This is a genomic window from Paenibacillus sp. 01T424, from assembly GCF_056398745.1.
Genome location: NZ_JBFTPZ010000021.1, coordinates 57,672 through 112,716, shown reverse-complemented (window position 1 = coordinate 112,716; position 55,045 = coordinate 57,672). Strand labels below are relative to the sequence as shown.

49 protein-coding genes (1 of these 49 running past the window's edge) are annotated in these 55,045 nt (G+C 43.9%); 43 read left to right on the top strand and 6 right to left on the bottom strand.

Going from position 1 to position 55,045, the window contains the following annotated elements; genetic code table 11:
• Positions 1–78: 78 nt before the first annotated feature.
• Together ald and AC1DPK_RS17330 are read right to left on the bottom strand one after the other, a co-directional pair.
• The gene (gene ald, locus AC1DPK_RS17335) at positions 79–1,218 is read right to left on the bottom strand and encodes an alanine dehydrogenase (protein WP_477511117.1); all 1,140 of its coding nucleotides are present in this window, start codon (positions 1,216–1,218) and stop codon (positions 79–81) included.
• A gap of 120 nt (positions 1,219–1,338) precedes the next feature.
• Positions 1,339–1,956, bottom strand: a complete 618-nt coding sequence (locus AC1DPK_RS17330; RefSeq protein ID WP_339203842.1) for a TetR/AcrR family transcriptional regulator — start codon at positions 1,954–1,956, stop codon at positions 1,339–1,341.
• A gap of 349 nt (positions 1,957–2,305) precedes the next feature.
• Between AC1DPK_RS17330 and AC1DPK_RS17325 the strand changes: the two genes are divergently transcribed.
• The 13 genes from AC1DPK_RS17325 to AC1DPK_RS17265 all read left to right on the top strand — a co-directional run bounded on the left by AC1DPK_RS17325 (position 2,306) and on the right by AC1DPK_RS17265 (position 14,956).
• Complete coding sequence (locus AC1DPK_RS17325) at positions 2,306–3,328, top strand: amidohydrolase family protein (protein WP_477511116.1); 1,023 nt, start codon at positions 2,306–2,308, stop codon at positions 3,326–3,328.
• Positions 3,303–4,031, top strand: a complete 729-nt coding sequence (locus AC1DPK_RS17320; protein ID WP_441961881.1) for an amino acid ABC transporter ATP-binding protein — start codon at positions 3,303–3,305, stop codon at positions 4,029–4,031. The genes AC1DPK_RS17325 and AC1DPK_RS17320 overlap by 26 nt, the downstream gene beginning before the upstream one ends.
• 26 nt (positions 4,032–4,057) lie before the next feature.
• Positions 4,058–4,846, top strand: coding sequence for a transporter substrate-binding domain-containing protein (locus tag AC1DPK_RS17315; protein WP_477511115.1), 789 nt, complete (start codon positions 4,058–4,060; stop codon positions 4,844–4,846).
• A gap of 75 nt (positions 4,847–4,921) precedes the next feature.
• Positions 4,922–5,575 carry an amino acid ABC transporter permease gene (locus AC1DPK_RS17310; protein WP_441880947.1) on the top strand — a complete coding sequence of 218 codons (654 nt, stop codon included), beginning with the start codon at positions 4,922–4,924 and terminating at the stop codon, positions 5,573–5,575.
• A 14-nt stretch (positions 5,576–5,589) separates the two neighbouring features.
• Positions 5,590–6,243: an amino acid ABC transporter permease gene (locus tag AC1DPK_RS17305; protein ID WP_477511114.1), complete on the top strand. Its 654-nt coding sequence runs from the start codon at positions 5,590–5,592 to the stop codon at positions 6,241–6,243.
• Positions 6,244–6,569: 326 nt separating this feature from the next.
• Positions 6,570–8,684: a stalk domain-containing protein gene (locus AC1DPK_RS17300; RefSeq protein ID WP_477511113.1), complete on the top strand. Its 2,115-nt coding sequence runs from the start codon at positions 6,570–6,572 to the stop codon at positions 8,682–8,684.
• Positions 8,685–8,873: 189 nt separating this feature from the next.
• A complete protein-coding gene (locus AC1DPK_RS17295; RefSeq protein WP_339203835.1) occupies positions 8,874–9,419 on the top strand; it encodes a 3-hydroxyanthranilate 3,4-dioxygenase in 546 nt (181 codons plus the stop codon).
• 13 nt (positions 9,420–9,432) lie between these two features.
• The gene (locus AC1DPK_RS17290) at positions 9,433–9,897 is read left to right on the top strand and encodes a RidA family protein (RefSeq protein ID WP_477511112.1); all 465 of its coding nucleotides are present in this window, start codon (positions 9,433–9,435) and stop codon (positions 9,895–9,897) included.
• A gap of 11 nt (positions 9,898–9,908) precedes the next feature.
• Positions 9,909–11,375 (top strand): aldehyde dehydrogenase, encoded by a 1,467-nt coding sequence (locus tag AC1DPK_RS17285; protein WP_477511111.1) that lies wholly within the window; start codon positions 9,909–9,911, stop codon positions 11,373–11,375.
• A 64-nt stretch (positions 11,376–11,439) separates the two neighbouring features.
• Positions 11,440–12,219, top strand: a complete 780-nt coding sequence (locus AC1DPK_RS17280; protein ID WP_441880951.1) for a 2-keto-4-pentenoate hydratase — start codon at positions 11,440–11,442, stop codon at positions 12,217–12,219.
• Positions 12,220–12,232: 13 nt separating this feature from the next.
• Positions 12,233–13,129: an acetaldehyde dehydrogenase (acetylating) gene (locus AC1DPK_RS17275; protein WP_441909431.1), complete on the top strand. Its 897-nt coding sequence runs from the start codon at positions 12,233–12,235 to the stop codon at positions 13,127–13,129.
• A 3-nt stretch (positions 13,130–13,132) separates the two neighbouring features.
• Positions 13,133–14,164 (top strand): 4-hydroxy-2-oxovalerate aldolase, encoded by a 1,032-nt coding sequence (gene dmpG, locus AC1DPK_RS17270; RefSeq protein WP_477511110.1) that lies wholly within the window; start codon positions 13,133–13,135, stop codon positions 14,162–14,164.
• A gap of 3 nt (positions 14,165–14,167) precedes the next feature.
• Positions 14,168–14,956 (top strand): 2-keto-4-pentenoate hydratase, encoded by a 789-nt coding sequence (locus tag AC1DPK_RS17265; RefSeq protein WP_477511109.1) that lies wholly within the window; start codon positions 14,168–14,170, stop codon positions 14,954–14,956.
• A gap of 1,443 nt (positions 14,957–16,399) precedes the next feature.
• Here AC1DPK_RS17265 and kynU read toward each other — a convergent pair.
• On the bottom strand, positions 16,400–17,686 hold the full coding sequence (kynU, locus tag AC1DPK_RS17260; protein ID WP_477511108.1) for a kynureninase: 1,287 nt from the start codon (positions 17,684–17,686) through the stop codon (positions 16,400–16,402).
• 286 nt (positions 17,687–17,972) lie between these two features.
• Here kynU and gap point away from each other — a divergent pair, with 286 nt between their 5' ends.
• The 4 genes from gap to AC1DPK_RS17240 are packed head-to-tail and all read left to right on the top strand — an operon-like array spanning position 17,973 to position 22,621.
• Positions 17,973–19,022, top strand: coding sequence for a type I glyceraldehyde-3-phosphate dehydrogenase (gap, locus tag AC1DPK_RS17255; RefSeq protein ID WP_477511107.1), 1,050 nt, complete (start codon positions 17,973–17,975; stop codon positions 19,020–19,022).
• The gene (locus tag AC1DPK_RS17250; RefSeq protein WP_477511106.1) at positions 18,998–19,177 is read left to right on the top strand and encodes a GapA-binding peptide SR1P; all 180 of its coding nucleotides are present in this window, start codon (positions 18,998–19,000) and stop codon (positions 19,175–19,177) included. The genes gap and AC1DPK_RS17250 overlap by 25 nt, the downstream gene beginning before the upstream one ends.
• Positions 19,164–21,821: a pyruvate, phosphate dikinase gene (ppdK, locus tag AC1DPK_RS17245; protein ID WP_477511105.1), complete on the top strand. Its 2,658-nt coding sequence runs from the start codon at positions 19,164–19,166 to the stop codon at positions 21,819–21,821. Before AC1DPK_RS17250 ends, ppdK begins: the two co-directional genes overlap by 14 nt.
• Entirely contained in the window at positions 21,821–22,621 is an 801-nt protein-coding gene (locus AC1DPK_RS17240; protein ID WP_339209700.1) for a pyruvate, water dikinase regulatory protein, read from the top strand. The genes ppdK and AC1DPK_RS17240 overlap by 1 nt, the downstream gene beginning before the upstream one ends.
• 63 nt (positions 22,622–22,684) lie before the next feature.
• On the opposite strand, the gene AC1DPK_RS17235 is transcribed toward AC1DPK_RS17240, so the two are convergent.
• Positions 22,685–23,506 (bottom strand): MerR family transcriptional regulator, encoded by an 822-nt coding sequence (locus AC1DPK_RS17235; RefSeq protein ID WP_477511104.1) that lies wholly within the window; start codon positions 23,504–23,506, stop codon positions 22,685–22,687.
• A 122-nt stretch (positions 23,507–23,628) separates the two neighbouring features.
• Between AC1DPK_RS17235 and AC1DPK_RS17230 the strand changes: the two genes are divergently transcribed.
• The 6 genes from AC1DPK_RS17230 (at position 23,629) to AC1DPK_RS17205 (ending at position 29,011) form a co-directional block, all read left to right on the top strand.
• Complete coding sequence (locus AC1DPK_RS17230; RefSeq protein ID WP_477511103.1) at positions 23,629–24,900, top strand: alcohol acetyltransferase; 1,272 nt, start codon at positions 23,629–23,631, stop codon at positions 24,898–24,900.
• A complete protein-coding gene (locus AC1DPK_RS17225; protein WP_477511102.1) occupies positions 24,897–25,571 on the top strand; it encodes a DUF6320 domain-containing protein in 675 nt (224 codons plus the stop codon). Before AC1DPK_RS17230 ends, AC1DPK_RS17225 begins: the two co-directional genes overlap by 4 nt.
• Before the next feature lie 139 nt (positions 25,572–25,710).
• Positions 25,711–26,082, top strand: coding sequence for a GntR family transcriptional regulator (locus tag AC1DPK_RS17220; RefSeq protein ID WP_477511101.1), 372 nt, complete (start codon positions 25,711–25,713; stop codon positions 26,080–26,082).
• Between the two features lie 50 nt (positions 26,083–26,132).
• Positions 26,133–26,906: a hypothetical protein gene (locus AC1DPK_RS17215; RefSeq protein ID WP_477511100.1), complete on the top strand. Its 774-nt coding sequence runs from the start codon at positions 26,133–26,135 to the stop codon at positions 26,904–26,906.
• Positions 26,907–26,924: 18 nt separating this feature from the next.
• Complete coding sequence (locus tag AC1DPK_RS17210; RefSeq protein WP_477511099.1) at positions 26,925–28,250, top strand: hypothetical protein; 1,326 nt, start codon at positions 26,925–26,927, stop codon at positions 28,248–28,250.
• A 26-nt stretch (positions 28,251–28,276) separates the two neighbouring features.
• The gene (locus AC1DPK_RS17205) at positions 28,277–29,011 is read left to right on the top strand and encodes an ABC transporter ATP-binding protein (RefSeq protein WP_339203816.1); all 735 of its coding nucleotides are present in this window, start codon (positions 28,277–28,279) and stop codon (positions 29,009–29,011) included.
• A gap of 46 nt (positions 29,012–29,057) precedes the next feature.
• Here the strand turns inward: AC1DPK_RS17205 and AC1DPK_RS17200 are convergent, their stop codons facing one another.
• On the bottom strand, positions 29,058–30,026 hold the full coding sequence (locus AC1DPK_RS17200; protein WP_477511098.1) for an alpha/beta fold hydrolase: 969 nt from the start codon (positions 30,024–30,026) through the stop codon (positions 29,058–29,060).
• A 185-nt stretch (positions 30,027–30,211) separates the two neighbouring features.
• On the opposite strand from AC1DPK_RS17200, the gene AC1DPK_RS17195 reads away from it, so the two are divergent.
• From AC1DPK_RS17195 to AC1DPK_RS17175, 5 genes are all read left to right on the top strand, one after another.
• Positions 30,212–30,376 (top strand): MerR family DNA-binding transcriptional regulator, encoded by a 165-nt coding sequence (locus tag AC1DPK_RS17195; protein WP_477511097.1) that lies wholly within the window; start codon positions 30,212–30,214, stop codon positions 30,374–30,376.
• A complete protein-coding gene (locus AC1DPK_RS17190) occupies positions 30,315–30,614 on the top strand; it encodes a MerR family DNA-binding protein (RefSeq protein ID WP_477511119.1) in 300 nt (99 codons plus the stop codon). Before AC1DPK_RS17195 ends, AC1DPK_RS17190 begins: the two co-directional genes overlap by 62 nt.
• Before the next feature lie 64 nt (positions 30,615–30,678).
• Positions 30,679–31,587 (top strand): alpha/beta hydrolase, encoded by a 909-nt coding sequence (locus AC1DPK_RS17185; RefSeq protein WP_441885320.1) that lies wholly within the window; start codon positions 30,679–30,681, stop codon positions 31,585–31,587.
• Positions 31,588–31,628: 41 nt separating this feature from the next.
• Complete coding sequence (locus AC1DPK_RS17180; protein WP_477511096.1) at positions 31,629–32,264, top strand: Crp/Fnr family transcriptional regulator; 636 nt, start codon at positions 31,629–31,631, stop codon at positions 32,262–32,264.
• A gap of 106 nt (positions 32,265–32,370) precedes the next feature.
• Complete coding sequence (locus AC1DPK_RS17175) at positions 32,371–33,213, top strand: DNA alkylation repair protein (protein WP_477511095.1); 843 nt, start codon at positions 32,371–32,373, stop codon at positions 33,211–33,213.
• A gap of 88 nt (positions 33,214–33,301) precedes the next feature.
• Here AC1DPK_RS17175 and AC1DPK_RS17170 read toward each other — a convergent pair whose 3' ends face one another.
• A complete protein-coding gene (locus tag AC1DPK_RS17170) occupies positions 33,302–34,300 on the bottom strand; it encodes a LacI family DNA-binding transcriptional regulator (protein WP_477511094.1) in 999 nt (332 codons plus the stop codon).
• Positions 34,301–34,469: 169 nt separating this feature from the next.
• On the opposite strand from AC1DPK_RS17170, the gene AC1DPK_RS17165 reads away from it, so the two are divergent.
• From AC1DPK_RS17165 to AC1DPK_RS17095, 15 genes are all read left to right on the top strand, one after another.
• On the top strand, positions 34,470–35,231 hold the full coding sequence (locus AC1DPK_RS17165; protein WP_477511093.1) for an SDR family oxidoreductase: 762 nt from the start codon (positions 34,470–34,472) through the stop codon (positions 35,229–35,231).
• A 113-nt stretch (positions 35,232–35,344) separates the two neighbouring features.
• Complete coding sequence (locus AC1DPK_RS17160) at positions 35,345–36,604, top strand: glucuronate isomerase (RefSeq protein WP_477511092.1); 1,260 nt, start codon at positions 35,345–35,347, stop codon at positions 36,602–36,604.
• Between the two features lie 221 nt (positions 36,605–36,825).
• Positions 36,826–37,845, top strand: coding sequence for a LacI family DNA-binding transcriptional regulator (locus tag AC1DPK_RS17155; protein ID WP_477511091.1), 1,020 nt, complete (start codon positions 36,826–36,828; stop codon positions 37,843–37,845).
• A 202-nt stretch (positions 37,846–38,047) separates the two neighbouring features.
• Complete coding sequence (locus tag AC1DPK_RS17150; protein WP_477511090.1) at positions 38,048–39,463, top strand: ABC transporter substrate-binding protein; 1,416 nt, start codon at positions 38,048–38,050, stop codon at positions 39,461–39,463.
• Positions 39,464–39,545: 82 nt separating this feature from the next.
• Entirely contained in the window at positions 39,546–42,518 is a 2,973-nt protein-coding gene (locus AC1DPK_RS17145) for an extracellular solute-binding protein (protein ID WP_477511089.1), read from the top strand.
• Entirely contained in the window at positions 42,515–43,402 is an 888-nt protein-coding gene (locus AC1DPK_RS17140) for a carbohydrate ABC transporter permease (RefSeq protein WP_441909462.1), read from the top strand. The genes AC1DPK_RS17145 and AC1DPK_RS17140 overlap by 4 nt, the downstream gene beginning before the upstream one ends.
• 12 nt (positions 43,403–43,414) lie before the next feature.
• Complete coding sequence (locus tag AC1DPK_RS17135; protein ID WP_083682583.1) at positions 43,415–44,287, top strand: carbohydrate ABC transporter permease; 873 nt, start codon at positions 43,415–43,417, stop codon at positions 44,285–44,287.
• An 11-nt stretch (positions 44,288–44,298) separates the two neighbouring features.
• Positions 44,299–46,338, top strand: a complete 2,040-nt coding sequence (locus AC1DPK_RS17130; RefSeq protein ID WP_477511088.1) for a YIP1 family protein — start codon at positions 44,299–44,301, stop codon at positions 46,336–46,338.
• Entirely contained in the window at positions 46,325–48,580 is a 2,256-nt protein-coding gene (locus AC1DPK_RS17125) for a DUF5696 domain-containing protein (RefSeq protein ID WP_477511087.1), read from the top strand. Before AC1DPK_RS17130 ends, AC1DPK_RS17125 begins: the two co-directional genes overlap by 14 nt.
• Positions 48,580–49,440 (top strand): carbohydrate ABC transporter permease, encoded by an 861-nt coding sequence (locus AC1DPK_RS17120; protein WP_083682581.1) that lies wholly within the window; start codon positions 48,580–48,582, stop codon positions 49,438–49,440. Before AC1DPK_RS17125 ends, AC1DPK_RS17120 begins: the two co-directional genes overlap by 1 nt.
• 13 nt (positions 49,441–49,453) lie before the next feature.
• Complete coding sequence (locus AC1DPK_RS17115; protein WP_441885345.1) at positions 49,454–50,389, top strand: carbohydrate ABC transporter permease; 936 nt, start codon at positions 49,454–49,456, stop codon at positions 50,387–50,389.
• Between the two features lie 80 nt (positions 50,390–50,469).
• The gene (locus AC1DPK_RS17110) at positions 50,470–51,276 is read left to right on the top strand and encodes a glycoside hydrolase family 16 protein (RefSeq protein WP_477511086.1); all 807 of its coding nucleotides are present in this window, start codon (positions 50,470–50,472) and stop codon (positions 51,274–51,276) included.
• Positions 51,277–51,307: 31 nt separating this feature from the next.
• A complete protein-coding gene (locus AC1DPK_RS17105; RefSeq protein WP_477511085.1) occupies positions 51,308–53,335 on the top strand; it encodes a glycoside hydrolase family 2 protein in 2,028 nt (675 codons plus the stop codon).
• Between the two features lie 209 nt (positions 53,336–53,544).
• Positions 53,545–54,345, top strand: coding sequence for a GNAT family N-acetyltransferase (locus AC1DPK_RS17100; RefSeq protein ID WP_477511084.1), 801 nt, complete (start codon positions 53,545–53,547; stop codon positions 54,343–54,345).
• Position 54,346: 1 nt separating this feature from the next.
• Positions 54,347–55,045 carry the 5' portion of a DUF1835 domain-containing protein gene (locus tag AC1DPK_RS17095; RefSeq protein ID WP_477511118.1) on the top strand. Its footprint extends 336 nt past the window's final position, so 699 of the gene's 1,035 nt are visible here — the first part of the coding sequence; it begins with the start codon at positions 54,347–54,349; its stop codon lies off the right edge, out of view.

Here is a 55,045-nt window from a genome sequence, read left to right as displayed (position 1 = left end):
ATAAGAGACTTTATTTGTTCGGTTGATCTTCCTTCCATCATCTGAATCGTTACGATTGGCATATCTCATGATTCTCCCTTACACGGCAACTTGCTTAGAAGGGGTATTCAAATAGTCGGAAATGTCAATGTAATCGTATCCGTGTGCATCGGCAACCGCTTTATAGGTTACATTGCCCTCAGCAATATTAATACCTCTAGCAATGGCTTTGTTGTCTAGAGCAGCCTGCTTATAGCCTTTGTTGGCAATTTGTACGCCATAAGGAATCGTTACATTAGTTAAAGCAATCGTAGAAGTTCGAGCGACGGCACCAGGCATGTTCGCAACGGAATAGTGGATGACACCATGTTTTTCATAGGTAGGATTGCTGTGGGTAGTAATACGGTCCACCGTTTCAATAGAGCCGCCTTGATCGATGGCAACGTCGACGATGACAGACCCCGGCTGCATCGTTTTAACCATTTCCTCCGTAACCAAGCGAGGAGCTCTCGCTCCTGGAATAAGAACAGCACCGATTAAAAGATCAGCCTTTTTTACCGCTTCTGCGATGTTATAGCTATTGGACATTAGCGTTCGAATACGCCCGCCAAACATATCGTCAAGCTGCCGAAGGCGATCTGGACTTACATCGAGTACGGTAACAGAAGCGCCGAATCCGACAGCGATCTTAATCGCATTTGTACCAACGATTCCGCCGCCGATAATGACCACCTCACCAGGCGCTACCCCAGGCACGCCGCCTAATAAAACACCTTTTCCGCCATGCGGCTTCTCAAGGAATTGGGCACCGATCTGGATCGACATTCGTCCGGCAACTTCACTCATCGGCATGAGCAGCGGCAAAGCTCCATTATCGAATTGAATCGTTTCATAGGCGATGGCAACGACCTTGCGATCGACCAAAGCTTTTGTTAACTCTGCTTCTGGAGCAAGGTGAAGATAGGTATWTAATAATAAGCCTTCACGAAAATAAACATATTCTTCTGCAAGCGGCTCTTTCACTTTAATAACCATTTCTGCAGACCAGACTTCCTGAGCAGTGGATACAATTTTAGCTCCTGCGGCTAAGTAGTCAGCGTCCGAGAATCCGCTGCCTGCTCCTGCTTGCGCTTCTATCCAAACCTCATGACCATTGTTCAAGAAGGCCGTTACTCCGGCTGGTGCAATTCCGACACGGTTTTCGTTGTTTTTAATTTCTTTTGGAACCCCGATAATCATCTGCTTTTCCATCCCTTCAACCAATTTTGTGCAAACAAGTTGACGCAGCATCAATATAAAATAAATATGACAAAGTGTCAATATTATTGTGCAAGAATGCCAAAAAGGCATACCGAGCCCTTATAAGTAAAGAGCGTCGGTATACATAGTTGTGATGGTATTCGCAATTTCTTCGAGAGAATATTGGTGTCTGTTATGAACAATATCCCATTGATACATTTCATTCGAATAGAACCATTGGCATGCAACGAGCTCTGCTTTTAAGTCTGTTCGAGCTAAACCATGCTGCTGAGAGTAGGTGATGTCAGTCGTTATACTTTGAATAAGCTTGTGTCGTATTTCTTCCCATTTTGTATTTACCGCGGATGAGAGTCCCATAGCTTCAGCAAACACTTTCATCATGTCTCGTTCTGATTCGGCTATTTGGAAGAAGGTGAGTACTTGACTCTTAATGACCTTTTTAGCCTCTTCTTTGGATGTCGGTTGGAAGGAGATATTCGCGATATCAAAAAACTGCTGCATGACGTCTTCCATCAATACGATTAGAAAATCATCTTTTCCGGTAAAATGGGTATAGGCTGTACCATAACCGGTTTTTGCCAATTTAATAATTTGATTAATTGTACTGTTCTGGAAGCCTTCTTTTAAATAAACGGTTCTGGCTGCTTTTAAAAGCTTTTGCCTCGTTTGCTGCGATCTAAGGTGTCGACCATCGATATCTTTTATTTCGTTTTCCATATAGGATCTCAACCTTTCAAGAGAATATTGCCTGTAGAGTACTATACATTCTAGTCGAATGACATCCCTATTGTAAATATAAAAAAGAATGGCGGTTCATCGACTAACATCCAAAATCAAATTTGCATAATTCTTATTGACATGATGTCATAATCATCATAATATGATAGATATCCAAGCTGAAAGTTTACAAAGGATGCACAATTTGTAAGCGGTTTATTTAAATAGTATACCTCATTTGGGATTCGATGGTGTTTTTTTTCAAAAAAACTGACATCTCGTCATCTTTATTCCCAGCACATGCTTTTCTACTTAGAATGATATCCCTTTTATAAGGAGGTTTCAAATCATGCGAATCGATACGCATACGCATATTATACCTGAGCAGCTACCCGATTTTTATCAGAAATACGGGGGAGATCGATGGCCGATATTAAATCGAACATGTACTTGCGGTGCTACGATTATGGTAGCCGGCAAATCATTTCGTGAGGTAACGGATCAAGTATGGAGCCCCAAAAAAAGAATAGAGGATATGGATAGGGAAAACGTTGATATGCAGGTTTTGTCTCCAATTCCGGTTACCTTTTCTTATTGGGCACCATTAGATGAAGCAATAGAGATGTCACGCATTCAGAATGACTTTATAGCTGAAACGGTCGCGCAGCATAGAAACCGTTTTGCCGGGCTCGGTACCGTCCCGATGCAGGACGCTGATGCCGCTATTCGTGAAATGGATCGCTGCATGCATGAGCTTCATTTAAATGGAATTGAAATCGGCTCCAACATAAATGGTAAAAATTTAGACGATCCTTCCTTTATTGCATTTTTCCAAATGGCTGAAGAATGGAAGGTCCCCTTGTTCATTCATCCATGGGAGACACTCGGAAAAGATAGAACGCCAAGGCATAATTTCATGTATACGATAGGCATGCCAAGCGAAACGGCTCTAGCAGCAGCTACTTTTGTTTGGAGCGGCCTAATGGAGAGATTCCCAGATTTGCAGGTTTGTTTTGCTCATGGCGGTGGATCGTTTCCCTATATTCTGCCGAGGCTTGATCAAGGGTGGAACGTATGGCCTCAGCTTCGTTTAACGACACATCCGCCCAGCTATTATGCCAAAAAAATGTTTTATGATTCTTTAGTATTCGATCCTCTTAACCTCAAATTCATGATAGATAGATTTGGTCATAAACAAATTATGATGGGCTCTGATTACCCCTTTTTGCTTAGGGAAGTTCCTCCAGGCCAGGTCATCGAACAAAGCCTCAACTTAACCGAAGAAGAAAAGGCCGCTTTATTTGGCGGAAATGCTGCAAAATTCTTTCGTATCGGAGGTTCACCGCGTGATTCAATTTCGCAAAATAAATAAACATTATGGCTCGAACCACGTCCTGAAAGATATTGATCTAAACATCAAAGAAGGAGAAGTGGTTGTCATCATTGGTCCATCAGGATCTGGCAAAAGCACGCTTCTGCGCTGCATTAACCGATTGGAGAATGTTACTTCTGGAGAACTTGTTGTGAACGGCCATAAAGTGAATGACAAGCACACGAATATTAATGTCATGCGGCAAGAGATTGGAATGGTGTTTCAGCATTTTAATCTATATCCACATAAATCAGTGATCGAGAATATCACGCTTGCTCCTATCAAAGTCCGAGGCATGCCAAAGAACGAGGCTGAGAAGCTGGCTATGTATTACCTTGATAAAGTTGGGATAACGGAGAAAGCAAATGTTTTCCCCTCCAAACTATCAGGTGGTCAGCAGCAAAGGGTAGCTATTGCTAGGGGACTCGCAATGAAGCCCAAAGTCATGCTTTTTGACGAACCGACCTCTGCATTAGATCCTGAAATGGTTGGTGAAGTTTTAGACGTCATGAAAGCGCTAACACGCGAAGGCATGACTATGGTTGTGGTTACGCATGAAATGGGCTTCGCACGTGAAGTAGCCGATCGCGTTATATTCATGGATCAAGGTCAGATCGTTGAAGAAGGAAAACCTGAACATTTCTTTTCCAGTCCAAGTGAAGACAGAACGAGATTGTTTCTTAGTCGAATTCTGGTTCATTAATAAAAGGGAATAAGGGGGATTTACGTATGAAGAAATGGCAGAAGAATCTAAGTATAACGGTTGCATCGGTGTTGCTTACTGTTAGTCTGGCTGGGTGTGGAGGTAAAGCAGAACCGGTATCAGGCAAGGATCAGAAAAAAATTTCCGTCGGAATTGGCGCAGATGCTTTTCCATTTGGTTATGTTGACACGGGAGATAACAAAACCAAAGGTTTTGACCTCGATATTGCAGCAACTATCGTAAAAGACATCACGGGCTCGGAAGACAATATTGAATATGTTGAAGTGAATGGTAAAACAAGAATTCCGATGCTGAAAAATGGCGACATCGATCTGATTGTTCGCACGATGACAATTACAGAAGAGAGAAAGCAGGAAGTGGATTTCTCTGATCCGTATTTCAGTGCCGGGCAATCACTGCTCGTGCCTGAGAATTCAGCGATTACAAGCATTGCAGATTTAAAGGGCAAGAAGGTTATCGCTGTTAAAGGAACGAGAGACGGCAAAGTAATTGAAGAGAAATCACCGGAAGCAGTCGTATCTGAATATGAGAACCTTGGCGAAGCGTTTACGGCGCTTAGCACGGGCAAAGGTGATGTGCTAACGACTGACAATGCTATTTTAATGGGACTTGCCTTGGAAAACCCGGGATATAAACTAGTTGGCGGTGTTATTGAAGATCAGCCATGGGGAATCGCAGTTAGAAAAGGCGATAAAGAAATGCTGGATAAGGTTAATGCTTCGCTAAAAAAATTAAAAGAAACTGGTGAGTACGACAAAATATATGAAAAATGGTTAAAACAAAAACCAGAATAATGGCAGGAGGGGACGAATGCGTTCATTCGTCCCTTTATTTCCTTAGACATCTAGAAGCGGAGAGGACTGAGTTAGATGTTGGATTTTTCAATTTTACTTGAATACAGGGAACAATTTTGGGCTGGTTTTCTAACAACGCTCCAGGTCAGTCTGCTCGCGCTGCTATTAAGTTTAGTGATTGGAACGATCGTTGCCGTCATGAAGATTTCTCCCGTGAAGCCCGTTAAGGGCTTGGCGACGATGTATATTGAATTTATTCAAAATACGCCCTTGCTCATACAAATCTTTTTCTTCTATTTTGGTTTACCGGCGGTAGGGATCCAATTAAATGCCTTTGTAAGCGGAACGCTTGGATTAGCTGTATATTCGGGTGCCTATATTGCAGAAGCGATTAGGGCAGGAATTCAAGCAGTACCTCATGGGCAGGTTGAGGCGGGGCGGGCATCAGGACTTACTTACATTCAAACGATGCGACATATTATTTTGCCGCAGGCGATTAAAGTTGTTATCCCGCCTCTTGGCAATCAATTTCTAAATTTGGTGATGGGATCTGCTATTCTTGGGTCGATATCCGGCAAGGATCTTATGTACTACGGGGACATTATTTCATCGGATACGTTTATTGTATTTGATGTATACATTTTTGTAGCTATTTTCTACTTAATATTGACGCTTCCGCTCAGTCTCTTTATCGGCTATCTAGAACGGAAATTATCGGCGAGCGATTAGAAAGGAGAGCTGTCATGGATTTCATAGGTGCTTACTCAGCGAATAATCTTCTTTACTTACTTAAAGGATTTTTAGTAACGATTGAAGTATCAGCTCTCTCTATTGTATTAGCCTTCGTATTTGGTACGATCATGGGCATTATTAGATATGCCAAAATTCCTATTATTGCGAGAATCATTGCTCTCTATGTAGGTTTAATTCGCAACATTCCGCTTCTGCTCGTCTTTTTCTTTATCTTTTTTGCACTGCCGGAAATTGGCTTAAAGCTGGACGTGTTTACCGCATCAGTAGCGGGCTTAACGGTTTATGCGTCAGCTATGTTATGTGAAATTGTCCGCAGCGGTTTAAATTCCATTTCTAAGGGGCAGGTGGAGGCTGCAAGGGCTTCCGGCTTAACCTATGTCCAAACGATATGGCATATTATTCTCCCGCAAGCGCTAAAACGGATGATTCCGCCAATCGTCAGCGAGTGTACTTCTATTCTCAAAGGCTCTTCGCTTGCTATCGTAATTACACTCCCAGAAATGATGCGAAGTGCACAAATTATTTATAACTATAATGTTAAGTTTGTTATTCCAATTTTATTGTTAGTCGCTATTCTTTACTTCATCGTAAATTATACGCTTTCTTTACTTGCACGAAGATTGGAAAGACGTTTAACGATTTAATTTTGTGTGATCGATAGGGAATGATGACTGAAAATGAGTCTTGGCGAATGGTAATTTCGACAGACTCTTATTTGTCGTTGCAGCTTTTTTTCAGAATAAAAGAATGACAAAAAAATGAAATTAATCATATTGACACTGTGTCATATTCAATATATTGTTAGGTTGATTCTGGAATTACATCTGATGTTTTTGAAGGAGGCTGTTAAAGGGGCTGAATACGTTCGAGCTAAGAACAGCATGAATGTTTTGTCAGGGTTGCTCGATCAGATCAATTGCAAGCGTTTCCAAAAGGTAATGAATATTTTATTCCTGGAGGTTTTGAACTGATGAAAAAAGCGGTCAGGCAGCGAATTTTTAGTAGTGTTCTCCTCGTAACTGTTGTTAGTACGCTCATCTTTCCGTCTTTACCTATCTTTGCATCCTCAGATACAGCAGCCGTGAAGGCAGAATCCAATTCAGGCGCCTATGTTGCGAAGCGCACAGGCGTCAACGTGAATGCACCTGATGCTGGACAACCGTATCCAGTAGACGAAACGCATAAACGATTGCCGGGTGAGCCCGCCGAACCAGCAGAAGGCAGCTGGGGTTACAATGTAGAGACTGGCGTGTTTACTCATCCGACGGTTATGCCGGAAAATGAAGGACCACAGCCGTTCAACGGCAGCTTGCCTTATCTAGACTTGAATCAATATATTAAAAACATGAAGGTTGAAGCCTTTTATCCATTCGTAGCGGGGTACGGACACAGCTGGCAAACATCCTTTGATTTGGATGGACGTCGCTATTTGTATGACTATGAGACCAATCAATACAATTTGTTTGATATAACGGACCCGCTAAAGGCCGAGCTTATTACGACAAAATGGATCGACAAACAAGCGGGTGAACATCAATTTGGCCCATTTAACGTGAAGTACAACGAGGAATTAGATAAAAATTTAGCTGTTCAGTGCTATGAGGTTCCGCGCTACGGCAAAATAACGAATAAGTACACGAATCCAGACGAAGTAAAGGCAATTCGCGACTTTGAAATGCTGCGCGGCTTCCGAATTTATGAGGTGAACGGCCCGAACTGGACGGATTGGAAAATTCTTTCCGAGACGCCGCTTGATTCAAGTACTTACTCCAAAGATAAGCCGCAGCAAGGATCTGGCTGCCAAGACATCCCGGTCTATTCCGGTGATAAATATTTATTTGTTGCAGGTGCTCCAGACGACAGCTACGCGAACACAGAATATAAAACCTATCTTTATTCAGGTGCACAGCTTGTCTATGACATCTCAGATCCAACAAAACCAAAGCAGCTATCGATTTGGTCAGTACCTGGACAACGCATTGGCGAAGAAGCACAATATAATCTAAATCCGCGAGCAGGTAATAAAACAAGCTGGATGGGATCGCGAATGCCGTTGTTTATTCCCAAAACAGTAGAAGAAGGCGGAAAATACGGTTATGCAGCGATGGGTGGATTAGGCTTCTACATTGTAGATATTTCTGATCCGAACAATATGAAGACGGTATCGCATCTTGAAATGCCGATGAGCTTTGCAGGAACTGAAGGCGATAATATCGACGTCAGTAAAGTTGAGACGACAGGCATGGTTTATTACAGCGGTTATCCGCTCAGCGAGGATTGCCATGAGCCGTATAAAGAAATTTACGCGATTGATGTTAAAGATCCGCTTAATCCGAAAATAGCAACGATTATGCCTCGTCCAACACCGCCGGCAGATGCGCCGTTTACGGACTATTGCCAGCGTCGAGGCAGCTTCGGACCGAAGCGTACCGGCTATGCTGAAATTCAGCCAGGTACACCAAGCCAACAATATATGCCCTATGCATTCTACAATGCAGGCATTCAAATGTTTGATCTTAAAGATCCGTTAAAACCAACGATTGCTGCTTATTTTGTACCGAAAATGTCAGGCGAATTGACTGACGATGAAGGTAAAAAGTATATGAGCGATCAATCTGATCCTGTGCATGGCACCTTTGTAGAATGGGATCGCCATTTAATTTGGGTGTTCTCTGGCCATGGGATGTACGTCCTTTCTTCGCCGCTTCTTGGTGATCCTGTAAGCGGACTGCCTAAGGCGAGTCTGCAGCTTAACGGTGAGGCGGCACTTCCTTTGGCAGCACAGCCGTTTAGCAAAGATGGTGCAACGCTCGTTCCCTTACGTACTATTTTTGAGAAATTAGGTTATGAAGTGAAATGGAATGGTGCTTCCAAGACGGTAACGGGGACAAAAGACGGCGTTACCATTCAGCTGCAGATTGGGCAGAAGGAAGCAACGGTGAATGGAGTGAAGAAACCGATGGCTGCTTCTTCAGTCATGGTGGGCGGTACAACGTATATTCCGATTTCCTTTATTGAACTAGCAACCGGAAGTAAAGCCGTGTGGAATCAGGATGATAAGGCGATTGTTGTGACTAGTATTTAAGATGATTTGGCAGGGAGAAGACCGCAGTAGTGCCGATTGGCGACGCGGTCTTTTCCCTTTTTTAATGCGCTTTCAAATAAAATTGACATATCGTCAATATTAATATTGACATGATGTCGACATTATCTTATAGTGAAAACAAGATCAGCTTTTATCCAAAAAATATCGATTTGAAGGTGAGGGTTTATTATGGCAACTGCTAAATCATTAACCGCTTTTAATCTTTTGAAATGGATTGAAGATAACAAGGAGCAGCTCAAACCACCCGTTAATAACAAGGTAATATGGGAAGATTCTGAGTTTATTGCAATGGTGCTTGGCGGGCCGAACAGACGCAGAGACTTTCACATTGATCCGTCCGATGAGTTCTTCTATCAAGTGAAGGGCTCTTGTTATGTGGAATGTATTACCGAGGCTGGCGAGCGCAAGGTTGTTGCTGTTAATGAAGGCGAAGTATTCATGCTGCCGGCAATGGTACCGCATTCACCGCATCGTGTGGCAGACACGTTTGGCATCGTTATTGAGCGCAAACGCGACAAAGGGGAGCTAGAGGATTTTGTATGGTTTTGCGAGAGCTGCAACCACGAGATGCACCGCGTAACCGTACAGTTAACCGATATTGAAACACAGGTAAAAGGAGCGATCCACAGCTTCAATTCAAATATAGAAGTGCGTACTTGCAAATCATGCGGACATGTAATGTCTGAAGAAGTTAAGGAATGGAAACCAGAATAAGAAGGTGACTTAGGTGGAAAATCAAGCGCTGGCAACACCGGAAGAAAACTTGCAAAAGCTTGGCATCACGCTTGGCTCCTCACGTCCGCTGGTAGGCAATTATGTAACCTGCGTTAGGGCGGGGAACCTGCTCTTCACAGCAGGTCAGGGAGTAGATGAGTATCATGGAAAACTGGGCAGGGATTTAACCGTCGAGGAAGGTTATCTGGCTGCGCGGCAATCGATGATTAATTTATTAAAAGTCATGAAGCAGGAGCTCGGCGAGCTTAGCAAAGTGAAACGTGTGGTCAAAATCTTAGGTTTCGTAAATAGCACAGAAGATTTCACACAGCAGCCGAAAGTAATGAATGGCGCATCTGACTTGCTGGTTGATGTATTCGGAGATAAGGGCAAGCATGGAAGATCCGCAGTTGGAATGGCGCAGCTGCCAAACAACACAGCCATTGAAATTGAAATGACTCTCGAAATTGAAGAGTAGGAGGGCTGTAGATGAATCATGACATTATAGCAAATCCTGCTGTAAAAGATGCGAAGCTATTTATCGGAGGCGCATTCGTAGATTCCATTTCGAGCGCCACATTCGATACGATTAATCCGGCAACGAATATGAAGCTGGCCTCAGTGGCAATGGCGAATGAAGCAGATACGATTAGGGCGATCGAGGTAGCGCAGAGAACGTTTGAAAGCGGCGTTTGGAGCCATATGACAGTAGAGAAAAGAGCCGAAATTTTATGCCGCATGTCCGATTTGATTATGCAAAGGCATCAAGAAATTGCGGTACTAGAAACACTTGATGTAGGCAAGCCGATTAAAGAAAGCCGTGGCTTTGATATACCGAGAGCGGCATCGAATATGCGATTTTTTGCCGAAATGGCACTCTATCATCATGCTGAAAATTTTGAAAAGCAAGGCATGATGTCCTATACCAAATATGCACCAGCGGGCGTAACCAGCATCATTATTCCTTGGAACTTGCCCTTCATGCAAATGACCTGGAAGGTATCGGCAGCACTTGCAGCTGGCAATACGGTTGTTGTTAAACCAGCTTCGAACACACCGCTCAGTGCTTTTGTTCTTGGGGAAATTGCAAATGAAGCTGGGCTTCCTCCGGGCGTATTGAACATTATTGCCGGATCAGGCAGCACGGTTGGCACAATTATGGCTTCCCATCCTTATGTTCGCCGAATTTCATTCGTCGGAGAGTCGGGTACAGGTAAGACGGTCATGCGAAATGCAGCAGAATCATTGATTCCAGTTTCTCTCGAGCTGGGCGGCAAATCAGCTAATATCGTTTTTGAAGATGCAGATTTGGATGAAGTTGTGAAAGGCTCAATCGATGCCATCTACCGTAACCAAGGACAAATCTGTCTTGCTGGCTCACGTATGCTGCTTCATGAAAGCGTATACGATACGTTTTTGGAAAAATTTATTGCAGCTGTTAATCAAATAAAAGTAGGTATGCCGCTTGACGAAGAGACGGATATGGGGGCACTCGTATCCAAATCACATCTCGAAGAGGTCCACAGCTATGTGGAGATAGGACTCGCTGAGGGTGCGAAGCTCGGCTGCGGAGGCACACGCGTCGAAGGGCTTGGAAATGGCAACTTCTATAAGCCAACTGTGCTTTATGATGTAGACAACAAGATGCGAGTTGCGCAGGAGGAGATTTTTGGACCGGTTCTCGTGGTCATTCCATTCAAAACAGAAGAAGATGCGATTCGAATAGCAAACGACTCGATTTATGGACTTGCAGGCGTCGTTTGGACGAATGACCTGCGCCGCGCACATCGTGTGGCCGCTTCTGTAAACTCCGGATTGTTTTGGATTAATTGCTGGTATTTCCGCGATCTGCGTACCCCATTTGGAGGCTCGAAAGCAAGTGGAATCGGCCGTGAAGGCGGTCGTCATAGCTTTGATTTCTATACAGAAGCCAAATCGATCACGATGAAGCTATAAGGAAGATGGTGACGATATCGTCACCATCCGCTTTATTTTTAGGAGGAAAGAGAGGACATTTACTATGAACCCAATCATCAATACGCTGGCAAGTGAACTATTGGAAGCGGAAGAGACACAAGTGGCTATCGCACCTTTTACTGAACGTTACTCGGAAATAACTGTAACCGATGCCTATCACGTACAATTGCAGGTCGTCAAGCAAAAGCTGGAGGCAGGTCGTCACATTATAGGCAAGAAAGTTGGACTAACAAGCAAAGCGATGCAAACGATGCTGAATGTCAATGAGCCGGATTATGGACATTTGCTTGATGATATGGAAGTGCAAGATCAAAGCATCGTAAAAGCAAATGAAATGATCGCGCCGCGCATTGAGGCGGAAATTGGCTTCATCCTTGATCGGGATCTGAAGGGGCCGGATGTAACGTTCCTCGATGTGCTGTTAGCTACAAAATATATTGTGCCTACATTAGAAATTATTGATAGCCGAATTGCAGATTGGAAAATCAAGTTGATCGATACGGTAGCTGACAATGGTTCATCGGCAAAAGTTGTGATCGGGAAGAAAAAAACGTCTATCGACAATATAGATTTACGCGATCTTGGAATGATTTTATTTAAAAATGGCGAGCAAGTCGCAACGGGAGCGGGAGCAGCTGCACTCGGACATCCAGCCCATGCGATTGCATGGCTTGCGAACAAGCTTAGTGAATTTGATATTTCATTAAAGGCTGGAGAAATTATTTTGCCGGGTGCTTTGTCAGGAGCGGTTCAGGTTAAAGCCGGAGACCACATCGAAGCACGATTTGGTTCTATCGGGTCGGTATCCGTAGCATTCGAGTAGGAGGACAAACCATATGGGGAAATTGAAAGCAGCTATTATCGGATCTGGCAACATCGGTACGGATTTAATGTACAAGCTGGAAAGAAGCCATTGGCTTACGCTTACAGCGGTAATCGGCATCGATCCGAATTCGGAAGGACTTGAGCGGGCCAAAGGACGCGGATATGCGACTTTTTCGAATGGCATTCAGGGGCTTATCGACAATCCTGAGCTTGCGGACATTATTTTTGATGCTACTTCCGCCAAAGCTCATGTTAAACATAATGAAGTGCTGCAAAAGATGGGGAAAATGGTTATTGATTTAACACCGGCAGCAGTTGGGCCATTCCTATCCCCTGTCGTAAACATGGGCAATCATCTGCAAGCGACGAACGTCAATATGATCACATGCGGGGGACAAGCAACGATCCCAATCATTCATGCTATAAATGAAGCAGCAGACGTCGTGTATGCTGAGATTGTAGCGACAATTGCTAGCAAAAGCGCGGGGCCAGGCACGCGGGCTAATATCGATGAGTTTACGATTACAACACGCCGCGGGATAGAAGAGGTGGGCGGTGCAGATCGTGGAAAAGCGCTAATCGTCTTAAATCCAGCAGATCCGCCGTTTATGATGCGAGACACCGTCTATTGCGAAGTGAAAAATATGGATGAGGCTGTTATAAGCAAAGCGATTTATGACATGGTTGAACGCGTAAAAGAATACGTGCCAGGCTATCGCTTGAAGCAGGAGCCTATTTTTGATGGAAATCGAGTATCGGTGTTTCTCGAGGTAGAGGGAGCAGGAGATTACTTCGCGCCATACGCAGGCAATCTTGATATTATGACGGCTGCCTCTGTCCGGGTAGCTGAAGATTATGCAAAAAACCGCCTATCAAACCAGTCTAGCGAAACGAATAGCGAGGTGTAAAGGGTGAACCGAAAAAGTAATCAGCCGGTCCAAATTACGGAAGTGTCCTTGCGGGATGGCAGCCATGCGGTTGCACACCAATTTACAGAAGAACAGGTGCGGAGCGTTGTTCGTGCGCTTGATGATGCGGGCATGCACAATATTGAAGTCAGCCATGGCGATGGTTTAGGCGGGTCAACTTTGCAGTATGGCCGTTCGCTCGTTGATGAAATGAAGCTGATTGAAGCAGCCGTAGATGAAAGCAAACAAGCGAAGATCGCCGTTCTACTGCTGCCAGGCATAGGGACGGTCCATGAGTTGAAGCAAGCAAGAGCTCTAGGGGCAAGCCTAGTACGAGTAGCAACTCATGTCACGGAAGCAGATGTGTCAGCCCAGCATCTTTATATGGCTAGAGAGCTCGGCATGGAAGCGATTGGTTTCCTGATGATGTCGCATTCCGCTCCCATAGAGAAACTGGTGGAACAAGCGAGATTGATGGAAAGTTATGGCGCTGAGGCTGTGTATGTGACGGATTCTGCCGGAGCGCTGCTGCGGCATCAGGTTCGTGAGCGAATTGAAGCGTTAAAACAAGCCTTATCGATAGAAATTGGTTTCCACGCGCACAATAATCTGTCTTTGGCAGTTGCCAATACGCTTGTAGCAATCGAAGAAGGTGCAACTCGAATTGATGGCAGCGTGCGATGCTTGGGAGCTGGAGCGGGCAATACCCAAACAGAGGTTTTAATTGCGGTGTTAGATCGATTAGGTCTGAATATCGGGATCGATTTGTATAAAATGATGGATTTGGCTGAGCATATCGTCGGTCCACTTCTTCAGCGTCCGCAAGAAATCGTCACGGGCAGTCTCGTGATGGGTTATGCGGGTGTATACTCCAGTTTCCTGCTGCATGCGGATCGCGCAAGCAAAAGATTTGGCATTGACTCGCGCGACATTCTAATAGAGCTTGGCAGAAGGGGCATTATCGGCGGACAAGAAGACATGATTGTTGATGTTGCCGCAGAGCTGGCGGACAGAACTAAGAACGGGGTGTTGTAAACGATGGAGATCACACGCGAAATGGAACAAGAAATCGTAACGTATTTGTACGATGCCGAGAAAGAGTGCAGAGAAGTAATTAAGGTTACAGATCAATATCCAGATTTAACGATAGAGAAGGCTTATGATGTGCAAAAGCAGCTGTTGCAGCGCAAGATTCAAGCTGGCACGCGCTCGATTGGCTATAAGCTGGGGCTGACTAGCAAAGCAAAGCAGGAAATGATGGGTGTCTATGAAGCGATTTACGGTGAACTGACTAGCGATATGCTAGCTTTGGAATGGGAATCTATCGATTTCAAACAATTGATTCATCCGAAGGCTGAGCCGGAAATTGCTTTCTTTATAGGCGAGGATCTGCAAGGAACGAATATAACCGGTGAAGATGTGCTGCGTGCAACGCAGTATGTTGCTGCAGCGATTGAAGTAATAGACAGCAGGTATTTGGATTTCAAGTTTACGCTTGCGGATGTTGTAGCGGACAATTGCTCATCGGCTAAATTTATAATTGGCAGCAAAATGGTTCCTGTGCGAGAGTTGAATTTGCCTGAAATCGGCGTTGTGCTCTCGAAAAACAATCAAGTGATGGCTACTGGCGCCGGTGCCGCGGTGCTGGGCGATCCCGCTGTATCGGTCGCATGGGCTGTTAATAAGTTAGGCGAGCGCGGCTTAGGGCTGCGCAAGGGCGATATCGTGCTGAGCGGAGCGATTACGGAAGCGATTGCTTTTCAGGCGGGAGATTCCATTCAAGCACAGTTTGCTCAACTGGGAAGCGTATCTTTAAGCTGCGTATAAGCATGGCTTGGAAATGAAAATGACATTCAAACTGATAACAGTTTGGGTGTCATTTTTGGTTTGTTTTGGTTGAGGGGATGCTCACATTACAATTGCATTTTCATTCCTAACGAACTTAGTAGACGCTATTCGGCAGGAAATTGTGTTTTTTGAGCGCTAACGAACTCCAGTGGTGTTATTGCTCAAAATGATGTCCAAATGTGAGGTAACTTAGGTAAATAGCGAGTGTGTGGTTCGTTAGAATTTAAAACGAGCCTAATTTGATCAAATAGCGTCTGTGGAGTTCGTTAAAATATGTCGAGGTAGAGGATGGGCTGTGAGCGTAGTCTTCCAATTCCTAACGAACTCAGTAGTTGCTATTTGGCAGGAAATTGTGTTTTCTGAATGCTAACGAACCCCAGTGGCGTTATTGCTCAAGATGATGTCCATATGCGAGGTAACTTAGGTAAATAGCGAGTGTGGAGTTCGTTAGAAAATAAAACAAGCCTAATTTGATCAAATAGCACCTGTGGAGTTCGTTAAAATATGTCGAGGTAGGAGCTAGATTGCGAGATTAGTCTACCAATTCCTAACGAACCCAGTAGACGCTATTGGGCAGAAAATTGTGTTTTCTGAACGCTAACGAACTCCAGAGGCGTTATTGCTCAAAATGATGTCCAGATGTGAGGTAACTTAGGTAAATAGCGAGTGTGTGGTTCGTTAGAAAATAAAACAAGCCTAATTTGATCAAATAGCGCCTGTGGAGTTCGTTAGAATGTGTCGAGGTAGGGGATGAGCTGTGAGCGTAGTCTACCAATTCCTAACGAACTCAGTAGACGTTATTGGGCAGGAAATTGTGTTTTCTGAACGCTAACGAACCCCAGTGGCGTTATTGCTCAAAAGGATGTCCATATGCGAGGTAACTTAGGTAAATAGGGAGTGTGGGGTTCGTTAGAAAATAAAACAAGCCTAATTTGATCAAATAGCACCTGTGGAGTTCGTTAGAATGTGTTGAGGTAGGGGCTGGGGAGTGAGCGTAGTCTACCAATTCCTAACGAACTCAGTAGACGCTATTGGGCAGAAAATTGTGTTTTCTGAACGCTAACGAATCCCAGTGGCGTTATTGCTCAAAATGAAGTCTAAATGCGAGGTAACTTAGGTAAATAGGGAGCGTGTGGTTCGTTAGAAAATAAAACAAGCCTAATTTGATCAAATAGCGCCTATGGGGTTCGTTAGAAAATAAAACAAGCTTAATTTGATCAAATAGCGCCTATGGGGTTCGTTAGAACATGTAGGAGGAGGGATGGGGGAGTAGGCTGACTAAATGCGTTTTTATACGGTGATTGAAACTCATTCCATACTATTAATAAACTCCGTAATAATGTCTACCGTCTTTCTTCAAAAGCCCCCGTTCCACTATTTGCGGAGAGGGGGCTTCGTTACAATTGTTATTCGGTTAGTCAACTAGGCAACAACGCCGCGTTTGGTATCAAATGCTTCGTATTGCTTCTCTACGATGATGTTCTTGAGAATTTGTACAGTTTGCCAAACATCTGCATAGGTCGTGTAGAGAGCAACTGGTGCAAGGCGCACGACGTTCGGAGAACGGTAGTCGGGGATGACATGATTTTGCTTCAGAGCTTTGCATATTCGAATCGCCTCATCGTGCTCCAAGCTGATATGGCCGCCGCGGCGGTCATCCTCTTGTGGATTTGCAAGCACATAACCAAGACCCGGCAGCTCATGATTAATTAACTCAACCATGTAGCGTGATATATGCAGTGACTTCTCGCGAATTTGTTCGATCGAAGTCATTTCAAAAATTTCCAATGCTCCAATGAGCGGTGCGATGCTGAATATATGCGGCGTTCCGATTTGGTAAGCGCCTGCAGTGTGCTCGACTGTTAAATTGTGCTCCATATCGAATTGCTTGCTTTTATTAGAGCTGTACCAACCCGTTAAACCAGGAACACGGCCAAAATGCTTCTTGTTCACATAAAGAGAGGCAACGCCGCCCGGTCCGCCATTCAAATATTTATAATTGCACCACAGCGCAAAATCCACGTCCCAATCACTGAAATAATGAGGAATAGAGCCTACCGAATGACAGCCATCAAACCCAATTATAATACCACGAGCATGTGCTTCTGCTGTTAGACGTTTAATATCTAGTAATTGTCCGCTTCTATATAGAACGGTAGGAAGCAGTATAACAGAGATCTCCTCGGACATTGCTGCGATAATATCCTCTTCTTCAATCATCCGGCCATCACGGCTGGCTACACGAACCAGATGTGTCTCGGGATCATACCCTTTTAGGCGAAGCTGGCTTTGTAGAGCATAAATGTCGGTCGGAAAATCGAGATCAGTTGCCATTATTTTCGTACGATTGCCTGATGGTTGATAGAAGGTCGACACAAGCTGATGAATATTCGTCGATGTAGAACCTGTTATAATCACTTCCTCCGCATCTGCCCCGACAAGGGCAGCCATCTGTTTGGAAAGGGATTCAGGCAAGAAAAACCATGGGCGCTCGCCCTGGGTCCAACCATCGATCGTTTGTGTTTTCCAAGACTCAAGCATCTCAAGCATCGTTCGTTCAGCGCGTTTGGAAATGAGGCCAAGCGAATTTCCGTCTAAATAAATCATGCCATCAGGTACATAAAACTCTTCGCGCAAATGTGCCAGCTCATCCATATGATCTAATTGTTTGGCGTACTCTAACGAATAATCCTGCGTAATCGCTTTCAATTATGTCACCTCTTCTTGAGTAAATTCTACTATTGTTTAGATAACTATATTATAATTATGACATGGTGTCAATATTATTCAAAATGGTGTACAATCAACAAAAAGAGTCGATCAAGTGGCGTGCGTAAATCGTCTTAACATTCATACTCACTTCAGTATATGACGCATATATAAAAACTTAGTAAATAATATGCGATTTATGCGTCTTATATAATTATATATTGCGTACTAATTATTTATATGTTATGTATTATATAGATTCAAATCATAACAGGGGGTAATGGTAATGGAGGTTGGAGTAGGCATTAGCGGCACGGGTAGAATTGGCAGATTACTTATACGCAGAGCTTTTTCCAAAAAAATGAAAGGACTGAGGGTTAAAGCGGTCAACTCAACCTATCCTGTTGAGACCATTGCACATTTATTAAAATATGACACGGTACATGGCATCTGGGATGCAGATGTATCTGTACAAGATGGAGATCTCCTGATTAATAATAATAAGATTAAATATTTGACGGAAAAAGATCCTTCGCGGCTTCCTTGGAAGGAGCTTGGCGTAAGGCTGGCAATTGATGCGACGGGTAAGTTTACTGATCGTGAAGGTGCATCAAAACATATTGCGGCAGGTGCCGAGACGGTACTGATTACTGCTCCTTGCAAGGGAGCCGACCTTACGGTTGTGATGGGAGTTAACGAGCATCGCTTTGATTCGAATCGACATCGCATTATCTCCGCAGCCTCTTGTACGACAAACTGTGTTGCTCCAGTACTAGATGTGCTAGATCAAGCTTATGGCATAAAGCAGGCCTGGATGACTACGATACATTCCTACACCAGTGATCAGAATCATATGGACAATCCTCACAAAGATCTTAGACGTGCGCGTGCATGTGCACAATCCATTATCCCCACTTCAACGGGAGTAGGTAAAGCGCTTACTGATGTACTGCCGCACTTAGCTTCGCTCGTTCAAGGTATCTCGGTACGTGTTCCGACTCCTAATGTATCACTTGTTGATTTGACAGTTCATCTGGCCAAAAAGACTTCATATGAGGAAGTAAAACAAGCTTTTGTATTTTCCGCTGCGACGAACTTAAAATCTTATCTTGATGTAGTCGATATACCGCTTGTTTCAACGGATTACATTGGTAATGAGTTTTCAGCTATTATTGATGGTTCATCTCTTATGGTGAGCGGAGACCAATTAAAGGTTTTGGCATGGTATGACAATGAGTGGGCTTATTCCTGCAGAGTCATGGATTTGGCGCAATGGGCATGCAATCCACATTCTATCGGAGGTGTAGAGGGATGGAAACAAACCGCTGCAAGGTGAAAATGGGAGTGATACTCTGTAAGCATTGCGATTCAGTCATTGATACCTTGGATACTGAAAAAGTAACGGTCTATTACTTGGAGTGCGGTCAAGCCAATTGCACGAATTACAATTCCGGGGGAATACAAGGAGGCATGAGTGATGACGAGCAATAGAGTGCTGTTCTTTCATGAAGGCAACGCAGGGATGAAGCATTTGCTCGGAGGAAAAGGTGCGAATTTAGCAGAAATGACGAATGCCGGACTTCCAGTTCCTCCTGGGTTCACAGTTACAACGGAGGCTTGCAGAGCTTATTATGCTGGAGGGCAGCTTTTGCCGGAAGGTCTATTCGTGGAAATCCGGAATGCTTTAATGAAAGTGGAAAAGCTGAAAGGACAATCATTCGGTGGGGATGAGAATCCACTGCTGGTATCAGTCCGCTCGGGCTCGGTTAATTCAATGCCTGGAATGATGGACACTATTCTTAATCTAGGGCTGAACGATGTTACGGTAGAGGCGCTTGCTCGTCAAACGGGAAACCCGCGTTTCGCTTATGATTGTTATAGAAGACTCATCCAAATGTTCGGCAACGTCGTATTTGATATCGAAGGTTTATATTTTGAATCACTGCTGCATCAATTGAAGCTAAGCAGATCTATAGAAGATGATAAGGATTTGCCGGCTGAAGCTTGGATGGAATTGATTGTTTCTTATAAACAGTTAATAGAAGCTAAATCGCGAAAAACGTTTCCGCAAAATGTTTACACCCAGCTTGAGCTAGCCGTCGAAGCGGTATTTCGTTCGTGGAACAATCAGCGGGCAATCGTCTATCGGAAAGCGTATAACATTCCAGAGTATCAAGGAACAGCAGTAAATATTCAATCGATGGTGTTCGGCAATATGGGGGATAACTGCGGAACAGGTGTATTGTTTACCCGGAATCCTTCAACGGGCGCCAAGATGCTCTACGGGGAGTACTTGATCAACGCCCAAGGTGAGGACGTTGTCGCTGGCGTGCGAACACCTCTGCCGATTGCAAAGCTGGAGCAGGAAATGCCAGCAGTATTTAAACAACTTGTAGAAACAGCGGCAAAGCTGGAAGCTCATTATAAGGATATGCAGGATATTGAATTTACGGTGGAGAACGGCTCACTGTTCATTTTGCAGACACGGAATGGGAAAAGAACGGCACAAGCAGCGGTTAAGCTAGCTGTTCATTTTGCCAAGGAAGGCATACTGAAGCGGGAGGAGGCGCTCGCTCGAATAGAGGTGGAGCATTTGGATAAATTGCTTCACCGAGCGATTGATGAGGATGCTAAGCTGGATGTGCTGGCAACGGGACTGCCAGCCTCGCCGGGAGCAGCTACAGGGCAAGTTGTTTTTGATGCTGACAAGGCTGAGGAATGGGTGCGCGAAGGTAGAAGGGTTGTGCTTGTTAGCGCAGAGACAAGTCCGGAAGATATTCACGGCGTAATCGCTGCCGAAGGCGTGTTAACAAGCCGCGGGGGGATGACAAGCCACGCCGCTGTCGTGGCTCGGGGAATGGGCAAGCCATGTGTATGCGGCTGCGAGGAAGTTCGCATCGATAAAGATGCGGCGTTATTCACTGCCGGCGAAATCACGGTACGTGAAGGCGATTGGATTACGTTGGACGGTTCCACTGGTCGCGTTATTTTGGGAGGAGTGACGCTCAAAGAACCAGAAATAAGCGTGGAGCTGGAGGAGCTCCTCGAATGGGCAGATGAAGTCCGCGATTTGGCCGTTCGAACGAATGCCGACACACCGGAGGATGCGAAGAAAGCAAGAGCATTCGGCGCAGAAGGCATCGGTTTATGCAGAACGGAGCATATGTTCATGTCCGCGGAGCGCTTGCCTGTCGTTCAAGCCATGATCCTGGCAGATACGAAGGAGGAGCGGCAACGAGCACTCGATCTGCTTCTCCCGATGCAGCAAAGCGATTTCGAAGGTATATTTACCGCGATGAATGGTTTTCCTGTAACAATAAGGCTGCTCGACCCACCTTTACATGAATTTTTACCGCATTTGGAGGAGCTGGTCGTGAGACAGCAGCAAATACTCCTAGCTGCAAATGTTCACGAGCATGTCAGCGAAAAGCAAGCATTGGATGCTCTTATACGTAAGGTGCGCAATCTGCAAGAGATGAACCCGATGCTTGGACAACGAGGCTGTCGTTTAGGCATTCTTTTCCCCGAGATTTACGAAATGCAAGCCATTGCGATATTCCATGCTGTACTGAATTGTAAAAATAGAGGCATTCAAGTTTTACCTGAAATTATGATTCCTCTTGTGGGGCATGCGAACGAGCTGAAAGTGATGCGATCGCTCGTTGAAGGTGCCGCTGATACGGTGCTTGGCCCAAATAAAGAACACATATCCTATAAAATAGGGACGATGATTGAGGTGCCTAGAGCGGCGTTAACCGCAGACAAAATTGCCGAGCATGCTGACTTTTTCTCTTTTGGTACAAATGATCTGACACAAATGACCTTCGGCTATAGTCGGGACGATGCGGAGGGCAAGTTTCTCAGTCACTATGTTGACCATGAGATATTACCCGTAAATCCATTTCAGGTGCTGGACACCGAAGGGGTTGGCCTCTTAGTCGAATGGGCTGTTCAGAAAGGCCGATCGCGTAAACCGCAGCTCAAAACAGGCATTTGCGGGGAGCATGGCGGGGATAAGGAATCGATCTTTTTCTGCCATAACGCGGGATTAGATTATGTCAGCTGTTCCCCTTACCGGGTGCCTCTGGCAAGAATAGCTGCGGCTCAAGCCAAGCTGAAATTCGGAAAACAATGATGCACAATGAGCAGCAATATTTAGTCATTTGCTCTGATTCAATTGGCGAAACGGCCGAGGCGGTTGCTCAGGCGACCATTCGTCAATTTAACCCAGAGCAAGTTACGGTCAGGCGGTTTAGCAATATACGAAGCGTAAATGAGGTTCGGCAAGTTGTTAAGGAAACGGCAGAAAAAGGTGGTTTTATTGCTTATACGCTAGTCCAGCCTGAACTGCGGGAAATGATGAAAGCAGAAGCCACACGATTTCAAATTCGCGCAGTAGATATTATGGGTCCGATGCTTCAGGCGTTCGTGGACACGTATGGAAATACACCTAAACGACAACCGGGCTTGCTCCATGAAATGAATGAGGATTACTTCCGGAGAATAGAAGCGATGGAGTTTGCGGTCAAATATGATGACGGTCGGGATGCTCGCGGCATGCTGCAAGCCCAAGTCGTTCTGATTGGCGTATCCCGTACATCAAAAACGCCGTTAAGTATCTATTTGGCGCATAAAGGCATAAAATCCGCGAACTTGCCCATCATGCCAGAGGTCAATCCACCTATGGAGCTATTCAAAATTCCAAGCCGCCGCATCATTGGACTTACGATGGATGCTGAGCATATTCTGAATATCCGTACGGAGCGGTTGAAAGTGCTTGGACTTCCTACGGGGTCCCAATATGCAACATTTCAGCGTATTATAGAAGAGCTGGAATACGGGCAAGCGTTAATGAAGCAAATAGGCTGCGTCGTTATCAATGTGACGAACAAAGCGATAGAAGAAACGGCTGGACTTATTATGGACTATATTTAATTTTACAAAAAACGGGACTGTCCCTTAAGGTCTATGACCTTGAGAGACAGTCCCGTTTGCATTTTACTCTGAACAGGGCACCAATAACGCTTGAAGCTCATATACCCACTGAAAAATGCCTGTAAAAATAACCGATTGGACAATAAATGCTAGTTCAGCATCATATTTCGTTTTTGCATCATTTATCATATTTTGCATGGCCAATGGTTTTTGCTCTTCTGAGCAATAACCATAAATATACGTTCCGGCTGGCAATACGGCCATATTGTCTGCCTCAGCAGGCCACTTTTCACAGACACCAAATAGGACAGAATGGTTTTCAGACTGCTCTTTCTCTAATGTCGTCAATATAAATGCTGTATGTTCGAAAATAAATGAATCTCCCTCGCCGTCACTGCTATATTGCAAGAGCAGATCTTGCAGCTGCTGGAAATTTTCAATGCTCGGCTGCTGGATAGAAGGAAACGTTAAGATCATTCTTTTTGGAATCATTTTGCTTGAAAAAATATGATCGGAAAGCTGCTCAGGTATGAGTGTCGTACGCGTTTCATACTGTTCTCTCAAAGCTAAAAGCAATTTTTTAGTTTGTTGCAGCTGTTTAATTTCCTGATCTATTTTATCTTCAGTCGCTATCAGACAAGGAATAATATATTCATAATGGTCATTTGCGAACAACTCTTTAATATCGTTCAAAGGCATACTTCGTTGTTTGCAAAAGTTAATCACGTTCAGATAAACCAATTCCTCATCTGAATAATAGCGATAACCCGTGTGAACATCTACTTTTGCAGGCTTCAACAAGCCAATTCTGTCATAATGCCGTAAGGTTTCTATGGTCGTGCTGCTTCGTTTGGCTGTTTCTCCGATAGAGTAGTATGTCCTCATGTCAATCTGCTCCTATTGACTCTTATGTTACACAAGAGTTTATGATTTTCATTGTAATTAAATTCGATTGAATATACAAACAAGAGCTAAACAGCATGAATCTAGAAAGGAAGAAATTCCAATTGAACAAATGGTATAAGCTCGATAATGCTGCAAAGCTTTTTCCATCCGTTACGAATACAAAAAACACTTCAGTTTATCGAATTTCAGCTGTATTGAAGGATAGAATAGATGCTGACGCCTTGCAGAGAGCGGCTGATACCGTATTTGATCGTTTTCCGATGTTTACCGTTAAGCTACGTAAAGGTGTGTTTTGGAATTACTTGGATGAAAATACGGAGAAAATTGTGATAGAAGAGGACGAGCAGTATCCATGCCGGGATATTGATCCGAATACGAATAACGGCTACTTATTTAAGGTTTTATATTATCAAAATAGAGTATCGATTGAAGTTTTTCATTCCCTTACGGATGGCAATGGAACCATTGAATTTTTAAAATCACTTTTATACTATTACCTCATATATTTGGGGAAAAACATCGATCCTGAAGGAAAAATTTTGCTCGCGGATACTGGAGTGGATGTGCTTGATATGGAGGACAGCTTTCGCAGGTATTACCAGGATTGTTATGTTGAACGAGTGATAACGAGCAAATCTTATCATGTTAAAGGTACACGCTTTGAGCACTTCGGAAACAATGTGGTGCACGGCGTTGTTAGTGCTTCTGCATTGAATGCACTTGCCAAGCAAAAGGGCTGTACGATAACAGCGTATTTAACGACATTGCTCATTTACTCGATTTATCAAACAAGGATTAAATTTAGTGAGCAAAATGCCCCGGTGGTCATATCTATTCCAGCCAATTTACGCAAAGCCTTCCCGTCGCGAACGCTTCGCAATTTTTTTGGCGTTGTAAATATCGGAATAAAAGTAACCGAGGACGCTTCATTTGATGAGCTCATTATTCGAGTAAATGAAATGTTAAAGCAGAAAACAGGAAAAGAAAATTTGCAAAATATTATTTATAACAATGTAGCGCTCGAACGCAACAAAGCTACTCTTTTTATTCCGCTGTTTCTCAAAAGCTGGTTTGTTGATTTTGGTTTTCGCACATTAGGAGAAAGCAGAAGAACGATGACGTTATCCAATGTTGGCAACATCATTTTTCCGCAGCAAATGTATGACTATATCGACGTTATTGAGGCTGTAGTCTATCCATCAAATAAAAGCCCAGTAAGCTGCGGCGTCTGTACGGTTAATGATAAGCTGACGATTACGTTTACGAGAAGTATTGTAGAAGCCGATATACTGCAATATTTTTTCTCTTATTTAGCGACTCAGGCTGGGCTTGACGTGAGAGTATATTCAAATGATTGGGGGAGGAACGGATGAGGTTATGCAATCGATGCAATGTGAGTGTTGATGACCAGCACGACTATTGTCCGTTATGCTCGAGGCCTCTTGGGAATCGTGGGAATAGTGCATCAGAGTACCCCTCCTATGCAAAATTACATCAAGAAACAGCCGTATTTACACGAACGAAGCTGTTTATATTTTTAACGATATCGGCTATTGTACTCTCGATTACGATTAATTTATTAACGTTGCAGCTCAATCCTAAATTGTGGTCTGCGATTGTGACGACCGGGTTAATCTATGCATGGGTGATCGTCAAAGATACGATATTGTCAAAGGCGCATATCGGCAAAAAGATATTGTTTCATTACGCAATATTAGCGCTTTTTTTACTCGTAATCGATATTTTTGTTGGGTTTATGAAGTGGTCAACCACCTATGCCATTCCGCTCTTTGGTATGGCAGCAACTTTTATGATGACTCTGCTCGCCATTATAAAAAAATCGTTATGGCATAATGATATCGGTTATTTATTAGCGATGTTTTTCATCAGCCTATGTCCTGCGATTTTATTTATTTTTCAATTAGCGGATGTCATTTGGCCAAGTGTGGCAGCGATTGTGTACTCATTGCTCACGATCATCGGCATGATTATTTTTTCGGATCGGCAATTTAAAGCAGAAATAAAGAAACGGTTTCATTTTTAAAAGGTTTAGAAAGGTTTATTTCATATCATCGAAGAAAAGGAGCAAATCTCAAAATCATGCTCCTTTTTTTGTTACATATTGACAATTAAATTGTACTAGTGCAATAATACAGCCAAGAGATAAGGCAGGTGATGTGTACGTGCTAAATTTTTATGAATTAAAGCTAAACAACAAGGAGCCCGTATACGTGCAGGCCGCATTGTATGTGAAGAGGCAAATACTGCTGGGGAGAGTTGAATCGGGAGATAAGCTGCCGTCTAGGCGAGAAATAGCTGCACAACTGAACATTAATCCGAATACAGTGCAAAAGGCTTTTAAGCTTATGGAGGATGAAGGTTATGTTCGCACGAGCAGTACGCTCGGCAGTGCCATTTATGTAGATGAGGCGATCTTAAAGCAAATTGAAGCTGAGCTGACGGATGAGTTAGTGAAAGCGTTTATTGGCTCCGCTAAGGAGATTCATTTGTCGTTCCAACAAGTCATTTCTCTCATTAGCGAGCGTTGGGAATAGTTTTTTTTGGCGTATCTGTACTACTACTATAATACAATTGAGGTGGTATTATGAGAACCTTTTATCGACTGCTGCAATATGAATTTTCAACCTGGTTGAAAGCGATTATGCTGCTTTGCACAGCTGTAATCGTTATCCCTCTTTATCTGCTCCACATGTTTGTCAAAGACTATGGTGAATATACCGTTCACGAGCGCTATGAACATATTTATGCCTCTTCAGGCTGCATCATCGTATTCCTCCTATGCATAGCAGCAGCATGCGGATTTTTCTTAAAGACGATTTATGCAGGTTATTGGGGCAGTAAAAGTATATACATGTTTTTATCACTACCTGTAAGGCGTGAATCGATTTATTTTAGCAAAATCGTTGTTTTTTTCATTTGCTTGCTCATGCTGCTCGGGTCGCAGCTAATTAGCATAAAGCTTGGATACGATGTGGTATCGGCGAAGTTTACGAGCTATGGTGGAGGCCGCTTTTCGATGACAAATGGACTTTTTTTAGCTGTTATCCGTTCTGATTTTTTTCGAATCATCATGCCATTAAACCTAAGCAGAATCATATCATCAGCAAGTATTTTATTTATGATCACAACAGCTCTATATTACGGGGCTTTATGCGAACGAAGCAAAAGGTACTGGGGTTTAGTCGCTATTGGAGCCGCGGTTATAGTGGTAATTAAAGTGCTGAGCTATCGAATGAGTGAATCCTATTCTTATGCAGCACCAAGTCATTTGTATATTAGCAGTTCAATTATGCTTATTTTAAGTGGATTATTCATATGGCACAGCATCAAGCTAATAAAAAAAGCAGCTATCGCTTAAGAAAGGGATGGAATCGCTATGAAAAAGCTGAAAAACCATGCAGTTCTCGTTGCGTTAATTGCAGCGATAGCTGTCATAGGGATAATGTCCGGCAGTATCTACGCGAAGAAGGATCAAGGGACATTTTATTTAAAAGATTTGCAGGGTTCACGTCAAGCAATTGAGGATGCAGTCATAAGTGGAGAGCTGAAGGATGGGAGCCATCGCACTAGCTTCCGTATTGAGAAAGGTCAAGTGAAAACGAGTACCGTGTTATTTGAGCAGATGCAGCAGCAAACCCCAAAACGATTTATTCCGGGAAATGCTAAAATAATGAATGGCATTGAATATGATATTTCGAATACTGGACCGCTTTTTGAAATCGTTGCTCGTGATCGAAGGAACGCAATTCCCATTCCTATCGGTACGGCAACGGTTAGCCCGCCTGTTCATTATAATAGAGCGGATCAGAAGGATAATAGCGTCACTTATACGAATGCTCTCGAATATGGACTTGCCAAAATTGGCGATAACGTATATTTTACATTGCCAACGACAACGCATTACACAGGAGAGAACGGAATCTATGAGTTAAAGTTTTCAGATAATTGGGGTTATCGAGGCATAACCGGAGACAAAGGGCAGGAGCCGCGTACCGTGGCAACCTTCAGCCTGGATAAAAACAAAGACAATCCAAATTCAAGCATTGAAATTATTGGATTAGAAGCCGTTGGCAGCAGCTTGGCATTAATTGCAGTTGAAGATAACCAGCTTATTATTCGTGCATATGACAGTATCAGCGGGAAGCAATTAGGTGAGACAATAGTTCCTCATTTTTACTTGGCAGGACGGGATCGAGCGAGCTCTTTCAATAATCCGAGCGGGGATACCTATTATGAAAACTATGAAGCATTTAGCGATCACGATCAGAACACGCTAAATCTGAGTTTTAGCCGATCCTCTTCAGCAGAGGATGCTGTTGCCAATAATAATAATAAAACAATGTTTAGTTTTCATTTATCGAGTGAAATGAAATTAAACGAAACGATAAAAGAAATCTTTGCGGACGGAGAAGAGGACAATTTCAGCGGTATGCTCGCGATGAGCTTTCGTAACGATAAGTTATATGTCGTCAAAACAATGAGAAGCAAGCCTAAAGATGTAAGTCAGTTTCAATATGATATTGTGCTTCCTAAACGATTTATGATTTATGTGTATCAAGCCTCTACATTGATCTACAAAGGCGAGCTTATGACTGATCTGAATGACGATAATATTAGAGCGATGAATCTATCGCCGCTGCCAGGTGGGTTTGGATACAGCCAATCAGAGTATAGGTATTACGATAACCTCAAGATTGAATAAAAGGTTTGCAGGCAGGAGGGGCATGGATGATCGAGCTGAAATATGTGGAAAAGCGCTATCCTGGAAGCAGTGAGTACTTATACGTGGATAGCTTAACGATAAACAAAGGTGAAATCGTTGGTATTCTTGGCGGAAACGGCAGCGGAAAAACAACATTGCTGAAGGCAATCATGGGGATTGGAGAAATTCAGAACGGAACCATAACAGTAGAAGGCAGACCAGTAACGGAGCAGTATGACAACATTGCATTGATTACGGAAGAGGGCAGCTTTCTTCCTGATCTAACACCTGTTCAGTATGCAGAGTTTTTGGCTGGTTTTTTTCCTAGATTCAATAGAAAACATTTTGACAAGCTAATCAGCTTTTATGAGCTTGAACCGCAGCAAAAAATCAAAACATTCTCCAAAGGGCAAAAGCTGAAACTTGAAATTTGTGCGGGGTTTGCTAAGGACGCAAAATATATGCTGATGGACGAACCTTTTCAGGGCAAAGATATGTTCACTAGAAAGGATTTTTTAAAGCTGATGGTTTCCAATTTAAAAGGCGATGAGACGATCCTGCTCACGACACATTTAATAGAAGAAATTGAGCATGTTATCGACCGTGCCATTATTGTTCATAAGGGCAGAATTAAAGCGGACTTTTATATAGACGAGATGAGAGAACAAGGCAAAAGTATAAGTGATGTCATGTCTGAGGTTATTGGCTACAAAGAGAATAAATATAAGGAAGCTTTGGATGATTCATTTCCCGAGAAATAGTTGAAGAAGGTTTTTAGTATGAATGCCATATTTTTAAAAATTAGCTTTAATTATTATTAATTGTGTTCACTATTTTTTGCAATATTTTTTCTCTATTAGACCAATGAATGTAATGCTCAGAATCAGGAATGGTTTCTTGCTTACTAAGGCTAGACCATTGTAAAAGCTGTCGCTGCACTTTCGCCCATTCGCGTCCACTATCTGAAGATAAAATAAGCAGCGGGGTGTCTTTTAAGTAACCGCCATCTAATACAGCACGAGCATTCTCATTCACATTTTTTATGAAACTCAAATTATTGGACTCTCCAATATGATTATAATACATGGCTAAGTCAGTGGCTTTCCATGCGATAGGGAGCCGTTGATTACGTATGTTCTCAGCGGTAAATGGAAGTAAAACGCCTATATTTCCTAAAGCTCTAGCTATTCCAGTTACACGCAGACCTGCCATAAAGCGATTTATCAAATAGGGCTGCAACTCCCCAGCATTTGCATAATAATCAGGGCTGCCGCCATCTAATAAAATGATTTGCTCAACTTCATCAGGGTATCGTTGTGCAAAACGAAGCACCTCTAATGATGCGAGCGAGTGTCCAATTAAAACATAGGGCGCGGTTGCATTTGATTTTTTAAGCAATTCATGCAGTTCATCAACTAATGTATCAATCGTTCTTGGGATATGTGTTTGCGCGCTCCAACCAAAACCAGCATGGTCAAAACTTACGGTTCTCGCATATTGTTGCAGTTCGTTTTGTAAGTAGTAAAAATCGGTAAAAGCATTAGGCGTACCAGACCCAGCAACAAAAACAATGGTTCGGCTACCAGCAGTTCCAACACTGTATACGTGCATGTCATGCGAGTTTATTGTATATCGTTTTCCTTGCGGCAAAAACATTTGTGATTCTTTATTCATCATATTGTATTGCCACATTCCTCCTATTAATAAAAGAACGACAACGGACACTACGATTTTCATTATGACTTTTAATTTTTGTTTACGAGTTTTTTTGTTCATGGTTGATCCTTTATCGATTTTGAAATTTGTTCAGTTGTTTACTTTTTCGTTCCATAATTAGTATATTATAGCATTTTCGTTTGGGCATAACTACAATGCTATTTTCTAATTAAACGTTAAGACCTATGATCAGCCTGTGTGTCTCTTCAGAATAATCTTTCAACCAACATAAGAGGGGGATTGAAATGACCGGTTATTTGCGAGGGCAAATTGCAAAAATGGCGAATGTGAATATCGAAACGTTAAGATACTATGAGAATCATGGTCTAATTCCGGCGCCGATGCGTTCTGAATCAGGTTATCGGATGTACTCAAGTATTAAGTCATCTTACGTTTATAAAAAATGCTAAGGCTTGTGGTTTTACGTTAAAAGAAATCAAAAAAGCATTAACAAAGTCTAGCAGCAGTCAAATTAGTCTCGCTGATTTTTTGACTGTGATCGATAAAAAAATGGATAAAATCCGTTTAGATATGGAACGGCAAGAACAAACATTAGCAATGCTCGCAAGCTTGAAAACAAATCTGCAAGCAGAAGAAAAGCACCCGGAAACGCAGCAAACACTCTACATCCTTCACATGGAATCTTAGCTTGACGTTGTACTATGCTACAGGCTGTAAACTTACGTTATTAAGCCTGTAGGAGGAGTATTACATGGAAAAAACGAGTATCGAACAGCTTACAGCGATTAAACATTTTTTAAAACAAACGAGCAATTTTAGTGAAATGCCAGTGGAGAAAATACGAAATGAAATGAACAATACCGCAGCTGCAATGCAAATGAATACGGATATTATTGTCCAAGAGGTAGTAATCGGAAACCTATATGGTGAATGGATTACTCCTGCCAATTTAACTGTAGATGTGAAGAAGGTCATTCTTTACTTCCATGGCGGTGGTTTTATAGCAGGCACTTGTGCATTCTATCGTGATTTGACAGCAAGAATAGCGAAATCCAGTGGGGTGAAAGTGCTTGTCATTGAATATAGACTTGCACCGGAGCATTCGTATCCAGCTGCAAACGAGGATTGCCTTACTGCCTATCGTTGGTTGTTTGAAAACGGTTATTCCGCTGCTAATATGCTATTTGGCGGAGATTCGGTAGGCGGAAGCCTTGCGCTTATGACCTTGCTTTCACTTCGAGATCAAGGAGAGATGCTTCCAGCTGGTGCTTTTCTCATCTCCCCGCATACGGATCTAGTTCATCTGGATGGTGAATCCTACATGACTCGATCGGAGCTTGATCCTACAGGGAGCTTGGAGGGCAATCGCAGGATATTGAACACATATTTAGGCAACAGTACGGATGATATCCTGCTCTTATCCCCCCTTAGAATGAATTTGAGCGGGCTGCCCGATTTGTTTATCCAAATAGGCGATCATGAAGTTCTGTTAAGTGATTCTACACGGTTTACGGATCAAGCAAGAGCAGCAGGTGTCGCTGTTACGCTGGAAGTATGGGATCAGATGTGGAGTGTATTTCATTTTCTCGCCTACATGCTTCCGGAAGCGCAGCAGGCTATCGACCATATTGGTCATTTTGTGAAAAAGAAGCTGTCTTAAAATCTTTATTTTTTCATCTTGTTTAACGAACTGGAGGAGAAATGGATAACATTCAATATTTATCGCAATTCAATTTGCTTCATTCACTCACAATAGAAGACTTGATAGAGATGGATGAAATGACCTCTATTACCGTTATCCCGAAAAAGACATTTATTCAAACACCGGAATCTTTTTCAGAAGGGCTTTATTTTGTGAAAAAGGGAAAGGTTCGTTTATATAAGCTGAGTGTGGAGGGCAAGCAATTTACTTCGGATATATTAGGTGAAGGAAATGTATTTGGCGAGATGAATATCATTTCATTTGGTACACGGGATCACTATATTGAAACGATTGAAGAAAGCCATATTTGTTTGATGAGTAAAGATAGGTTTGAAAATTTTTTAATGCAGCGGCCTCGCTTCATGATGAATTTATTACAGGTATTAAGTGATCGAATTAGTGCGATGAGTCGTTTAACACAAAATTTAGCTCTAGGAGGTCTTCATGATAAAATTTTGCATGTTCTCATGAAACTTTCTGAGCAATTTGGAATTACGAGCATGGATAGGGATGAGTATTGCAAAATTGATTTTCCTCTTTCACATCAAGAAATTGCAAATCTGGTTGGAGCGACAAGAGAAGCGGTAACAGTAGCCTTACAAGAGCTTTCGGAACAAAAACACATGCTAAGCTAGGTTATGTAGAAAGGGTTGTAAACTAGATTACATCTTCGCTTATAAATAAGAAGTATGCTTGGCGTACTTCCAATTTTAAATGTCGTATAAGCGAGGGAACCGTGTTATGAATAATGAGAAAGCGATGGTCATTTCTGACTCCATTTTATACCGCAAAGGTGCAAGAAAGTTGAGCGATATTCCAAATGAAGTGATAGAACTGATTCATATGGGGAAACTGGAGACGGTCAATTTGACGGAATGGCTCGTTGTCGATCATATTGTACTGCTGCAAAATGTACTAAACGAGCTTGGTTTGGATCAAGAATCCGATCCCATTCTGGATAGGCTGAAACATTTGAACGAGAAAAAAATCATGAAAATCATACCTGCTATCGCAAAGGAATGGCTTAGCTTATTCGCTCGACTAGCAGAAGAAGAGCAGTCTAAACTTTACGACAAATTAGCTGCTCATCCATCAGACAGTGTTCGCTGCTGGGCTGCTTTTATTATCGGAGTGGATCAACGTCTAAGTTTAGTAGAGAAGCTTGCATCGATTCGTCCTTTTGCGGCAGATCACCATTTTGGCGTTCGCGAAATTGCTTGGATGGCTCTAAGGGAATCCATTTCCAATGATTTAGTGGGAGCACTTCATTTACTCGAAGATTGGGTGCGTGATCATGATGCGAATATTAGGAGATTTGCCATTGAATCCACTCGACCGCGAGGCGTATGGGCTAAACATATTGCTGAGCTGAAAGAAGATCCTGCTATGGCTCTTTCTCTATTAGAAGCTGTGAACAGCGATGTAGCCAAATATGTTCAGGATTCAGTAGGCAACTGGATGAATGACGCTAGCAAAACTAATCCTGAGTGGGTAAGAGCTATTTGTAATGACTGGTTGGAGCGCTCAAAGGCGAAGGAAACGAAAAGAATTGTAGCAAAAGCGATAAGAAGCTTGCCGGTGTGACGCTAAGCCCAGGAATGAGGAAAAAGTTTATACATATTCAAACAATAGGGCTATCCTCAAGTAGTGTTATCTACTTTATGGGACAGCCCTATTCACCATTTAAAAACCGTTTAGAAGTAGAAGCACGCAAAACAAGTTCGGGTTCCAAGTGGACCGTCTTAATCATGTTTGGAGCATCGATAAGTTCAAGAATAGTTTTGGCTATTGCCGCTGCGATGGAGGAGAGGGCAACACCTACGACGGTCATTGGAACCTCAAGATTCTCCATCTGCGGAAGATTATCGTAACTAACGACAGAAACATCATGAGGAACGGAGAGGCCGAGTTCACTGACGGCGCGAAGGATGCCGCGAGTGAGATCGATACCGCCGCTTATGACAGCTGTTGGTCGAAGAGGACGGTCCATCATCATTCGTGCAGCAATATAACCATCGTGAAATTCTAAACCGTTCATTTGGAGAATGGAATCATCTGTTAAACTCAGCCCATGATGTCTAATCTCTTCTTGAAAGGCTTCGATTTTTACAGCTTGCAGCGGGTCATGCGACTTCGGTTCCCCGATGTATGCTATTTCTTTATGACATAAATTTGCCAAGTGACGAACCGCTAGCCGAATGGCTTGACCACGGTTAACATCGACTGCGGAATAGGACGTATAGTCAGCGGCACCATAGGTGAGAATTGGGATTTGCATGGCGCTGGAGTCGATTGGATTAGGTTTATTATCCCTGTCTCCAAAGGCGAGTATGGCATCCACTTGATAGCGGCGAAAAGTTTCGATCGCGGATTCGATGTTGCTAATAGACAGCAACGTGATATAGCCGTATTTCTCGAGCTCCTCATTAAGCCGTGTAAGAAGGGATGATAGGGCTGCGCGTTCTATTGATGGCCATACGATGCCAATCGCGCCGCTTTTTCTCGAGACGAGACTTCGAGCAGCAATATTGGGTTGATAACCCATGTCTTTGGCGATGGAAAGGATATGCTGTTTCGTTTTATTTTGTACGAGCGGGCTGTCTCTAAGTGCCTTGGATACTGTAGAAAAGCTGACGCCTGCACGCTCTGCGATATCTTTGATGGTTACCATAGCTTCCCTCCGAAAGGAACTTTAACGACTATTATCATAAGTCATACATCCTATCATAGTCCAATTAATATGCAAATGAAAGCGGTATAATTGGTGTAGACAGTATGGGCTTATTGCGATATTATGAAAAATAACAACGTTGTTATTTCGATTATAAGGTGGTTTTCTCATGTTTAATTTAACAGATACCGTATCCGTTGTAATCGGTGGAAATGGTGTCCTTGGCAGTGCCATGGCTTCTGCACTGGCTGAAGCGGGATCAAAAGTAGCCATCGTTGGCCGCGATATGGAGAAAGCAAAATTAGTATGCAATCAAATAAATAGCAGCGGCGGAACGGCGATCTCTTTGCAAGCAGATGCAACAAAAAAAGATGAACTAGAAGCGGTGCTGAACGATATTCTGCAATGGGGAGGACGTATAGATACCCTTGTAAATGCTTCAGGAACAAACAGCCCCACGCCTTTCTTTGATTTGAAGATGGATGAATGGGATCGAATTATGGACGTCAATTTAAAGAGTGTTGTGCTGGCTTGCCAAGTGTTCGGTAAACAAATGATTGAACAGGGCAGCGGCGGCTCCATTATCAATATCTCTTCTGTCTCCTCATCACCACCGCTCTCTCGCGTGTTTACTTACTCAGCATCGAAGGCAGGAGTTAACAGCATCACGCAATTTTTAGCACGCGAATTTGCGCCAGACCGCGTAAGAGTTAACGCTATTATTCCAGGTTTTTTCCCGGCGGAGCAGAACAAAAAAATACTTTCACCCGAAAGAGTAGAGTCGATTATGCAGCATACGCCGATGAATCGTTTCGGAAATCCGGATGAGCTGAAGGGCGCGGTTGTTTATTTGGCTTCATCCAAAGCGTCTTCATTTGTTACCGGCTCATTCCTCCGCGTGGATGGCGGATTTGGTGCGATGACGATATGATAAGACCGCGTTTACAGCTAAAGGGAACGGACAACAACGACTGCATTTGAACACATAAGGCGCATAAAGCTTTGGGGGAAACGGTTGAAGCCAATAAGAGAGGGGATAAGAAAATGAGTACTCAAACCATTGCAAGCCTACTAGATATTAAAGCGACGGTTGATCGTTTAGCTATGAGCACGCCTGTTACGGATATGCATACGCATCTATATGCTCCTGAATTTGGGGAACTGCTATTATGGGGCATCGATGAGCTGTTGACTTATCATTACTTAATTTCAGAGTCGTTCAGATGGTCAGAGGAGGAGTACAGCCAATTCTGGTCGATGACAAAGCGTGAGCAGGCGGACTGGATATGGAAGCAGCTGTTCATTGATCATTCTCCTGTAAGCGAAGCTGCAAGCGGATTTATTACGATTCTTAAACGTCTTGGATTCGATGTATCCTCACGCAATCTGGACGATTACCGGCAAGCACTTGCGAAGCGTACGGTAGAACAGCAGGTAGATACGGTCATGCAGATCGCTGGAATTGAGAAAATCGTCATGACGAACGATCCGTTTGATCCTGTTGAACGTCCCGTTTGGCTGTCAGGCAAAGGAAAAACGGATGCCCGTTTCTATGCAGCGCTGCGAGTTGATGCGCTTCTTAATGATTGGGATCATGCGGTGAAAGAGCTGCAAAATCTTGGTTATGATGTACAAGCGGAATGGTCTGAGCGGACAAAGGCAGAAACAAGACGTTTTCTCTCGGAATGGATTACTCGGATGGATGCGCTTTATCTTGCCGTGTCGATGCCTGGTGATTTTGAATATCCAGCCGATGATCATCGAAGCAAGATGATTGATGAGGTTATGATCCCTGTATGCCAAGCAAAAAGTATTCCGTTTGCGTTAATGATTGGCGTTCGCAGACGGGTGAACCCATCACTCAGATTAGCAGGCGATATGAGCATGTTGTCTGATGTATCTGCAGTGGAAGCTTTATGCCGCCGTTACCCCGAGCAGAAGTTTCTCATCACGATGCTGGCAAGAGAAAATCAACATGAATTAACAGTGCTTGCCCGTAAGTTCCGGAATCTGATGATATTTGGCTGCTGGTGGTTTCTGCATATTGAATCGATGGTTGAGGAAATGACACGTTTCCGCATAGAGCTTCTAGGCACTTCGATGATTCCTCAGCACTCCGATTGTCGTGTGTTTGAGCAATTGATTTACAAATGGGAGCATTCTAGAAAAATCATTGGCAATGTTCTTGCAGCGAAATACGAGAAGCTGCATCATAGTGGATGGACGGTGACAGAAGAGGAGATCAAGCGGGATCTGGATGATATGCTGAATCGAAACTTCTGGCGTTTCCTAGACAAAGAGTAATCCATTTAAGGTTATTCATTAAAAATGCTCAAGGTGATTCTATCCGTAAAATGCGGTGTGGATCACCTTTTCTTATGGCAATGGCGGATATGGAAACACTGGAAATATTGCTCAAAATAACTATTGAAATCGATTTCATTATTTGATATATTATTAAATATCAACTTGATAGCGCTTTATTTGTTTATATCTGACAAAATTTATAGCAAAGGTCGAATCTTATGGATGTTAATATCGTTGATGTAGCTAAAGCGGCAARGGTATCACCGACTACTGTCTCGCGCGTGTTAAACAATAACCCGCTCGTTAAGAACAAAACGAGGGAAAAGGTTCTCATGGTTATTGAGCAGATGAACTACGTTCCCAATGCTGCAGCCAAAAATCTACGCCAGCAAAAAACGTTTACTATTGGAATAATTGTGCCTGATATTATGGTTGCCTATTACTCTAATTTAGTAAAAGGAATTCAGAACAAGGCGCATTTGGAGAAATTTAAAGTCATTATCTGCGATACCCAAAACAGCAGAGAAATTGAGCTCGGATATCTTCAAATGTTAACGAACAGAACGGTTGACGGCATGATCCTGATTGAGTCGTTACTGCCGAAAGAGACGGTTATGGAGCTGCTCGAAAGAGGTTATGTCATAGGGTCTATTGGACGCAGTATCCTGGATTCCAGAATTTATAACGTCCAAACGAATACGACAGAGGTCGCCATGCACGTGATTGAGCATCTCATCGAGCAGGGGCACAAAGATATAGCATTCATAAGCGGCTATAATGATGCTATCGATAGCTTGGATCGTCTGGAAGGCTACATCAAAGGATTAGAAAAACACGGAATTCCGTTCCGGCCAGAGCTTGTGGAAAATGGCGATTTCAACAAAAAAGGCGGATACTCAGCTTTAAAGCGCCTTTGGGATGCAGGGCAGAAGTTCACAGCTGTTTTTTCTGCCAATGATGAGATGGCATTAGGCATTTATGCCGCGTGCAGAGAAGCGAATGTAAGAATCCCTCAGGATCTAGCTGTTTTTGGCGTAGACAATGAAAGAGTTTCGAGATATTTGGTGCCTCAGCTTAGCACGGTTAATCAATTAAAGATTGAAATGGGCTATGCTGCTGCGGAAATGCTTATCAAGAAAATTAAGGGTGAGATGGCGGACGACGATGAGCGTATTGTCGTTGTTGATTCTCAGCTGTGCATTCGTGCTTCTTCTAATTATAAAAGAGTGCAATCATAATTTCAGATTATGAATATCTCTTTTTCACAAAATGAAATCGATACCATTTTAAAATATAGCCGCTTTGCATACAAGAGACACGGCTTCCATGTTCTCRTATGCGACAGCAACCATTTATGAAATCGTTTTCAAAAAGTAATGCCTAACCTTAGGTACATGCAAGTGTATCCATATATCATTTGAAGAAAAAGGGGATAGTGAAATGAACAGTAAGAAAATATTTTCATTATTACTGGTATTGTCGTTATTCGTCACCGTATTAGCTGCCTGTTCGGGCGGGAACAACAAAACAAATGAAGGATCTACTTCTACTGCTACGAATAAGCCGACAGAGGACAATACCAAGGCAGAAGAGACGCCATCATGGCAAACAGAGAAAATTACATTAAAGTTTGCAAGCTGGGAAGACCCGAAGATGGAAGGCGAAATGATAAAAGCCTTCATGGCAAAATATCCGAATATTACAGTAGAGAAAGACGAAACGATCAACTGGCCTTGGACAGATGCTTTGACTGCAGCAGCCAGCGCGAGCAAATTGCCTGACGTGTTCTGGGTAGAAAGTGTACCTGTAGGCGTAGAGAACGAATGGCTGCTCGATCTGTCACCATATTGGGATCAAGATGAGGAAACGCAGGCTATTTATCCGAATATTGCGAAGCAAGCGGTTTATGGCGGGAAGCGCCTAGCATCGCCTACTTTCCAGTTTATTATGGGTGTCTATGTGAATAAAACGCTGCTTGAGAAAAACAACATTCCGCTTCCTGGATATAATTGGACCATTACAGAGATGATCGACATCGCCAAGAAGGTATCCAAGCCTTCGGAACATATTTATGGGATTTCAGGCCCGTGGGGCAATCTATCTTTCAATGAACACTGGCCAATGGCGAATGATAGTGCGCTAGGCTACAACACATTTGATGGTGAGAAATTCCATTTCACGAATCAGCAGTGGATCGATGGCTACAACCAACAGCTTGAGCTTCGCAGGTTGAAAGTGGAAGAAAAAATGACTGGCGAAGAAAAAACAAAAGTATTCGGCGAAGAAGGAGCTTGGCCGCTGCAGAAAGGGCATGTCGCACTCGGAATTGACGGTTCTTGGAATATGAATTCCTTGCCGCCGGAAATGGAAAAGTCGGGAGCTGGCGTCGTAGATTTCTATCCATACCCAGCTGGCAATGCGGGACAAAAGATGCCTGTAGTCCTTGACTATATCGGTGTATCCTCCACAACCAAACATCCAGAAGCTGCTTATGAGCTGATGAAATTTATGTCATGGAGCAAGGACGGCTGGCTGAAGCGTCTTGAGCTGAACAAGGAATTGAACATCAATATCGATAAATTCCCAGTTGCTGATTTCCCTGAGGTATGGGAGAAGCTGACGGGCGAGCTGAAACTAGACGGTGCGAAAGCAGCCATTGGATTGCTCGGCGATGCAGTTCCAGATTATAACAAGGTTCTTCCGGGCTGGAGAGAATTCAGTGCTTGGGCATCCGATGAACAAAAAATATATGAGAAGTTCGCAAACGGTGAATTGAAGCCTGCTGATAAAGCGAAAGAAATGGAAGACAAAGCAAATGAGTTCGTAGGTCAAGCGCTGCAAAGATTAAGTCAATAATACAGATTGACCGTAGATGCGGAAGAAGCTATATGATCTTTCGCATCTGCGGCATTAATGAAGCATAGGCAGGGAAGAGACCATGAAAAAAACTTATCAAATCTTACTGATATGCTTGATGATTGCAGCTCTTCTTGCTAGCGGACTCCCGGGATCGTTAGTACAAGCTGAATCGGAGCAAGCGGCAGCGCCCAAGGCAGAAGGCTCAGCGGATGCGCTTAATCTGATAGAGAAGACCTATTCAGAAAAGCTAAAAGAGTGGTCTGAGGTTCCTATCATTCCAAACGCAAACATCATCGTTTCACCTGCCAAAAATGTGGAAAACGCAGCATTACTAGTCTCTCTACAGGATAGCTTCAATTACGGTCAGGAGACACTTCGTTGGAATAAAGACGCAAAGATCACGTTCGACATTCATGTTGAAAAAACGGGGTTATATCAGCTAGCGTTTGACTATTACATGCTGGATGACAGCATTTTGCCCACAGAGGGTTATTTGCAAATCAATGGACAATACCAGTTCTATGAAAGCCGTCATATTTTGTTTCCTAGCAGATGGGAGAACAAACCTCTTGCAGAAAAGTGGGATCGTTATGGCAACGAGCTGCTGCCGCGTTCCCAGAAAGTGAAGTTATGGCAGACGGTATATGCCATGGATTCTAGTTATTTTCATATGGAGCCTTTAAAGTTTCAATTAAAAGAAGGCTTGAACTCCGTTACGTTAGTCAATACCAGGGGAGAGTTGCTGCTTGGCGATGTGAGAGTAGAAGCCCCTGCCCAAATACAAACATATGAAAAGTATTTAAAGAGCTTCCCAGCAGAAGAAACTGGTGCTGAGCGTATCGACACACTGCTCATAACTGAAGCGGAGCAAATGCTATATAAAAACGATTCCTCCATCAGAGCAGCCTCGTCACGCGATAGCAAGGTGACGCCCTACGAAACGAACAAGCTGCTGCTCAATATGATCGATGCGGGTTCCTATGAAGAAGGCGGTCAATCGTTAACATGGGAGCTGGAGGTTCCCAAGGATGGGTACTATCAAATTGCTTTGAAATACTTGCAAAGTACTCAATATGATTTGCCCGTGTTTCGCCGAATTGAGCTCGATGGCGTAGTTCCATTCCGCGAGGTGGACAATTATGCTTTTCATTATACGAAAAAATGGCGGAATGAGACGCTTGGCAGTGAGGATAAGCCTTATCAATTTTATATGACGAAGGGCAAGCATACGCTCAGCATGACAGTGAATTTATCACATATGCGTCCTCTAGCAGAGGATATCTTCACCAAAATGAGAGAGATCAGCCGCATGACGCTAGAAATCAAGAAGCTGACAGGAAATAAACTAGATTTGTATAGAGATTGGAATCTACTTGAATACATGCCGGAACTAGATAAACAGCTCTCTGGCTGGGCGGATGATCTTGATCAACGCTTTGAAGAGATTAGCCTGCTTAACCCGAAGGTGAAGGAAATCGGCGAAATTGTCAATTTGAAGCTGGCATCGAAGCAATTGCGATCCCTTGCGAAGGACCCCAACGAATTGCCCAATCGCTTAAATCTGTTTTCTGAAGGGTCGGCGTCAGCTTCTCAATTGCTAGGTACGCTTTTGCAGAGCATTTCGGAGTCGCCGCTTGCACTTGACCGGATTTATGTTTCTCAGGATGGCAAGCTGCCATCTCCAAATGCAGGTTTTTTCAAGAAATCAGGGGAAACGGTTAAACGCTTTTTCTTATCCTTTACGAAACAATCCTATTCAAGCTCAAACAAAATAAATGGTGAGCTGGAGGTTTGGGTCAATCGCCCAAGACCTTTCGTTGAGCTCATGCAGAAGATGATCGATGAGCAGTTTACGCCGGAATCGGGCATTGCCGTTAAGCTGTCCATTATGCCGGACGAGAATAAGCTCGTTCTGGCTAACGCATCCAATCGTCAGCCGGATGTTGCTCTTGGAGTGAGCAACTGGATTCCCTATGAACTGGCCATTCGGAATGCGGCTATGGATTTGCGGCAATTCGCTGGTTACGAGGAGAGCATCAAGCGGTTCTCCAAAGGTGCGATTATTCCATTTTCGTTCGAGGAAGGCGTATATGCATTGCCGGAAACGCAAAATTTCTGGGTGCTATTTTACCGCCAGGATATTTTGGATTCGCTGAAGCTGTCGCCGCCGGATACGTGGCAGGACGTGGTTGAGATGCTGCCTGAGCTGCAGCGGCTTGGCATGAACTTCTATGAGCCGCTTGCCCAGTACAAGGGCTTCAAGCCCTTTAATGCAACGACGCCGTTTATTTATCAATTCGACGGAGAATTGTTTGATGAGAGCGGGATGAACACCGCAATCGACAGTGAGCAAGCGCTTGAGGGCATGAAGTTTATGACCGACTTGTTTACTATCTACAACTTGCCGCAGGACGTACCGAATTTCTATCACCATTTCCGTTACGGCACGATGCCGGTAGGGATATCTGATTTCAATAYGTACATTCAATTGAAGGCGGCTGCACCGGAAATCGCCAACACATGGAAGATCGCGCTGCATCCAGGCGTGGAGAAGCCGGACGGAACGGTAGCAAGATGGGCGCCGACAGGCGGACAGACGGGAATGATTTTTAAAGGCACCGACTATGCAGAGGAATCTTGGAAGTTCCTCGATTGGTGGTTGTCAACATCGGTTCAGGTCGAATTTGCCAATCTCATGCAGACTACCTATGGCATGACATTCATGTGGAACACGGCCAATCTGGAAGCGCTCGAGCAGGTACCATGGCCAGAGGAAGACAAAGAGGTTATTTCCGAGCAGTTCAAATGGGTGAGAGAACCTTCTCGCGTGCCAGGCGCTTATATGGTCGAGCGGGAAATTAGCAATGTTTGGAACAGGGTTGTCTTTAACGGGGATAATCCGCGAACGGCCATTGATGATGCTGTAGTACGGACTAATCGTGAAATCATGCGGAAGATGGAAGAGTTCGGCTATTATGCGAATGGCAAAATGATCAGGCCGTATCCGGTTCCGACCATATCATCGATAGACAAGTGGGTTGAGCGAAAATGAAGACACGCAGATTTAATGAGGCTTACCTATTTCTGACGCCTTATCTTTTGATGTTCGGCACGTTTATTATTATCCCGGTAGTGGTAGCGGCAGGCCTCTCCCTTACTTATTTCAATACGGTAGAGGCGCCGGAGTGGATCGGCTTCAAAAACTATATCGATCTGCTTACGCACGATGAAATCTTTATGCAAAATGTTCTGCCCAACACGATAAAGTTTGCTTTGATCGTAGGACCGGGCGGCTATGTCATTTCATTTCTGCTTGCTTGGATGCTGGCACAAGTTCCGAGCAAGCCGCGCACCATTCTTGCCCTTATTATTTATTCTCCTTCGATGACAATGGGAGTAGCGATGTCGGTCGTATGGACGATTATATTCAGCGGCGATCAAGCGGGATATATTAACTCCTTGCTGCTTAATTTAGGGCTGATCAACGCCCCTATACAGTGGCTGCAGTCACCGGAATATTTGATGACGATCATGATTGTCGTGTCATTATGGAGCAGCATGGGAGTTGGTTTCCTTGCCATGCTTGCAGGTGTTCTGAACATTGATCAAACGATATACGAAGCGGGTTATATCGATGGAATCCAGAATCGTTTTCAAGAAATTATTTATATTACGATTCCTTCGATGAGGCCGCAGATGCTGTTTGGCGCGGTCATGGCGGTTGTAACAACGTTCCAAGCCGGTGAGATTGGTGTTCAGTTATCAGGCGGCAACCCAACGCCGCAAAACTCAGGGCAGTTGATCGTCAACCATATTGCTGATTATGGCCTCATTCGCTATGAGATGGGGTATGCGAGCGCGATTTCTGTTGTGCTGCTGATCGGGGTATATATGCTGTCTAAGCTTTCGTGGAAATTATTCGGTGAGAAAGAGTAGGGGGTGCAAGTTTTGTCTTATCAAGGTACAAAAGTTAATCCGACCAAGTTTCACAAAAGTCAGCTGAAATTTTATGCCATTCTTATTCCTTTGGCGTTTTTTATGATGCTGCCAATCATATTTATCATCTCGCATGCATTCAAGCCGATTGATGAGCTGTTTGCATTCCCGCCGCGCTTTCTCGTACAGAAGCCGACATTTGATAACTTTAGAGATTTGTTTTTTACGACGTCGACATCAGGTATTCCGTTCAGCCGTTTTATATTCAACAGCTTGCTCGTAACGATCTCTGTCATGTTCTTTTCGGTATTTATTAGCGCGTTGGCTGCCTATGCAATGGCCAAGATGAAATTCAAGCTGCGCAAGGTGTTGTTTGAGGTAAACACGCTTGCCCTCATGTTCGTGCCAATCGCGGTACAAATTCCGCGCTACTTGGTCGTAGATCAGACCGGTATGTTGGACACTTATTTTGCTCATATTTTGCCGCTGCTGGCCATGCCAATTGGGCTGTTCCTGCTGAAGCAATTTATTGATCAAGTGCCCGAGGAGCTGAAGGAAGCGGCCATTATCGATGGAGCGAGTGAATTTACGGTATTCAGGAAGGTCATTGTACCTGTCATTATGCCCGCGCTTGCTACAGTCGCCATTCTTGCTTTTCAGGCGGTATGGAACAATGTCGAGACTTCAAATTATTATGTCAACGATGAAAGCTTGAAGACATTATCGTTCTTCATGAGCTCGGTTGCGTCGGGGTCCGGCAACACCATCGCGGGTCAAGGCATGTCGGCAGCTGCATCGCTGCTTATGTTCGTTCCGAACCTCGTCATTTTTATACTGCTGCAAAGCAAAGTGATGAACACAATGGCGCATTCAGGACTGAAATAGAGGAGACTCCGATGAAGAACATTAACGGCAAGGTTTTGTTGCTTGTTCTCGCCGTCTTCCTATGGCTTGATTCCTCATCCATGGTGCTCGCTGAAGCGCCTTACAAGACCTATACGGAAGACCATAACAGGCAATTTGTACGAACGCAGGATGCATATCATCCAGCAGGTTCAATAGAGAAGGTAGGAGATCTTGAGTTTTCCGGGCCTTCCGATATTTATATCGATGCGCGCAACCAAATCTATGTTGCAGATACGAACAATCATCGTATCGTGGTCCTCGATGACGAGGGGCAATTCATACGGGTCATCGGTGAAGAGGTTTTGCAGACGCCGGTTGGTGTATTCGTTGACCATAAAGGCGATGTGTACGCAGCGGACAGCGGACTTAATCAAGTCGTTAAATTTGGCGCTGACCATGCGGTAAAGCAAATCTTTGCGAGGCCGGAATCGCCGCTCTTTGGCAAAAACAATCCCTTTAAGCCGATGAAGGTGACGGTCGATAAGCGCGGAAACGTATATATCATAAGCGAGGGATCGACTAACGGCGTCGTGCAGATGAGCTCAAATGGCGATTTTCTTGGCTATTTTGGCAGCAATGAATCCAAAGCGAGCTTTCGTATTATGCTGGAGCGATTTTTGTTTACCGATGCACAGCGAGCGAAGTTATTCAAAAATGTACCGCCTTCTGCTACAAGCATCGACATTGATCAGAAGGGGTTAATTTATACGATAACCCAAGGCGACGAGGGAAGATCTGTCAAACGATTTAATATTTCCGGCTTCAATTTATTGCCTGCGGATATGACTTTTCATCCGCTGTATACAGATCTATTTATTTCGAAGAGCGGCAACATTTATACGATTAGCCAAACCGGCATTATTTTCGAATATGACACAGAGGGCAATTTGCTGTTCTCGTTCGGTGCACCCGATGATGGGAAGTCGCGGATCGGCATGTTCATTAATGCGGCTGGCATTGCAGTAGATGCAGGCGAAAATATTTATGTCGTCGACAAGGAAAGAAATAATATTCAAATCTTTAAGCCAACCGAGTTTACGAGTATGGTTCATCACGCGCTTGAGCTTTATAAGGAAGGGCACTACGTCAAGAGCCGTGAGCCGTGGAGTCAGGTGCTGAACAAAAACAACTTGTTCGACCTTGCGCATAAAGGACTGGCAGATGCCTACTACAAGCAGCAATTATATGCGGAAGCGATCGAGGAATATGTTATTGCGAACGATAAGGAAGGGTATTCCAATGCCTTCTGGGAAATTCGCAATCGCTGGCTGCAAAACAACTTGATTTATGTGCTGTATGTCGGAATTATTTTGTTCGTGCTGCGGATATTGGTGCGCTGGCTGCAGCGGAAAACAGGGGTATTTCATTCCGTTATTCGGTTGAAAGAGCAAGTTTTCTCAGCAGCGTTTATTCGGCATGTTATGTTTGTTTCCCGATTTATTAAAAGCCCTTTTGAAGGCTTTTATGGCATCAAGGAGGAACGGAAGGTTTCCCTTTGGTCCGCGTCGTTCTTGTATGTGCTTTTCTTTGCCGAATATGTGTTTGCACTTTATTACACCGGCTTTATATTCAACAACGTGGAGCCTTCCAGCTTGATTTTGATGAAGGAGATTGCCAAAGTATTTGCGCCGATTGCGCTGTGGATTATCGCGAATTACTTGGTGAGTACAATCAATGAAGGCGAGGGCAAATTTTCAGAAGTGTACAAAGGTACMATTTATGCTATGGCACCGTACTTGTTGTTCAGCCCTATCATCGTCATCGTCTCGAATGTACTGACGAACAATGACGCGTTCCTGTACAGCTTCTCAAGCAACATCATCGTCGTGTGGTGTGCGGTTCTCCTATTTATTATGGTGAAGGAAGTGCATGACTACACGGTCCGCGAGACGATTCGCAATATTTTGATCACCTTATTTGGCATGCTGATTCTGAGCTTAGTTGCATTTATTGTGTATGTGCTGCTCGATCAGGTATTTGATTTTGTTTATTCTGTCATACGGGAGCTGATGATACGTGCGGAACTCTAAATGGATTAGACCAGTCGTAACCGCCGTCATCATAGCTGCAGCCATTGCCATCGTATATGTCCTGTTTTTTGGTAACGGCCGCTCTAGCAGGGAGACGGGTGCGATTCCAGATTCGGAGCTGCAGTCCGCGTTTCCTGATCATGAAGAGGCAGGGTCAAAGTTATCCTCCGATTATCGCAAGGTGGCGGAGAATGAACATCTTGAGCTGTATCTCAAAGAACAAAGCTTGTCCATTCAAGTGAAGGATAAGCGCTCAGGCTACATGTGGTCTTCCGAAATCATCGACACGGAATCCAATGAATCTTGGAAAAATTTTATGGCATCGGGATTGTCTCTTGATTATTTCGAAGAGAGCAAGCCGAATGCAACGCGAACGGATCTTGTCTCTCAAGCGAATAAATCGATAACCCTCGAGTCGCTTGAAAAAGGATTTAAAGCGATTATTCGTTTAAACGATCTGAAGCTTGGAATGGAGCTGCATGTATCGCTGGAGAAGGATCAATTGGTGGTTCGGATTCCACAGCAAAGCATTCTTGAGGGAAATAAAACGAAGCTTGGGTCCGTATATGTTTATCCGTTCCTTGGAGCGACTAAGGCTAATGAAGTAAATGGTTATATGTTCATTCCAGATGGATCAGGTGCAATAATCCGGCTTGCAGACAATAAGGGGAAATTCAAAATCCCGTATGAAGCGAAGATTTATGGCACGAACGAAGGCATCGAAACGGTTAACCGTGATATTTTCACAAATCCGCCGCTCACCGTGCAATATCCCGTATTCGGAATGGTTCACGCTGAAGGCGGCAACGGACTATTCGGCATCGTAGAGAATGGTCAATATAATGCCAAAATCGTTGCGTATCCGAATGGAGTCAATACGCCATACAACTGGACGACGGCACAATTTCTATCTAGGGAATCATATCTCCAGCCAACGAGCCGGTCACTTGGCGGTGTCATCGTCTATGAGAAGGCTCGCAATCCAGAGGATATGAAAATTCGCTATACGTTCTTGAGCGGCAAGGACGCAAGTTATGTTGGCATGGCCAAGACGTATCAAGCGTACTTGGAGGAGAAATCGATTCTTGTGAGAGATGAAGGGAAAGCAGACACTGCCATTCCTCTGCAAATGGATGTTCTTGGTGCTGAAACCGAAAATGGCATGTTCGCCAAGCGCCTCATTCCGATGACGACTGTATCGCAGCTGGAAGAGATGCTCGGAGATATGAAGAAAAATGGCATCGGAAATGTGAATGTAGTTTATAAGGGCTGGAATGAAGGCGGGTATTCAGGAACGAATCCATCGCCCGTGAAATATGAGTCAGCGCTTGGCTCGAAGAAGGATTTCGAGCGACTCGCAGCATCGCTTCGGGAAAGCGGAAATCCGCTTCATTTGTACAGCGACTTTACGACAGGCAATGAAGCATCCAAACGATTCTCTGCGCAGACGGATGCCGCCAAAAAAATCGATAAGTCAATATTGACGATACCAACCTATGAGGAAGTATACGGGACCATCTATTACTTATCTGCCGAAGCAACGAGCATGCTGGTTAAACAAAATACAAAGCAATATATGAGCCAGAACGTAAGCGGAATTGCTGTAGATAAGACGGGCTCTGTGTTATTCTCCGAGATGGCGGGCAAAAGCCGTTCAAGCCGCAGCCAAACAGCAGAATCATATAAAGCTGCTATGCAAGGCTTGTCGGATGCCATTCCATCCTTCCTCATGTATGCGCCAAATGATTATATGCTTCCTTATGCCGATCAAGTGCTAGACGTGCCGATGGAGTCATCGCAATATATTTATATCAGTGAAACGGTGCCATTTGTACAAATGGTGCTGAAGGGCTATAAGGATTATTTTGCCCCTTATAGCAACTTCTTCGCTAATCCGCAGGCAAGCCTGCTGCGCATGATCGAGACAGGTTCTTATCCATCCTATTATTTGACGCATGAGACATCGTATAAACTGAAGCATACTAATTCGAATGATGTTTACACGTCTGCATATAAGGATTGGCGTGATTCGATGACGGAGACTTATCGCATTTTAGATGAAGCGCTGAAGCCGACAATAGGTGCGAAGATGCAGAACCATGAGCGTCTAAGCGATGGCATTGTTAAGGTTTCTTATGACAACGGAGTCGAAGTGCTCGTGAATTACACGAATCGCGACTATCTATGGGAAGGCGTTAGCGTTCCGCCAAAAGGCTTTCAAGTAATCGAGGTGAACCGCTGATGGCCAAAATCATAATGACCAACAAACGTAGAAAGGCGATTATCGGTCTGGCGTTTGTGTCGCCATGGATCGTAGGATTTTTTGTTTTCACTTTATATCCGATGCTATACTCCTTATTTCTTAGCTTCCATCAAGTGAAAATTACACCTGTCGGCGTGAAAACAAAGTATATCGGCTTTGAAAATTTCAATTATGCATTTTTCTCCGATCCCGTGTTTGTAGAGAAAATATTGAATTATGTTATGGAAATGATGCTGAACGTACCGATCATTATCGTTTTTTCATTGATCATTGCGCTATTAATCAATCAGAAGATCAAATTTCGAGGCATGTTTCGGACGATATTTTTCCTGCCAGTCATTATAACGAGCGGGCCGGTCATTAACGAGCTGCTTAGCCAGGGTGCGTCCTCCATTCCGAATATAGAGCAATACGGCATGTTCACGATGATTGAGAACAGCTTGAGCCCGATTATTGCGGAGCCTATTCTGTATTTGTTTAAGCAAATCATTATGGTTCTCTGGTTCTCCGGCGTTCAGATTCTTATTTTCCTAGCAGGGCTGCAAAAGGTAGACCGATCCATGTATGAAGCAGCTCGCATCGATGGCGCGTCGGCATGGGAGTCCTTCTGGAAAGTGACGCTGCCAGTGCTTATGCCGCTCGTGATCGTAAATGTAATCTATACGATCGTTTACGTATCGACGTTCGCGCTTAATGAAATTATTATTCTTATCAAAAACAATATGTTCAGCACCATTACCGGATTCGGTTACGCAACCGCGATCGCATGGATTTATTTCATCATTATCATGATCGTGCTTGCGATTTGGACTGGACTGCTCAGAATGAAGAAACGATAAGGAGGAGAGCTGCATGTGGAAAAGACAGACGTTAGTCGCTGCGAGCAAAGTCCGTAAGCTGTTGTTCGGAATGGGAGAAAACGACGGATTTGTGTTCAAGGCTGTAGTATATCTCCTTCTGATCGCGATCGGCTTTGTCTATTTGTATCCGATGTTATTTATGCTGGTGAACAGCTTCATGAGCTTGGATGATTTGGTCAACTCCATGATCAAGTGGATTCCGTCAACGCTGTATGTCGAGAACTATTCGAAGGCGCTGAACGTGCTCGAGTATGAAAAAACGCTTTTGCAAACGATTGGGGTGGCAGGCCTTCCAGCCTTGCTGCAAACGATATCGGCGGGCGTTATCGGTTATGGCTTTGCTCGATTCGAGTTTCCTTTTAAAAAGATATTGTTCGTGCTTATGCTCGTAACCTTTGTTATCCCGCCGCAAATTACGATGATGCCAACATACCTTTTATTTAAGCAATATGGGCTGCTCGGCTCGCTGGAGACGTTTATATATCCGGCCATTCTCGGGCAAGGACTAAAAAGCGCATTGTTTATTCTCATTTTTTATCAGTTTTTTAGAAGCATACCGGATGTGCTGGAGGAGGCTGCGGAAATTGATGGAGCGGGCAGCTTGAAAATCTTTTACCGCGTTGCCGTTCCTATGGCTCTTCCTGCAATCATTATCGTCTTTCTATTCTCGTTTGTATGGTACTGGAATGAAACGTATTTAGCGGGTCTTTATTTCGGAAACGAGCTGACCATATTGCCGCTGGAGCTGCAAAAATTTACAGACAGCTACAATAAGGTGTACCCGCCGGGCACTCCTGGCAGTCAGTTGAATGAAGCGATTAAGCTGGCTGGAACGCTGCTGACGATTGCACCGCTGCTCATTCTCTACTTTGTGCTTCAGCGCTGGTTTGTAGAAGGCGTTGATCGGGCTGGTATTACCGGTGAGTAAGAGGAGGAGCTTGGGTGAAGAGACTTTTCAAGATTTCGAGTGTTTTTATAGCAATTATCTTATTAATAATGGGGTACAGCATGGAAAATAAAAAAGAAGCTCCGCAGCAGAAAAATGGGTGGAAGCTCGTATGGAACGATGAGTTTGATGGCAAAGAAATCGATCAGACCAAATGGAAGCATGTAACCGGAGGATCAGGCTTCGGGAATAATGAAGATCAGTTTTATACAGAGGATGCGGCCAACTCTTATATTGAAGATGGCAAGCTAGTCATCAAAGCGTTGAAGAAGGAGCATGGGGGCAAGCCGTATACGTCCGCGAAATTAATTACGGAGGGCCATGCAGATTGGACGTACGGTCGGTTCGAGATCCGGGCTAAGATGCCGCTTGGCAAAGGAATGTGGCCTGCCATATGGATGATGCCGACGGACATGGAGAAATACGGCGGCTGGCCAAGCAGCGGCGAGATTGACATTATGGAGTATCTTGGACACGAGCCTGAGCAGGTGCATGGTACTTTGCATATGGGTAATCCTCACATTTATAGAGGCGGGAAAGTAAGTCTGGAAGATGGAACGTTCGCAGAAGCGTTTCATGACTTTGCTCTGGAATGGACGCCAAGCGGGATGAAGTGGTACGTCGACGATAAGGAGTTTTATCAGACGACGACATGGTTTACGCGCAAGGATGAGGCTGCGGATAATGAGCCATTCCCTGCACCTTTCGATCGTGCGTTTTTCTTGCAGCTGAATTTGGCCGTTGGCGGCAATTGGCCGGGTTATCCAGATGAGACGACGGTTTTCCCGCAAACATTCGAGCTGGAGTACGTTCGGGTGTATCAGCCGGCAGACGGAAATTATGAGACGGCAAACGATACGGCGAAATAGGAATGATAGATGTGAATTGGAGGAGAAACCGATGGATCTTCGTTTGGTACAGCAAGAAAAGATGAACATGATTCAAACGACGATGGAGCTGCGCGAGGTAAGCGGAGTGGCAGTCCCGTTTCAAAATGGCATTCCTGTACCGTCATTTGATGCACAGCAGCGTTTGAAGCTTGACTTGAAGGGTTTGTGGAAGAAGGAAAGATTTGCTGCGGATCATGATTTCTCATTGTCTGAGCGCAATGATCGGTGGTTCGAGCACGCCCTCCTTGAAGCTGGCGGCCGTACTGAAGTCGACTTTGATGATTCTGCTTGGGCGCAGCGTCAGCTGCCCTTTCCGGAAAATGAAATTCGCGGGAAAGAGGAAGCCCATTCCAGTGAAACGTATCAAGACGGCGTATGGTATCGTCGGACGTTCTGTCTCGATGCAGCATGGGCAAATAAAGCAGTCACACTACATGCGCTCGCGATCAGCTATGTAGCTGACGTTTGGGTCAATGGGCAGTGGGTTGGCTATCATGAAGGAGGCTTTACCCCTTTTGCACTTGATTTGACGCCTTTTGTGAAGATTGGTGAAGCGAACACAATTGCGCTTCGAATCGATAATCCGCCTTGGGGAAGCCGAGTGGATATCATACCGGCGACACCAGGAACTGATTTTTTTAACTACACCGGTGTGATCCATGACCTATACATTAGCGGAACTACCAAATGCCATATACCAAGAGTAAACATCGTACCGCTCGATATTGAGGGGCGTGTGAAGTTTAGTGTCGTTCTGGAAAACCGTGGAGCTGATGCTGTAGAGGTGAGCGTTAGCGGGCAAATTTTTGATGCGGATCATGAAGCCGATGCATTCTTAAACTCTCCTCTCGCAGCGGATATTAAAGGCAAGCAAACAAGATGGACGGGCGATTTAAATTGGACGGCAGCACTGGCTCCTTATGAGACGAAGGTGATGGAAGCGATTGTCCATATTCAAGAGCCTCGTTTATGGGCATTTTGGCAGCCAGAGCTGTATGTAGCGGAATTTGCAGTTGTATATGGGGATTGTACTGCCCAGTTGGATCGTTATGCGTCGCAGTTTGGCGTACGTACAGTTACGACGGAAGGTACAAAGCTGCTGTTGAATGGACGACCGGCATTTCTTGCCGGCGTTGCTCGCCATGAAGAATGGCCGGATACAGGGCGGTCTGCTACTTGGAAGCAAATTCGAGATGATTTGGTTCAAATGAGGCAGTCCATGCATGTTAATTTTGTTAGAACGGCACATTACCCGAACCATGTATACACGTCGTTATTGACGGATCGGCTCGGCCTTGCAACCGTCAGTGAAATTCCGCTTTGGCAATTCACTCGTGAGCATTTTGAGGCACAAGAGCAAAAACGGCTATCCGATCAAATGTGGAGGGAGATGATTTTCTCCCAATACAACTCTCCTTCCGTTCTGATGTGGAGCACGCAAAATGAATCCGTTGAGGTAGAGCTGCGAACGGTTTACAACAAACGTTTAGTGAAGGACCTGAAACAAAATTATGCGGATGGACGTCTCACGACTCAAAGTGCGGCAGCAGACCAGCCAGGTGCGCATGATCCTTCCATGGAGCCGCTGGATTTGGCGGGCTGGACGATGTATTTTGGCATATTCCATGGCAGTACGTATTATGAAGGCACAAAAGATTTTCTGCAAAAAGCGCATGAGCTTTGGCCGGACAAGCCGATATGGAATACCGAGTTTGGGCACTGGTCCTCTGATCGGGATACGATGGCGGCAGAGCAGCTGAAAACCTATAAGGAAACGCTGCAGGCGCTGATGGAACGAGCGGTCATATCTGAAGATGGAGAGGCTCAGCTGAGAAGTGATGGTTTTCTCGTTGGCATCGATTTCTGGATTATGTATGACTGGTACGTGAACCATAACAATTGGATTGATACGTTCGGGATCTATCATATGGATAGAATGACGATGAAGCCGGTTGGAGAAGCGCTGAGTCAGGATTATGCTAGGTACACTGCATTCGAGGGTGGGTTTATTCATCAACCAAAGCGTGAATCGCAATAGATATAAGAAGCAATTTTTCTAATATAGGGCGTTATCCTTTCATCCAAAACCTCATAAAACGAGCCATAGTAATCATTCTATAGGCTCGTTTTGTTTTGCTCATTGGTCTGTTAGTATGGCATACTGAGCAAGACAGATGTGAATCTTTTTTGCCGGCAGTCACGTACCTAAGTAAGACTATAAGAACAAATGGACGACGGAGGCATTCGATGAATAAAGAACAACTAATAGCATTATTTAATAAGGAACAACGGATCGATCAGACTATTGCGGGCTTTCGTCGTGAAGAAGAAGGTGGAATGATTAGGCAGGTTTCCCTTACATGCGGGGAAGGATATGTAACCTACTCAGCATTAACAAATGAAACGGTTCAACATGCGATTAATGAGCAGCTATCTTACTTTGAGCAATTGGATCAGCGGTTTGAGTGGAAGCTATATGACTACGACCAGCCCGCTAATTTAAAGGATAAACTTCTTGAGCATGGATTTACGATTGGAGATCCCGAGGGTTTGCTGGTTATGCAGCTAACAGAAGGAGATTTTATGTTATCCTGTGAAATTCCTTCCTCTATCATACGAATCACAGACGAAGCAGGAATCAATGACATCGTCTCACTGGAAGAAGAAATATGGGGAGAATCACATCGCGAGCTTGGAGAGGAATTAATACGAAATCTGAAAAATGATCCAGATAGCCTGTTCATCTATGCAGCTTATGAAGATGGAAAAGCAGTCAGTGCGGCTTGGATGTATTTGCATGATGGAACTTCCTTTGGAAGCTTATGGGGTGGTTCAACCTTATCTGAATACAGAAATAAAGGGTTGTATACTTCTTTACTTGCTGTACGAGCACAGGCAGCTTGGGAAAATGGATTCCGCTTGCTGACGGTAGATGCTAGTCCGATGAGTCTACCTATTCTGAAGAAAAGGGGCTTTGATCTTCTGGCTTATTCTTATCCATGTGTATCGCCAAGTAAAGAGGAAAGGAAGGAGATAGCTTTTGAATAAAATGTTGGAAATACGCAAGGCGGTCGAGGAGCTTTCTACAGATGATGTGAGACAGGCTCTAAAGTTAGTTATGCTTCAAATTGAGATAGCGGAGCAGAATTTAGAGGCTCGAGAAGATCTTTTTAATAATTTGAAAGAACTTTACGATTCATTGCTGAATTCCCAAAACAATAATAAGAAAGAGCTGGATTCGGCTGTCACGAAAATTCATATTGTGTTTGGAGACTCTGTTGCAGGCAGTTTGAAACTGGCTATTAAACAGCTTGGGTTAGCGGATTCCAATAAGGTCATTACTCTTAATGAAAGCTTCTCTATAGGCCCAATATGGCAGCTGCATACGGAAGAGGGATGGCTTAAGAGGAAGGAGTGGTTTAAAAATCATATTAATGTTGGTTATGACGAATCATATTTTGATATGGAAGAGGAAGCCTTCTCTCACCAAAGCTTATTAGCACAAATTCCAGAGCAAGCTTCAATTGTCATATGGTGTGGTAACAATGCTCATGAACAGACTGGTTTGCGTTATGCGCTTTATTTGCTCAGACACCATTTAAATGGTATTTACGTGTTTAATGCAGAAGAGGCATGCAGCAGAAGGTATAATACACCCGAAACATTCATTAACTATTTGCAATTAGGAGAGGTTCCGGTAGATAAGTTAAAGGCTGTTATAGGTGAAGCAGAGGAAAATGGGCAGACA

Excerpts from the sequence above, each read along its gene's own strand:
- AC1DPK_RS17150 (WP_477511090.1), top strand. The coding sequence starts at position 38,048 with ATGAACAGTAAGAAAATATTTTCATTATTACTGGTATTGTCGTTATTC.
- gap (WP_477511107.1), top strand. The coding sequence starts at position 17,973 with ATGGAGGTTGGAGTAGGCATTAGCGGCACGGGTAGAATTGGCAGATTA.
- AC1DPK_RS17315 (WP_477511115.1), top strand. The coding sequence starts at position 4,058 with ATGAAGAAATGGCAGAAGAATCTAAGTATAACGGTTGCATCGGTGTTG.
- AC1DPK_RS17285 (WP_477511111.1), top strand. The coding sequence starts at position 9,909 with ATGAATCATGACATTATAGCAAATCCTGCTGTAAAAGATGCGAAGCTA.
- AC1DPK_RS17235 (WP_477511104.1), bottom strand. The coding sequence starts at position 23,506 with ATGAGGACATACTACTCTATCGGAGAAACAGCCAAACGAAGCAGCACG.
- AC1DPK_RS17330 (WP_339203842.1), bottom strand. The coding sequence starts at position 1,956 with ATGGAAAACGAAATAAAAGATATCGATGGTCGACACCTTAGATCGCAG.
- AC1DPK_RS17305 (WP_477511114.1), top strand. The coding sequence starts at position 5,590 with ATGGATTTCATAGGTGCTTACTCAGCGAATAATCTTCTTTACTTACTT.
- AC1DPK_RS17300 (WP_477511113.1), top strand. The coding sequence starts at position 6,570 with ATGAAAAAAGCGGTCAGGCAGCGAATTTTTAGTAGTGTTCTCCTCGTA.
- AC1DPK_RS17160 (WP_477511092.1), top strand. The coding sequence starts at position 35,345 with ATGAGTACTCAAACCATTGCAAGCCTACTAGATATTAAAGCGACGGTT.
- AC1DPK_RS17110 (WP_477511086.1), top strand. The coding sequence starts at position 50,470 with ATGGAAAATAAAAAAGAAGCTCCGCAGCAGAAAAATGGGTGGAAGCTC.
- AC1DPK_RS17120 (WP_083682581.1), top strand. The coding sequence starts at position 48,580 with ATGGCCAAAATCATAATGACCAACAAACGTAGAAAGGCGATTATCGGT.
- AC1DPK_RS17140 (WP_441909462.1), top strand. The coding sequence starts at position 42,515 with ATGAAGACACGCAGATTTAATGAGGCTTACCTATTTCTGACGCCTTAT.
- AC1DPK_RS17225 (WP_477511102.1), top strand. The coding sequence starts at position 24,897 with ATGAGGTTATGCAATCGATGCAATGTGAGTGTTGATGACCAGCACGAC.
- AC1DPK_RS17200 (WP_477511098.1), bottom strand. The coding sequence starts at position 30,026 with ATGAACAAAAAAACTCGTAAACAAAAATTAAAAGTCATAATGAAAATC.
- AC1DPK_RS17275 (WP_441909431.1), top strand. The coding sequence starts at position 12,233 with ATGGGGAAATTGAAAGCAGCTATTATCGGATCTGGCAACATCGGTACG.
- AC1DPK_RS17310 (WP_441880947.1), top strand. The coding sequence starts at position 4,922 with ATGTTGGATTTTTCAATTTTACTTGAATACAGGGAACAATTTTGGGCT.
- AC1DPK_RS17210 (WP_477511099.1), top strand. The coding sequence starts at position 26,925 with ATGAAAAAGCTGAAAAACCATGCAGTTCTCGTTGCGTTAATTGCAGCG.
- AC1DPK_RS17250 (WP_477511106.1), top strand. The coding sequence starts at position 18,998 with ATGGAAACAAACCGCTGCAAGGTGAAAATGGGAGTGATACTCTGTAAG.
- AC1DPK_RS17265 (WP_477511109.1), top strand. The coding sequence starts at position 14,168 with ATGGAGATCACACGCGAAATGGAACAAGAAATCGTAACGTATTTGTAC.
- AC1DPK_RS17165 (WP_477511093.1), top strand. The coding sequence starts at position 34,470 with ATGTTTAATTTAACAGATACCGTATCCGTTGTAATCGGTGGAAATGGT.
- AC1DPK_RS17170 (WP_477511094.1), bottom strand. The coding sequence starts at position 34,300 with ATGGTAACCATCAAAGATATCGCAGAGCGTGCAGGCGTCAGCTTTTCT.
- AC1DPK_RS17100 (WP_477511084.1), top strand. The coding sequence starts at position 53,545 with ATGAATAAAGAACAACTAATAGCATTATTTAATAAGGAACAACGGATC.
- AC1DPK_RS17195 (WP_477511097.1), top strand. The coding sequence starts at position 30,212 with ATGACCGGTTATTTGCGAGGGCAAATTGCAAAAATGGCGAATGTGAAT.
- AC1DPK_RS17115 (WP_441885345.1), top strand. The coding sequence starts at position 49,454 with ATGTGGAAAAGACAGACGTTAGTCGCTGCGAGCAAAGTCCGTAAGCTG.
- AC1DPK_RS17180 (WP_477511096.1), top strand. The coding sequence starts at position 31,629 with ATGGATAACATTCAATATTTATCGCAATTCAATTTGCTTCATTCACTC.
- AC1DPK_RS17280 (WP_441880951.1), top strand. The coding sequence starts at position 11,440 with ATGAACCCAATCATCAATACGCTGGCAAGTGAACTATTGGAAGCGGAA.
- AC1DPK_RS17185 (WP_441885320.1), top strand. The coding sequence starts at position 30,679 with ATGGAAAAAACGAGTATCGAACAGCTTACAGCGATTAAACATTTTTTA.
- AC1DPK_RS17240 (WP_339209700.1), top strand. The coding sequence starts at position 21,821 with ATGCACAATGAGCAGCAATATTTAGTCATTTGCTCTGATTCAATTGGC.
- AC1DPK_RS17105 (WP_477511085.1), top strand. The coding sequence starts at position 51,308 with ATGGATCTTCGTTTGGTACAGCAAGAAAAGATGAACATGATTCAAACG.
- AC1DPK_RS17295 (WP_339203835.1), top strand. The coding sequence starts at position 8,874 with ATGGCAACTGCTAAATCATTAACCGCTTTTAATCTTTTGAAATGGATT.
- AC1DPK_RS17215 (WP_477511100.1), top strand. The coding sequence starts at position 26,133 with ATGAGAACCTTTTATCGACTGCTGCAATATGAATTTTCAACCTGGTTG.
- ppdK (WP_477511105.1), top strand. The coding sequence starts at position 19,164 with ATGACGAGCAATAGAGTGCTGTTCTTTCATGAAGGCAACGCAGGGATG.
- AC1DPK_RS17205 (WP_339203816.1), top strand. The coding sequence starts at position 28,277 with ATGATCGAGCTGAAATATGTGGAAAAGCGCTATCCTGGAAGCAGTGAG.
- AC1DPK_RS17325 (WP_477511116.1), top strand. The coding sequence starts at position 2,306 with ATGCGAATCGATACGCATACGCATATTATACCTGAGCAGCTACCCGAT.
- AC1DPK_RS17175 (WP_477511095.1), top strand. The coding sequence starts at position 32,371 with ATGAATAATGAGAAAGCGATGGTCATTTCTGACTCCATTTTATACCGC.